The organism is Kordia sp. (assembly GCF_050633145.1).
Lineage (GTDB): Bacteria > Bacteroidota > Bacteroidia > Flavobacteriales > Flavobacteriaceae > Kordia.
In genome coordinates this window covers 171,844-229,514 of record NZ_JBOEFY010000002.1, presented here as the reverse complement: position 1 = coordinate 229,514, position 57,671 = coordinate 171,844, and the positions used below count along the sequence as shown (strand labels likewise).

At 33.9% G+C, this 57,671-nt stretch carries 52 protein-coding genes and 2 tRNA genes (2 of these 54 only partly in view); 36 read left to right on the top strand and 18 right to left on the bottom strand.

The genetic code is table 11. The annotated features are described in order from the left end of the window. The 6 genes from ACRBBL_RS01470 to ACRBBL_RS01445 all read right to left on the bottom strand — a co-directional run. On the bottom strand, nt 1–723 hold the beginning of the coding sequence (locus ACRBBL_RS01470; RefSeq protein ID WP_431367253.1) for an amidohydrolase family protein. The gene continues 1,530 nt to the left of window position 1, outside the view; only the first 723 of its 2,253 coding nucleotides appear in the window; it begins with the start codon at nt 721–723; its stop codon lies beyond the left edge, outside the window. Nucleotides 724–725: 2 nt separating this feature from the next. After that, nucleotides 726–2,690 carry an AAA family ATPase gene (locus tag ACRBBL_RS01465; RefSeq protein ID WP_431367252.1) on the bottom strand — a complete coding sequence of 655 codons (1,965 nt, stop codon included), beginning with the start codon at nt 2,688–2,690 and terminating at the stop codon, nt 726–728. 103 nt (nt 2,691–2,793) lie between these two features. Beyond that, nucleotides 2,794–3,855, bottom strand: coding sequence for a hypothetical protein (locus ACRBBL_RS01460; protein ID WP_431367251.1), 1,062 nt, complete (start codon nt 3,853–3,855; stop codon nt 2,794–2,796). Nucleotides 3,856–3,889: 34 nt separating this feature from the next. Then, the gene (locus tag ACRBBL_RS01455) at nt 3,890–5,410 is read right to left on the bottom strand and encodes a T9SS type A sorting domain-containing protein (protein WP_431367250.1); all 1,521 of its coding nucleotides are present in this window, start codon (nt 5,408–5,410) and stop codon (nt 3,890–3,892) included. Nucleotides 5,411–5,487: 77 nt separating this feature from the next. Next, nucleotides 5,488–6,867 carry a microtubule-binding protein gene (locus ACRBBL_RS01450; RefSeq protein ID WP_431367249.1) on the bottom strand — a complete coding sequence of 460 codons (1,380 nt, stop codon included), beginning with the start codon at nt 6,865–6,867 and terminating at the stop codon, nt 5,488–5,490. Between the two features lie 221 nt (nt 6,868–7,088). Then, nucleotides 7,089–7,751: a hypothetical protein gene (locus ACRBBL_RS01445; protein ID WP_431367248.1), complete on the bottom strand. Its 663-nt coding sequence runs from the start codon at nt 7,749–7,751 to the stop codon at nt 7,089–7,091. Nucleotides 7,752–7,980: 229 nt separating this feature from the next. Between ACRBBL_RS01445 and ACRBBL_RS01440 the strand changes: the two genes are divergently transcribed. From ACRBBL_RS01440 to ACRBBL_RS01430, 3 genes are all read left to right on the top strand, one after another. Continuing rightward, the gene (locus ACRBBL_RS01440; protein WP_431367247.1) at nt 7,981–8,112 is read left to right on the top strand and encodes a hypothetical protein; all 132 of its coding nucleotides are present in this window, start codon (nt 7,981–7,983) and stop codon (nt 8,110–8,112) included. A 401-nt stretch (nt 8,113–8,513) separates the two neighbouring features. Further along, nucleotides 8,514–9,842 (top strand): S8 family peptidase, encoded by a 1,329-nt coding sequence (locus ACRBBL_RS01435; protein ID WP_431367246.1) that lies wholly within the window; start codon nt 8,514–8,516, stop codon nt 9,840–9,842. A gap of 138 nt (nt 9,843–9,980) precedes the next feature. Continuing rightward, nucleotides 9,981–10,778 (top strand): hypothetical protein, encoded by a 798-nt coding sequence (locus ACRBBL_RS01430; protein ID WP_431367245.1) that lies wholly within the window; start codon nt 9,981–9,983, stop codon nt 10,776–10,778. Between the two features lie 69 nt (nt 10,779–10,847). Here the strand turns inward: ACRBBL_RS01430 and ACRBBL_RS01425 are convergent, their stop codons facing one another. Next, entirely contained in the window at nt 10,848–11,990 is a 1,143-nt protein-coding gene (locus ACRBBL_RS01425) for an acyl-CoA dehydrogenase (RefSeq protein WP_431367244.1), read from the bottom strand. Nucleotides 11,991–12,163: 173 nt separating this feature from the next. Between ACRBBL_RS01425 and ACRBBL_RS01420 the strand changes: the two genes are divergently transcribed. The 10 genes from ACRBBL_RS01420 to ACRBBL_RS01375 all read left to right on the top strand — a co-directional run bounded on the left by ACRBBL_RS01420 (nt 12,164) and on the right by ACRBBL_RS01375 (nt 19,907). Continuing rightward, the gene (locus ACRBBL_RS01420; RefSeq protein ID WP_431367243.1) at nt 12,164–13,228 is read left to right on the top strand and encodes an anhydro-N-acetylmuramic acid kinase; all 1,065 of its coding nucleotides are present in this window, start codon (nt 12,164–12,166) and stop codon (nt 13,226–13,228) included. Between the two features lie 100 nt (nt 13,229–13,328). Then, nucleotides 13,329–14,555 carry a Glu/Leu/Phe/Val dehydrogenase dimerization domain-containing protein gene (locus ACRBBL_RS01415; RefSeq protein ID WP_431367242.1) on the top strand — a complete coding sequence of 409 codons (1,227 nt, stop codon included), beginning with the start codon at nt 13,329–13,331 and terminating at the stop codon, nt 14,553–14,555. A gap of 23 nt (nt 14,556–14,578) precedes the next feature. Continuing rightward, the gene (nhaD, locus tag ACRBBL_RS01410; protein WP_431367241.1) at nt 14,579–16,006 is read left to right on the top strand and encodes a sodium:proton antiporter NhaD; all 1,428 of its coding nucleotides are present in this window, start codon (nt 14,579–14,581) and stop codon (nt 16,004–16,006) included. 64 nt (nt 16,007–16,070) lie between these two features. Continuing rightward, nucleotides 16,071–16,757, top strand: a complete 687-nt coding sequence (locus tag ACRBBL_RS01405; protein ID WP_431367240.1) for a MotA/TolQ/ExbB proton channel family protein — start codon at nt 16,071–16,073, stop codon at nt 16,755–16,757. Between the two features lie 9 nt (nt 16,758–16,766). Continuing rightward, complete coding sequence (locus ACRBBL_RS01400) at nt 16,767–17,153, top strand: ExbD/TolR family protein (protein WP_431367239.1); 387 nt, start codon at nt 16,767–16,769, stop codon at nt 17,151–17,153. Beyond that, nucleotides 17,153–17,536 (top strand): ExbD/TolR family protein, encoded by a 384-nt coding sequence (locus ACRBBL_RS01395; RefSeq protein ID WP_431367238.1) that lies wholly within the window; start codon nt 17,153–17,155, stop codon nt 17,534–17,536. The genes ACRBBL_RS01400 and ACRBBL_RS01395 overlap by 1 nt, the downstream gene beginning before the upstream one ends. A gap of 6 nt (nt 17,537–17,542) precedes the next feature. Further along, the gene (locus tag ACRBBL_RS01390) at nt 17,543–18,433 is read left to right on the top strand and encodes an energy transducer TonB (protein WP_431367237.1); all 891 of its coding nucleotides are present in this window, start codon (nt 17,543–17,545) and stop codon (nt 18,431–18,433) included. An 8-nt stretch (nt 18,434–18,441) separates the two neighbouring features. Then, the gene (locus ACRBBL_RS01385; RefSeq protein ID WP_431367271.1) at nt 18,442–19,662 is read left to right on the top strand and encodes a bifunctional folylpolyglutamate synthase/dihydrofolate synthase; all 1,221 of its coding nucleotides are present in this window, start codon (nt 18,442–18,444) and stop codon (nt 19,660–19,662) included. Nucleotides 19,663–19,729: 67 nt separating this feature from the next. Beyond that, nucleotides 19,730–19,804 (top strand) — tRNA-Val (locus ACRBBL_RS01380). A 28-nt stretch (nt 19,805–19,832) separates the two neighbouring features. Further along, nucleotides 19,833–19,907, top strand: a tRNA-Val gene (locus ACRBBL_RS01375). A gap of 36 nt (nt 19,908–19,943) precedes the next feature. On the opposite strand, the gene ACRBBL_RS01370 is transcribed toward ACRBBL_RS01375, so the two are convergent. Together ACRBBL_RS01370 and gldJ are read right to left on the bottom strand one after the other, a co-directional pair. Continuing rightward, nucleotides 19,944–21,215 (bottom strand): UDP-N-acetylmuramoyl-tripeptide--D-alanyl-D-alanine ligase, encoded by a 1,272-nt coding sequence (locus ACRBBL_RS01370; protein ID WP_431367236.1) that lies wholly within the window; start codon nt 21,213–21,215, stop codon nt 19,944–19,946. Between the two features lie 86 nt (nt 21,216–21,301). Further along, nucleotides 21,302–22,978: a gliding motility lipoprotein GldJ gene (gldJ, locus tag ACRBBL_RS01365; RefSeq protein WP_431367235.1), complete on the bottom strand. Its 1,677-nt coding sequence runs from the start codon at nt 22,976–22,978 to the stop codon at nt 21,302–21,304. A gap of 226 nt (nt 22,979–23,204) precedes the next feature. Here gldJ and porU point away from each other — a divergent pair, with 226 nt between their 5' ends. From porU to ACRBBL_RS01325, 8 genes are all read left to right on the top strand, one after another. Further along, nucleotides 23,205–27,077 carry a type IX secretion system sortase PorU gene (porU, locus tag ACRBBL_RS01360; protein WP_431367234.1) on the top strand — a complete coding sequence of 1,291 codons (3,873 nt, stop codon included), beginning with the start codon at nt 23,205–23,207 and terminating at the stop codon, nt 27,075–27,077. Between the two features lie 31 nt (nt 27,078–27,108). Beyond that, nucleotides 27,109–28,350, top strand: coding sequence for a type IX secretion system outer membrane channel protein PorV (porV, locus tag ACRBBL_RS01355; RefSeq protein WP_431367233.1), 1,242 nt, complete (start codon nt 27,109–27,111; stop codon nt 28,348–28,350). Nucleotides 28,351–28,669: 319 nt separating this feature from the next. Beyond that, nucleotides 28,670–29,152, top strand: coding sequence for a cytidine deaminase (gene cdd / locus ACRBBL_RS01350; protein ID WP_431367232.1), 483 nt, complete (start codon nt 28,670–28,672; stop codon nt 29,150–29,152). 257 nt (nt 29,153–29,409) lie between these two features. Further along, entirely contained in the window at nt 29,410–30,408 is a 999-nt protein-coding gene (gene pdhA / locus ACRBBL_RS01345; RefSeq protein ID WP_431367231.1) for a pyruvate dehydrogenase (acetyl-transferring) E1 component subunit alpha, read from the top strand. Nucleotides 30,409–30,414: 6 nt separating this feature from the next. Next, a complete protein-coding gene (locus tag ACRBBL_RS01340; RefSeq protein ID WP_431367230.1) occupies nt 30,415–32,049 on the top strand; it encodes a pyruvate dehydrogenase complex dihydrolipoamide acetyltransferase in 1,635 nt (544 codons plus the stop codon). Between the two features lie 79 nt (nt 32,050–32,128). After that, nucleotides 32,129–33,076, top strand: a complete 948-nt coding sequence (locus tag ACRBBL_RS01335; protein ID WP_431367229.1) for a M28 family metallopeptidase — start codon at nt 32,129–32,131, stop codon at nt 33,074–33,076. A gap of 83 nt (nt 33,077–33,159) precedes the next feature. Continuing rightward, nucleotides 33,160–33,840 carry an SDR family NAD(P)-dependent oxidoreductase gene (locus ACRBBL_RS01330; protein ID WP_431367228.1) on the top strand — a complete coding sequence of 227 codons (681 nt, stop codon included), beginning with the start codon at nt 33,160–33,162 and terminating at the stop codon, nt 33,838–33,840. A 100-nt stretch (nt 33,841–33,940) separates the two neighbouring features. After that, nucleotides 33,941–34,609, top strand: coding sequence for a YceI family protein (locus ACRBBL_RS01325; RefSeq protein WP_431367227.1), 669 nt, complete (start codon nt 33,941–33,943; stop codon nt 34,607–34,609). A gap of 93 nt (nt 34,610–34,702) precedes the next feature. On the opposite strand, the gene ACRBBL_RS01320 is transcribed toward ACRBBL_RS01325, so the two are convergent. Then, nucleotides 34,703–35,479, bottom strand: a complete 777-nt coding sequence (locus ACRBBL_RS01320) for a thioredoxin domain-containing protein (RefSeq protein WP_431367226.1) — start codon at nt 35,477–35,479, stop codon at nt 34,703–34,705. A gap of 226 nt (nt 35,480–35,705) precedes the next feature. On the opposite strand from ACRBBL_RS01320, the gene ACRBBL_RS01315 reads away from it, so the two are divergent. The 4 genes from ACRBBL_RS01315 to ACRBBL_RS01300 all read left to right on the top strand — a co-directional run bounded on the left by ACRBBL_RS01315 (nt 35,706) and on the right by ACRBBL_RS01300 (nt 39,877). Further along, nucleotides 35,706–37,208 (top strand): ferritin-like domain-containing protein, encoded by a 1,503-nt coding sequence (locus ACRBBL_RS01315; protein WP_431367225.1) that lies wholly within the window; start codon nt 35,706–35,708, stop codon nt 37,206–37,208. Between the two features lie 17 nt (nt 37,209–37,225). Continuing rightward, complete coding sequence (locus ACRBBL_RS01310) at nt 37,226–37,972, top strand: hypothetical protein (RefSeq protein WP_431367224.1); 747 nt, start codon at nt 37,226–37,228, stop codon at nt 37,970–37,972. Nucleotides 37,973–38,066: 94 nt separating this feature from the next. Further along, entirely contained in the window at nt 38,067–39,062 is a 996-nt protein-coding gene (gene bufB / locus ACRBBL_RS01305) for an MNIO family bufferin maturase (protein WP_431367223.1), read from the top strand. Beyond that, complete coding sequence (locus tag ACRBBL_RS01300; protein WP_431367222.1) at nt 39,059–39,877, top strand: HvfC/BufC family peptide modification chaperone; 819 nt, start codon at nt 39,059–39,061, stop codon at nt 39,875–39,877. Before bufB ends, ACRBBL_RS01300 begins: the two co-directional genes overlap by 4 nt. A gap of 181 nt (nt 39,878–40,058) precedes the next feature. Here ACRBBL_RS01300 and ACRBBL_RS01295 read toward each other — a convergent pair whose 3' ends face one another. Then, nucleotides 40,059–40,553, bottom strand: a complete 495-nt coding sequence (locus ACRBBL_RS01295; RefSeq protein WP_431367221.1) for a hypothetical protein — start codon at nt 40,551–40,553, stop codon at nt 40,059–40,061. Between the two features lie 80 nt (nt 40,554–40,633). Further along, a complete protein-coding gene (locus tag ACRBBL_RS01290; protein ID WP_431367220.1) occupies nt 40,634–41,569 on the bottom strand; it encodes a hypothetical protein in 936 nt (311 codons plus the stop codon). Nucleotides 41,570–41,703: 134 nt separating this feature from the next. Between ACRBBL_RS01290 and ACRBBL_RS01285 the strand changes: the two genes are divergently transcribed. The 3 genes from ACRBBL_RS01285 to ACRBBL_RS01275 all read left to right on the top strand — a co-directional run bounded on the left by ACRBBL_RS01285 (nt 41,704) and on the right by ACRBBL_RS01275 (nt 44,015). Continuing rightward, the gene (locus ACRBBL_RS01285; RefSeq protein WP_431367219.1) at nt 41,704–42,645 is read left to right on the top strand and encodes a DUF4349 domain-containing protein; all 942 of its coding nucleotides are present in this window, start codon (nt 41,704–41,706) and stop codon (nt 42,643–42,645) included. A 5-nt stretch (nt 42,646–42,650) separates the two neighbouring features. Beyond that, nucleotides 42,651–43,301, top strand: a complete 651-nt coding sequence (locus tag ACRBBL_RS01280) for a TIGR02117 family protein (RefSeq protein ID WP_431367218.1) — start codon at nt 42,651–42,653, stop codon at nt 43,299–43,301. 114 nt (nt 43,302–43,415) lie between these two features. After that, entirely contained in the window at nt 43,416–44,015 is a 600-nt protein-coding gene (locus ACRBBL_RS01275; RefSeq protein WP_431367217.1) for a SprT-like domain-containing protein, read from the top strand. Nucleotides 44,016–44,019: 4 nt separating this feature from the next. Here ACRBBL_RS01275 and ACRBBL_RS01270 read toward each other — a convergent pair whose 3' ends face one another. Then, nucleotides 44,020–45,177, bottom strand: a complete 1,158-nt coding sequence (locus ACRBBL_RS01270; RefSeq protein WP_431367216.1) for a hypothetical protein — start codon at nt 45,175–45,177, stop codon at nt 44,020–44,022. Between the two features lie 255 nt (nt 45,178–45,432). On the opposite strand from ACRBBL_RS01270, the gene ACRBBL_RS01265 reads away from it, so the two are divergent. From ACRBBL_RS01265 to ACRBBL_RS01250, 4 genes are all read left to right on the top strand, one after another. Next, the gene (locus ACRBBL_RS01265; RefSeq protein WP_431367270.1) at nt 45,433–46,509 is read left to right on the top strand and encodes a mannose-1-phosphate guanylyltransferase; all 1,077 of its coding nucleotides are present in this window, start codon (nt 45,433–45,435) and stop codon (nt 46,507–46,509) included. A gap of 5 nt (nt 46,510–46,514) precedes the next feature. Next, the gene (locus ACRBBL_RS01260) at nt 46,515–48,005 is read left to right on the top strand and encodes a DUF389 domain-containing protein (protein ID WP_431367215.1); all 1,491 of its coding nucleotides are present in this window, start codon (nt 46,515–46,517) and stop codon (nt 48,003–48,005) included. 77 nt (nt 48,006–48,082) lie between these two features. Beyond that, on the top strand, nt 48,083–48,694 hold the full coding sequence (locus tag ACRBBL_RS01255; RefSeq protein ID WP_431367214.1) for a DUF3841 domain-containing protein: 612 nt from the start codon (nt 48,083–48,085) through the stop codon (nt 48,692–48,694). 73 nt (nt 48,695–48,767) lie between these two features. After that, a complete protein-coding gene (locus ACRBBL_RS01250) occupies nt 48,768–49,787 on the top strand; it encodes a hypothetical protein (protein WP_431367213.1) in 1,020 nt (339 codons plus the stop codon). A 40-nt stretch (nt 49,788–49,827) separates the two neighbouring features. Here the strand turns inward: ACRBBL_RS01250 and ACRBBL_RS01245 are convergent, their stop codons facing one another. Beyond that, on the bottom strand, nt 49,828–50,598 hold the full coding sequence (locus ACRBBL_RS01245; RefSeq protein ID WP_431367212.1) for an ABC transporter ATP-binding protein: 771 nt from the start codon (nt 50,596–50,598) through the stop codon (nt 49,828–49,830). Then, on the bottom strand, nt 50,598–51,335 hold the full coding sequence (locus ACRBBL_RS01240; protein ID WP_431367211.1) for an MlaE family ABC transporter permease: 738 nt from the start codon (nt 51,333–51,335) through the stop codon (nt 50,598–50,600). The genes ACRBBL_RS01245 and ACRBBL_RS01240 overlap by 1 nt, the downstream gene beginning before the upstream one ends. A gap of 138 nt (nt 51,336–51,473) precedes the next feature. Between ACRBBL_RS01240 and pafA the strand changes: the two genes are divergently transcribed. After that, nucleotides 51,474–53,150: an alkaline phosphatase PafA gene (pafA, locus tag ACRBBL_RS01235; protein WP_431367210.1), complete on the top strand. Its 1,677-nt coding sequence runs from the start codon at nt 51,474–51,476 to the stop codon at nt 53,148–53,150. Here pafA and ACRBBL_RS01230 read toward each other — a convergent pair. The 3 genes from ACRBBL_RS01230 to ACRBBL_RS01220 all read right to left on the bottom strand — a co-directional run bounded on the left by ACRBBL_RS01230 (nt 53,147) and on the right by ACRBBL_RS01220 (nt 55,414). After that, the gene (locus ACRBBL_RS01230) at nt 53,147–53,896 is read right to left on the bottom strand and encodes a LytR/AlgR family response regulator transcription factor (RefSeq protein WP_431367209.1); all 750 of its coding nucleotides are present in this window, start codon (nt 53,894–53,896) and stop codon (nt 53,147–53,149) included. The two genes, pafA and ACRBBL_RS01230, sit on opposite strands and share 4 nt — an antisense overlap. A 123-nt stretch (nt 53,897–54,019) precedes the next feature. After that, a complete protein-coding gene (locus ACRBBL_RS01225) occupies nt 54,020–54,883 on the bottom strand; it encodes a glycosyltransferase (protein WP_431367208.1) in 864 nt (287 codons plus the stop codon). A gap of 3 nt (nt 54,884–54,886) precedes the next feature. Next, nucleotides 54,887–55,414, bottom strand: coding sequence for a methyltransferase (locus ACRBBL_RS01220; RefSeq protein WP_431367207.1), 528 nt, complete (start codon nt 55,412–55,414; stop codon nt 54,887–54,889). A 205-nt stretch (nt 55,415–55,619) separates the two neighbouring features. On the opposite strand from ACRBBL_RS01220, the gene ACRBBL_RS01215 reads away from it, so the two are divergent. The 3 genes from ACRBBL_RS01215 to ACRBBL_RS01205 all read left to right on the top strand — a co-directional run. Then, on the top strand, nt 55,620–55,829 hold the full coding sequence (locus ACRBBL_RS01215; RefSeq protein ID WP_431367206.1) for a hypothetical protein: 210 nt from the start codon (nt 55,620–55,622) through the stop codon (nt 55,827–55,829). Nucleotides 55,830–56,025: 196 nt separating this feature from the next. Next, entirely contained in the window at nt 56,026–57,525 is a 1,500-nt protein-coding gene (locus ACRBBL_RS01210) for a lipopolysaccharide biosynthesis protein (RefSeq protein WP_431367205.1), read from the top strand. A 16-nt stretch (nt 57,526–57,541) separates the two neighbouring features. Next, nucleotides 57,542–57,671, top strand: the start of a protein-coding gene (locus ACRBBL_RS01205; protein WP_431367204.1) for a glutathione peroxidase. The gene runs 356 nt beyond the window's last position; the window shows 130 of its 486 coding nt (coding positions 1–130); it begins with the start codon at nt 57,542–57,544; the stop codon falls past the right edge of the window.

Sequence of the window (57,671 nt, the reverse complement as noted above, 5' to 3'; positions counted from 1 at the left end):
AGTAGCAATCTTCTTTTTGATTTCAACAATTTTTTTATCACGAATTAAAACACTTCGTACTTTTTCTTTTCCAGTATGAACATCAATTACATTGATGTTTTCAATAAGTACAGCTTGATTTCTCTTATTGAGTTTTACACTTTTTATATTGATAGGAATTTCATTAGGTATAAATTCACTTTTAATCAATAATGATTGTAAACTTTTCGTTTTGTCAGATGTTTTAGAACTTAAATTAAATGAAAAGTTTTTGTTCTTGTAATCAGCTCTCCAATTACGTATGTATTTGTTATAAATCTTTTCTTCAAACCCTGCATTTGCAATAGGAACGTTCGTCCATGAGTCATCTTTCTCTTGTACTTTTAGTGTGATATTATCTAAATAAAATAGCCCTGCATCTCTTACCATGCATCCAAAATGTATTGTTGAAGCTGAATCTTTAATGAATCCTTCAAGTGAATATGTTTGCCATTCATCTTTTACGATAGGCGAATCATACATGCGTCCTGTATGTAGCGGTTCTCGTTCAGCATCATACACATTTACATATAATTGTGCATTTGCATTGGGTTTAAGTGATTTTACTTTAACTTCCGCAGAAAAGATAAACTTTTTATTGACGTGCTTTTTTATTGGAATTTGCTGAGAGATAAATGTCCAATTATTGTTTTGACTGTAGCTGACTGAAATACACAAAAACAATAGGAAAATAAGTTTTTTCATAACTACTTTAAACCTTCTTCAAAACGATTGCGCGCTTCTGTTCCAATTTTCATTTGCAATATTTGTTGCTCTACTTTACGAGAGAAATCAGTATCTGCAATGGTAGCAACGTTGTCTAAGTAACGAATCACTTCTTGTTTACGAACTTGTGCAAAATCGAGTCCTTTCATGTTCGATTTCATCAGTTCTTTTAACATGCCTAGTTTGGTGTCATAGTCTTTTTGGAAGTACAACTCAGGGTTTTCAAACCAATCATCTTCCAAGTTAAAATCTGTCAAACGCAATGAAATTGCACTTTGAATGTTTCGAATATCTCGCGAAGAGAAAAACGGAAACTCTTTTTGAACCGAACCGTATAAATTCGAATAGAATGTATGAGAGCCTAAAGAATCTTGTGCAAGTACTTTATCATAAATAATAGCAATTTTTTCTTCAGTTGGTTTTTCTAATTGTCCTAAAATTTCTCCTGCATTAGCTACCAAACCTTGATCGCTTAAGTATTTGTAATCAGGATGATCTTTCATAGAAACGAATCCTGGCAATGTTTTTTCAATTTTGGACCACCAAATATAATCTTGATCTAAGAAATCTTCTTCTGTACGTGCACCATCAATTTTAAAACGACCTTGAATTCTCGAAATCACGGCTTTGTCTAATTGTTCAGGTAAATTTGTAAATAAACCAATAGAGCTGTTTCCATGGTTTACTGCATAGGCACCTTCTGTATAACGTAAAAAGACACCAATAACTTCTTTTACACCTGCCGAAACACCTTGTGCAGTACGTTCTTGTAAATTGTTTTCTGCATCATCAATAGGAGCGAAGATCAATCGTGATGGATCTTGCATCGGTTTCATCCATTGTACCATTTTTTCTGCTGATCCACCTTGAAAAGTCGAAACCACCGTATCTGGCATTGGGTGAAATAAAAACGGAATGTTTAAGTGATCGCAACGTTCTTTTAGCATGGTTGCAATGGCAGCAATCAACATACTTTTTCCAGTTCCAGGAATTCCGTATCCCATAAAAACAGGCATAAAACCACCTAATTCTTGAAAAGGATTTTGTTTTGTAGCAATGTCATAACTCATCATGCGTTCAACCAAACGCTTGGCAAAATGCTTGGCGTCTTTGTTTCCAACAATTTGCTCAAAACGAATCGGATTGAATTCTACACTTGTGGCACTTCCTGTAAAAATTGTTTCCCAACCTGCAATTGAAAATTCAGAATCTTCCAATTGGTACGTTCTATCTGTAATAACTTCTGTATGGTCTAATGCACCTTTTCGTTGTATAATTTCATCTAAATACGCTTCAAAGTACATCACTGTAAAATCGATCACATCTTGTTCAGAATTGATCAAATTCGGATGATTCATGTATTTGTCATAATAAAACAACTGACATGAAATTCCTTTGATCGGAGACAATAATGAAACTTCAGGAATACCTGCAAATTTGTTTTGCATCACCGTATTATCTTCCGAAGCTTTTTCTTTCAGTCTAGACACAACATAATATGCCAAACTGAATAACATAAAGGCTGTAGCAGTTTGCTGTTTAGATTCGTATTCTTTGCGTTGATCTGCAGAAAGTCCTGCTCTTTTTTCATGAAGAATTGACAAACCTGACGCATCGTAGTAACTGTCTCTAATCCATAATCCAATAGCGATACCTTCTTGTAAATTAAACAATGTTTCATTCAGCGAAAGCGGAATCGCAACAGAATCTGGTAACAAGCGTTTTTTAAGACTTAAAATCGTTTTTGAGATCGAAATAGCATTGGCTCCAGCATTTCCTTTGGCTTTAGATAGATATAATAAAATATCTTCTTGCTCTTTACTAGTATCTCTACTTCGCGCTTTATAACCTTGTTCCCATTGCACACCTTTAATGAATGAAGAAGCTTCTTCACGTAAAATGGTCAATTCAGTTTTTTTGATAGGAAATGTCGGTTGTTTCTCCATGTATATTTTTTTGTTCTTTGTTAATTTGTCTTTTTGTGGATTCGTTTACACTGAGCCTGTCGAAGTATCAATTTCAACTTCAATTTCGACTTCAACTTCAGTATCAAAGTTCAGGCAATTCTTCTATTTCAAAAGGTTCGTGATGCAAGTGAATGATTGTATTTGGAATTTTTCCATAAAGCAATTGAATTACTCGGTGCGGTGCTAAAATATATTTGTGCGTTGCGATCTCACTCCAAACTTGAATTTCCTGCTTTTTAAATGACAGCAAATCATTGCTTACTTTCGATGAATTTACCGAGTTAATTGTTTCTACAGTAGTCGTTAGTGAAAACGAATTCAGTTTCACATCTTTTACAGCAATTGCTTTTAACAATGCTTGCGTAATTTCATGATCGTCTTTTGAAAAAATACTATGTAAAATTCCTAAATCAACACGTTTTATTTTGCGCGGATGCACATACTTTAAACGTTTGTCAATCATATATGCCATATTATCCAAATCCTGATAACGATCGGCACAATCTTTTATCGTATCGTAAATTTCTTGCTCTATTTTTTCATCGTATTTATAATCAAAATACATAAAGCAAATAAACGGTCTGTTAAGTGTTACATCATAAAAAGCCCAATCGAGCACATAGGTTGCAAAGGTGCTTTTCGTTTTTTTGATCTTTCCTAAAACGAATTTGTGAAATATTTTTTCTTCCTGAATTCTATTGTAATACAACGAAGACGAAGCTTCAAACAAATCGCGCTTGTCAACATGTTTTTTATTTACGAGTAACTGATGAATAAACTTTTCTCTAAACTCGGTGGCATCCGGTAATTTGGCTTTAAACTCTTCTTTTAAATCCAAATCATTGTGAATATAGCGCAGTTCCAAATAATTAGGAAATCCAGATTCGGTCAAATCGACTTTCATCTGCTCTTCGTCAAATCGATATTTAAGTTGCATCACACGAAGCGAAAACGCCAAACGTTTGCAATAGCTTTCTAAGGATTTGAGTTCTTCTTTAGTGCAAATTCGATAATGATTCCATTCCACCAAATTAATTTCAAATTCGTCCAATACGTGCATCACCATTCGGTAATACAAATCATATTGTGAGTCCGAGTCTAGTACTGCGGAATCTAAAGGTGTTGTGATATCGTTTAAAGACATAAATTTATAAGTTATGATTTAATCTTATCTTTTTTTAGATTTTGATAATTTTATAAGTTTTAAACTTATTTATTTTAATAAAATAAATACCACTATTTAGTCCCGAGATATCTATAATTTCATTATTCCCTTTGGAAATTACTAATTTCCCTAAACTGTCAAAAATTCTTACAGATTCAATTTTAATATTAGATTCAATAGTTATAATTCCATTTGTTGGATTAGGATAAAGATATATGTCTTTATGATTAGCTATATCTGCTAAGTCAAGTACGGTGCTTATTTTTAGTACCCATACATCATAATTACCTTGATTTAAATTAACATCACCGTCAGAAGAAGTAGAATTGCCAACGACAATGTATTCACTATTAGATATTTGTTCTATGGATGAAGTAGAATCTAAATTTGAACCTCCAAAAGATTTCTCCCATTCAATATCTCCTATTTGAGATAGTTTTACTAACCAATAATCGAAAGAACCCATATTTGAAGAAGCATTTCCATCATTAGACGCAGATGACCCAGCTAAAATGTAGCCTCCATCTAATGTTTGTTTAACAGAGTTTGCTTGATCTACATTTGAGCCTCCAATCGATTTTTCCCATTCTATAATACCTGAACTGGTAATTTTTAAAACCCAAATATCAGTATTTCCATTATTTCCACTAACATCTCCATCATTAGAATTAGAACTTCCAACAATAATATAACCTCCGTCACTAGTCAATTCAATATGTTGAGGGAAATCAACAGCTGTTCCTCCATATCTTTTTTCCCATTGCGTACTCCCATCACTAGCTAATTTTAAAACCCAAAAATCATGAAACCCATTTACCGTATCAGATGCACCAGCCACAATATATCCATTGTCGTTAGTTTGTCTAATATCTTTTGGTAAATCAACACCTGAACCTCCTAATACTCTTTCCCATTCAATATCTCCAACGTTAGATAATTTTAAAACCCAAAAATCAATAACCCCGTTGAACCCATCAACATCGCCGCCAGTTTGCCCAGTAACAATATACCCTCCGTCATTAGTTTGCTCAATAAATTCAGCTAGATCAAGAGCTGTGCCGCCATATGTTTTTTCCCATTCAATATTTCCTGTGTTAGATAATTTTAAAACCCAGAAGTCAGCTTGTACATTACTAGCTGAAATGTCACCATCAGATGAATTAGTATATCCACTTACTATGTAACCCGTATCTGAAGTTTGCCTTATAGATGTAGCTTGTTCAGTATTAGATCCTCCGTATGTTTTTTCCCATTCAATGTCTCCAGTGTTAGAGAGTTTAATAATCCAAATATCAGAGCTTCCAAAATTTTCACTAACATCTCCATTTGAAGAACTAGAAGTTCCTGCAATTATATACCCTCCGTCAAATGTTTTAGTTATTGATCGAGCTCTATCTTCCAATGTGCCTCCTAAAGATTTTTGCCATTCAATAGTTTGTGCAAAAGTATTATTTAATAAGAGGCATGAAATGATTGTTAATATTAAAAATTTTGTATTAGATGCATAAGTAGAAAAGGCTTTAGTAAGAATCATTACTGTAATCTATTTATTATTTAGAGAATTATACTATTTTTTTGTACTGAGTTAATTTGTGTGAAAAAATATTAAAATTACCCTAACAAGTCATCAGAACCACCATCAGTAGGTGCGCCGTTACCAGCTCCGCCACTGTCATTAGCTGCATCGTCGTTTCCGCCAGCATCTCCTGTAGATGGGTTTTCGTTGTTCTTATAAAATTCTTCAAATAATTCTTTCATGTCAATTCCGTAACGATCAGCAAAGTTTTTGCGGATTTCCACATCCTTTTCACGAATTTCTTGTAGCGATTCAGCATAACTACTGTAAATACCTTTCATTACTTTTTCGTGTACAGGAATGTTTTCCATCATATCTTGACGTGCTTTCGAACTTGCTGTATACATAGCTGCCAGCGTTTCCCCAATTTTTTCATCGGTCTTCACACCTAAGTGTTCTAAAATTGCCGCAAACTCTTGATCGGTACGTGCTTTTAAAGCCACTACATATCCATCGTAATAACGAACTCTTTCTTCTGTGTCAGACTTTAATTTAGCTCTATGCGTTTGTAAGTTGCTACGTAAAGAAGTCAATACTTTAATAGTCAAGTTGTGCTTGTGTACAAAACTATCTTTACTTGCTGCTAAGGTGATGTACGCAGTTCGCAAACCATCAAGCTCTTCTACTTTTTGCTCTAATTTTGTAATTTTTGCTAATGCTTCAGAATATTCAGGTGATTGCTTATCAACTATTTCTTCTAAAGCTTGTCGCGCCTGACTCAATAATGCTTTTTGATTTTCAAGATCAGCCTCTGTTTCTTCTTTTTTCTCTAAAGCTTTCGTATGATTTTTACTTGCTTCAACAATAGCAACCTGAAGTTTGTCTTCTACTTCTTTGATTTCTACTTCACGATCTTTCAAACGTTTTACTGCAGCTTGACTTTTAAAAGAGAGTTCTTTTAATAAAGTTTCAGTATCCGAACTTTCAATTCGCTTTTGAAACATTTCCTTTGCTTTAGAATCTGCAAACTTTCTGTCTTTTTGTGCTTGTTCTAGCTCTGTTTTTTCTCTAGTAATTCTAGATTTTCTTCCCCAAAGATTATTCCACCATGTATCTGGTTTGTCCAAAGCTTCTTGGTATTCAACCTTTGCTTTTTCAAGTTCTTTTATTGCATCATCAATAACGCGTTGTTCATCATCATTTAATGTAGAAAAGCGTTCAAAAATAATTCCTACTTCATCTTGATAATCTGTTAGGTCTTTAATGGCATCGAGAAGTGAAGTACGATCTTTTTCTGCCATATCTACAACATTGTCTAATGTTGCATTCAATATTTTTTGGCGTACTTCCGGACTATCTTCTTGCGATAATTTCGACTTCATTTGGTCGATTGCTTTTCCCCAATCTACTTTATCGTTAGATTTTTGTTTTTGTTCTGCTCCTGAAGTTTCTAGTAAATCAAAATCGTCTGCCATGTATTAAATTGTTTTTTGTTAATGAATGTATTTTTTTCGTCGGTTGTATTAAAATTAGTATTTGAAAAACGCGCTACACTATAGAAGTGGATAACGTTTTTTAAACTAGCCTTTAAATATAAAGAATTTAACAGTAATATGGGACTACTTTTTCTTTGAGTTGTTACATGTTCGATTCGAAAAAACGTAATTACAAGAGATTTTGTAGTATTTTTTTGATATTAAGACTTTTTGCGAGGTATGTTTGGGGGAAGTTTAAAGAGCTTTGGGCTGAGAAATTTTCGCTCAACCTTAATAGCCGTAAACGTAACTATAAATGTTTTTAAGTCTAACACTTTTTTTAAGAAAGGCGATTTTGTTGTTTTTAGAAAGTCATAGGAGAAGAATTCTTTGAAATTTTTAAATAATTCTGGATTGATATATGGAAATCCAGTATAGTAAAATTTCTGAGTAACCATTTCATCACCAAGAGGTTCATATCCTTTGATTGTAATATAGTTTGCCAGTTTATTAAAAATAGGGTCAGATATTCCAGATTCTCTACTAACAAATTTAAGAACGTTTTCTTGCACGTTGTAATAGTATAGTGTGTCTAAGTTTTTCCACTTTGCATAATAATTATTTGTGCTTGCTATATATGTATGAAAGTCATATCCTCTTGCACCAGAACCAAGATACTTTTTATGAACATCGCCTTTTTTGTTGTAAAAAACCTGTAATGTGTCTCCAAATTTTTGCGCAATATAATCTTTGTGTTCTACATTTTTCTTTTTGAAAGTCAATTCAATTTTATAGGTAATAATACCTTCGAACGATTCTTGACTCCAACAAAAGGAAGTGCTAAGAATGCTGATAGTAATAATATGAAATAAAAGAGTTTTCAATATGTGAAGTTAGAAATTAATGTTTAGAAAATGTAAAAATTCAAAATAAAACTTCTTTAAATATAGATGTTTTATAGGATTACACAATAGAAATAAAACTGAAAGAAAAATCATTCACTGTTTATAAGTGTAAGCTCCTTAATACTAACGATTCAAAAATACGTATTATTAAGTATTGTTTTAAGTGTGTTTTTGAAGGATATTTATAAAAATCCTAAAACACAACTACATGAAACCATCAAAAACAACCATCGAAATCGGAAATCAATTTAAAGAAGTAGAAATTTACTATGATGAAGTAGAAGCATCTCAGTTGACAATCGCCATTAATAAAAATCAAGTGACAGTTTTTCAAGATTAATGCATATGTAGAATTTCCTAAAAAAGTCACTAGCGCTAAAGAAATAACACGTTACTGTATTCTTATAAGAATCACTTTCAATTAGATTACTAATAAATCTTTTAATATTGATTTTGAGTAATTTAGGGTGAATGAACTTATTCGAATTTTGCAATAACATAGCAATCAAAATCACCCAATATTAATTGAAAAAAAAGCAGTAAACTAAAGGTTTTTGGAATTAAATAAAACTGTTGGTCTTTTTTTTACGTAAGTATAAAAGACAGGAATATTCTAATGTAAATTTTACCTAGAAAACGTATTAGAATTTACAGGTAAAATTATTCATTAGATAAGACTTTATCTCAAGGTTACACCTGTTTATAATGAACTAACTATTGTTAATTTAAAACCAAAACATCATGAAAATTAAACTTTTTTTTACAACGATTATTATTCTAGCTTTTTTAAGTGCTTGTTCGAAAGATGAAGTAGATTTTTTACCAGAAGAAAATAGTAATCAAATAGAAGAATTAACTAAAAAAAATCAATATCCTATTCAAGAAGCTATACCTGAAGAATACATTATAGTCTTCAAGGAATCTCTTGAAGAAAAAAATATTAATAATTATGAGGCAACGCAAAGAGAAGGATCTCAAGAATTGTTGAAAATTCAGCAGTATTACAAGCAGAAATCATTAAAAGTGTTGTCAGACAATGGTTTAAGTGAAAAAAATCTTTCACATGTTTATACTGGAGCTATGCAAGGTTTCCATGCTAAAGGTGTTTCATCGGAAGAATTGAAAAAACTGGAAACAGATAAACGTATTGAGTATATAGAACCGAATTATATAGTAAGAATAAATCTCCCAAAGCCCGAAAATCAGAAAGGTCTTTCAGAGGATGAATTGCTAAAGCAAACAGAAGAAAATTCGAAAATGAATCCGATAGGCGGTGGCATTAATACTTTATTAGCTAACGGAGAAACGTTGCCTTGGGGAGTGGCTTATGTTGGTAGAAGAGCTCATGGTGGAACAGGAAGAACTGCTTGGGTTTTAGATACAGGGATAGCGCCACATCCTGATTTAAGAATTAGAGGAGCATTGTCTAGGAGTTTTGTGAATGGAGAAGCTAGTTGGAGAGATTTAAATGGGCATGGAACACATGTGGCTGGAACAATAGCTGCCAAAAATAATGGAAGAGGAGTTATTGGAGTTAGTTATGGTTCAAGAGTTGTGGCAGTAAAAGTTTTAAATCGCTCAGGATCTGGATCTGTAGCTGGAATTATTGCGGGAATAGATTATGTGTACAATAGAGCTGTTGCTAATGATGTGTTTAATTATAGTATAGGCTTTAGAAATAGGAGTATTAATACTTCTTTAGAAGTGGCTATGAGAAGATTGGCGGGCAGAAGAATATACGGAGCTTTAGCTGCAGGAAATAATAATGATAATACTCAGTTTTTTTCGCCACAACGTCTAAGAACTGCACGTACATGGATTATTGGTGCTATCAATAGAGTAAATAAACGTCCTATAGACTTTTCAAATTTTGGAGTGAGTGTAGATCGATGGGCTCCAGGAGAAATGGTTACATCTACTTGGCTTAATGGACGCTATAATACAATAAGCGGAACGTCTATGGCTTCACCACATGTTGCAGGGATTTTACTAGCAAGAGGAACAAATAGCGTAGGTTCAAAAGGGTTTGTTGCAAAAGGCGGACACAGAAAACCAAGAGCTAAACTTTAAAATAATTTTGACTTTTAATATAGTAACACATATTCGTTAATTTAAACTAGCAAATGTGTGTTACTATGAAATATTTTTAGCTTGATTTTATATTGGCACTTTTCTTGATGAAGTTTGGCAACGTTAAAAACCAATTTTATGAAGTCAAAAATTACATTAACATTCTTACTAATTTGTTTTACCTACAATTTTAGTAATGCGCAAGGAAAGCTCAATCGGGCCAAAGAAGATCTTTCGGGAAGTAGCTCAAGTAGCAGTTCATCAAGTTCGTGGAGCAATGATGACGATGACGGAGATGATGGAGGCTGTTTTTTGTGTGGCTTTTTTGTTGAAATAGCTTATCATGTTACTGTCGGAATCTTATTTGGAGAAATGCAGTCACGTTATTTTTACGAATATCCTTATTCTGATGGTTCGCATGGTGAATATGCTTTTCCAGACGAAAATGTGCCATTGAAGCGTGGTCAATTAATTATTTCGAATACAACTTTCGCGAGCGGGAAAGAATTCTATGGCAATGATATCAAGCTAAATTACCGCTTTGTTCCTTTGGTTGGAGTGGAAGTGAATCATCTGCATTTTTTTGAACAAGAACCTAAAAATGAATTGGGTGTAAGTTCTTTTATGATTAATTATTACCGAGTTCGTGATCAACGTGTTACAGCTTTTTGGGGAGTTGGTGCATCACATATTGGAAACGGCGTAGACGAAACAGGATTCGCATACCAAGTTGGTGTAGATGTTTATTTGGATCAGCCAATAAGTATAAGTGCTTTGTGGAAACAGAGCTTGATTAATGATTCTTCTGTAGATGAGTTAAAACTACACGCGCGCTATCATTTAAAACGTTTCTCAATTCACGGAGGGTACAATCATTACAAATTAGGAAGTGTAAGTATCAATGCGCTTGGAGCTGGTATTGATTATCGATTTTAGAAATATACTTTATAAAAAAACGCGTTGAATTTTTCCAACGCGTTTTTTTATGAAATACTATTTTTGAATTTATCCTCTAATAACTCCTCTTGAAATTACAATTTTTTGAATCTCAGAAGTTCCTTCGTAAATCTGTGTAATCTTAGCATCGCGCATTAAACGTTCTACATGATATTCTTTTACGAAACCATTTCCACCATGAATTTGAACAGCTTCCACAGTATGTTCCATTGCTACCTTAGAAGCAAACAATTTCGCCATAGCGCTTTCCATATCATAATTCTCTTTTGCATCTTTTTTACAAGCTGCCTGCATTACTAAATGACGTGCAGCAGTAATATCTGTGTACATGTCAGCTAATTTAAAAGCAATTGCTTGGTGATTGCAAATTTCAGTTCCAAACGCTTTGCGTTCTTTCGAATATTTTAATGCCAATTCATACGCTCCAGAAGCAATTCCTAAGGCTTGAGATGCAATTCCGATACGTCCACCAGAAAGTGTTTTCATTGCAAACTTAAATCCAAAACCATCTTCACCAATTCGGTTCTCTTTTGGCACTTGTACATCATTAAACTGTAACGTGTGTGTGTCGCTTCCGCGGATTCCTAACTTGTCTTCTTTTGGTCCTATATCAAAACCTGGCGTTCCTCTTTCAACGATAAACGCGTTAATTCCTCTATGTCCTTTATCTCTATCAGTTTGTGCAATTACCAAATATACATCTGCACGTCCACCACTTGTAATCCAGTTTTTAGTACCGTTAATTACATAATGATCTCCTTTGTCAATTGCAGTTGTTCTTTGTGAAGTTGCATCACTTCCAGCTTCGGGTTCACTCAAACAAAAAGCACCTACATTTTCACCTGTAGCTAACTTTGTTAAATATTTTTGTTTTTGCTCTTCAGTTCCATACGCTTCTAAACCGTAACATACTAATGAGTTGTTTACAGATACAATTACAGAGGCAGATGCGTCAATTTTAGACAATTCTTCCATGATCAACACATACGAAATTGTGTCCATTCCACTTCCTCCATATTTCGGATCTACCATAATTCCCATAAAACCTAATTCGCCCATTTTACGAACTAACTCATTTGGAAACTCTTGTTTATTGTCACGCTCAATAACTCCAGGAAGTAATTCAGTTCTTGCAAAATCTCTCGCTGCATCACGAATCATGATGTGTTCTTCTGTAAGATTAAAATCCATAACTATATATTGTATTAATAAATTTTTAAAAAAGTCGCACAAAGATAGCTTTAAAATAGCAGATTTTCAATAATAAGCGCTTATTTTTAGGAATTCTTAATTTATATAGGAGATAATTATGAATCTTGCTTAAAAGTGAATTTAAAACAACAAATTTTAAATACATTTACAATATGAGTCAGTATAAAGTGATTGGCGTCATGTCGGGAACTTCACTCGATGGAATTGATTTAGCCTATATACATTTCGAAAAAACTACACACTGGAAATTTGAAATTCTCGTGGCGGAAACGATTCCGTATGATGGGACTTTAGAAGAACAATTGCGAGAAGCGATTCATTATGACGCAGAAGAACTCAAACAATTTGATACTGTTTATACAGGTTTTTTAGCTATAAAGATTCGAACATTTATAGAAAAACATAATATTAAGGATTTAGATGCAGTATGTTCACATGGTCATACCATTTTACATCAGCCAGAAAAAGGAATTACGTATCAAATTGGAAATTTACCAGGATTAGGAATTCTATTGCAAAACCATGTAAAAACAGTGGTTTGTGACTTTAGAGTACAAGATGTAGCACTTGGCGGACAAGGTGCGCCGTTAGTGCCTATTGGAGATGAATTGTTGTTTTCTGAATATGATTATTGTTTAAATTTGGGTGGCTTCGCGAATATTTCCTATCACAAAGAAGGAAAACGAGTGGCATACGATATCTGTCCTGTCAATATAGTCCTAAATAAATATGCAAAACAATTAGGTTTTGACTATGATGACAAAGGAAAACTTGCTAGATCAGGTGAATATCTATTGAGTTTAGGTTCAGAATTAGATAATTTATCATATTACAAACAACTTCCGCCAAAGTCATTAGGATTAGAATGGGTTCAAAAAGAAATATTTCCACGATTAGAAGCATTCAAAAGAAAAGAAATAGACCTCTTGCGAACATTTACTGAGCATGTTGCTATGCAGTTAGCGCGTAATTTTAAAATTAGATCCAAAGTATTAGTTACTGGCGGAGGCGCATACAACGATTATTTATTAGAACGAATTAAATATTATAAAGAGTTAAATTTGGTGAAACCAGTTGATGAACTCATAGAGTACAAAGAAGCATTAATATTTGGTTTTTTGGGTGTTTTACGCTTGCGCGATGAGGTAAATTGTCTGAAAAGTGTTACAGGAGCAATCAAAGATCATAGCTCTGGAAAAGTATATAATTTCGGATAGGATGAACTGGATGTTAAATTGTCTCGAATGTATGCTTTAAAGAAGCGAACAATTTTTATATTTGCTTGAATAGAAACTACATCACACTAAATACATATAATTGAAAGAATTACTTAAAATATACGAAAACAAAGCACCTGAAATTATTTTTAATTGGAAAGACCCTGAAACTGATGCAGAAGGTTGGACAGTTATCAATTCACTTCGTGGTGGTGCTGCTGGAGGTGGAACGCGTATGCGTAAAGGATTAGACATGAATGAAGTGCTTTCGTTAGCAAAAACGATGGAAGTAAAATTCACGGTTTCTGGTCCAGCAATTGGAGGTGCAAAATCCGGAATTAACTTTGACCCACAAGATCCGAGAAAAAATGGTGTATTAAAACGTTGGTACAAAGCGGTAGCACCTTTGTTAAAAAGTTACTACGGAACTGGTGGCGATTTGAACGTTGATGAAATTCACGAAGTAATCCCAATCACGGAAGATAGTGGAGTTTGGCATCCGCAAGAAGGAGTTTTTAATGGACATTTTAAACCAACGGAGTCTGATAAAATCAACAGAATTGGACAATTACGTTTGGGAGTTATCAAAGTAATTGAAAGTCCAGTATTCTCTCCAGATGTTTCTCGCAAATACACAGTAGCAGACATGATTACAGGTTTCGGAGTAGCCGAAGCAGCACGTCATTTTTATGATATCTATGGCGGATCTATTAAAGGAAAAAGAGCTATTGTACAAGGTTTTGGAAATGTTGGAGCAGCTGCAGCGTACTATTTATCACAAATGGGCGCAAAAATAGTAGGAATCATCGATAGAGTTGGCGGAGTCATCAATGAAGAAGGGTTTTCGCATGAAGAAATCAAAGAGTTTTTCTTGAATAAAGACGGAAACACACTTGTAGCAGATAAAATGATTCCTTTTGAAGAAATAAATCAACGCATTTGGGAATTACCAACTGAAATCTTTGCTCCATGTGCAGCATCAAGATTAATTACTCAAGAACAAATTGATAAAATGATTGATACAGGTTTGGAAGTTATTACCTGTGGAGCAAATGTACCGTTTGCAGACAAAGAAATTTTCTTTGGACCAATCATGGAACATACTGATCAAAAAGTAAGCTTAATTCCAGATTTTATCTCAAACTGTGGAATGGCAAGAGTATTTGCATACTTCATGGAACGTAGAGTTCAAATGACAGATGAAGCCATTTTTGAAGACACTTCTAAAATCATAAAAAAAGCATTACAAAATACATTCAAACGGAATGCTTCAAAAGTAGACGTTAGCAAAACTGCTTTTGAAATAGCATTAAAAGAATTAGTTTAACCATCAACGTATAAAAAATAGAAATGGAATCAGCAATAATAGCCGTATTTGTCTTAGGATATTTAGCCATAACCTTAGAACATAACTTAAAAATAGATAAACTTATTCCCGCATTAGCCATGATGGCAATTTGTTGGGCATTTATCGCTTTCGGAATCGAAGATTTTCAAAATTGGTTTGACTCAGGAGCACATGACTTAGTTGATGGATTTAAAGATTTACCTGTTAATGCACCTCACGGTGAAGATAGTAAGATGCATTGGATGGAGGGAACTTTACTGCATCATCTAGGGAAAACCGCAGAAATACTGGTGTTCTTACTTGGTGCGATGACCATTGTTGAAATTATTGACTATTTCAATGGGTTTGCAACCATAAAAAGTTTCATTAAAACACGAAGCAAAAAACGTGTTCTTTGGATTTTTGGATTCTTAGCATTTATCTTATCTGCTATTATTGATAACCTTACTGCAACAATTGTACTGATTTCTATTCTACAAAAAATCATTTCAGATAGAAACATTCGTATTTGGTATGCAGGTTTAATCATCATTGCGGCAAACGCAGGTGGAGCTTGGTCACCAATTGGAGACGTTACCACAACCATGTTATGGATTGGAGATAAAGTATCTACAGGGAAACTGTTTGGATATTTATTTGTACCATCGTTATTGTGTATGGTAGTTCCAACATTTATTGCTTCATTCTTAAAACCATTTCAAGGAAACTTGCCAGATGAAGAAGAAGGAGTAGAAAGTAACAAACAACATCGATTTGGACCTACAATGTTATACTTAGGATTATCTGCAATTATTTTTGTACCTATTTTTAAAGTTGTAACACACTTGCCACCGTATGTTGGAATGATGTTATCACTTTCGGTAGTTGGTATTTTTGCTGAAATATACAGTAATTCAAAATTTACAATGGCAGCTATTGGAGCAAATGAAGGTCATGATTCCGAAGCTGGATCTGTACATCATAGTCCTGTACATCATTCTCTATCAAAAATTGAATTGCCAAGTATCTTATTCTTCTTAGGAATATTAATGGCGGTAGCGGCATTAGAATCTTTAGGATTGCTATTTGGTTTTGCAGATTGGTTAAAAGATGCAACACCACAATTAGGAACGGAAATGCATGCTGGTGGAGTTTCTGACTTGGTAGTTATGGCACTCGGAGTAGGTTCGGCGGTAATTGATAATGTACCATTGGTTGCAGCGAGTTTAGGAATGTTTACAGAGCCGTTAGATCATGAATTATGGCACTTTATCGCCTTTGCAGCAGGAACAGGAGGAAGTATGTTAATCATCGGATCGGCAGCAGGAGTTGTAGCAATGGGAATGGAAAAAATAGATTTCTTCTGGTATTTCAAAAAAATATCATGGTTAGCTTTTATCGGATTCATTGTCGGTTCGGCAGCTTTCATGATCATGCGAACCTTATTCTAAGTATATAGATAGTATACTTAATTAAAAAAATCACCGTTATTATAGTCTAAATCAAAAAACAACTATGTTATTATTTCAAACCGCAACGCCACCTGTTGAAAATACGGAACCTCAAGAAGAAACATTTTCAATTATACAATTGATTGTCGATGGAGGAATTGGAAGTATCGTTATTATAGGTATTTTGTTGCTAATGCTCGCAGTTGCATTATATATTTATTTTGAGCGAACATTTGCAATCAAAGCAGCTTCTAAAATTGATAAAAACTTCATGAATCAAATTCGTGATAATATCTCTGCAGGAAAACTAGACGCAGCAAAAATGTTGTGTGCGCAGACAGATTCTCCTGTAGCACGATTAACCGAAAAAGGAATCTCCCGAATAGGAAAACCTTTAGAAGATATTAATAAAGCCATTGAGAACGCAGGTACATTAGAAGTGTATAAACTCGAAAAGAATGTAAGTATTCTAGCAACAGTAGCGGGTGCAGGACCAATGATTGGATTCTTAGGAACGGTAATCGGTATGATTATCGCTTTCCGCGAAATGGCAACAAGTGGCGGTCAAGCCGAAATGGGGTCACTTGCAGGAGGTATTTATACTGCGATGACAACAACAGTTGCAGGTTTAATTGTGGGAATTATTGCGTATATTGGATACAATCACTTGGTTGTGAAAACGGACAAGGTTGTGCATCAAATGGAAGCAAATGCTGTAGATTTCTTAGATTTATTAAACGAACCTGTATAACGCAATTCTATGAAGTTAAGAGGTAGAAATAAAGTAAGTCCAGAATTTAGCATGTCGTCTATGACAGACATTGTATTCTTGTTATTGGTGTTTTTTATGTTAACATCGAATTCGCCAAATGCTCTTGATTTACTCTTACCAAAAGCAAAAGGGAAATCCACTAATACGCAAAATGTAGCGGTGAGTATCAAGAAGAATTTACAAGTATATATAGATTCTGATAGAGTAAGAGAAGGACAATTAGAAGCAAAACTAAAAGCAAAGTTGAGAGGGCAAAAAGAGCCAACCATTATATTAAGAGCTGAAGAAGGTGTGCCTATCGAAAAAGCTGTGAATATTATGGACATAGCTAATAAAAATAAATATAAAATCATTTTAGCTGTTCGACCGCAATAATGAGTTTGCTTGAAACGAGGAATAAGAAGTTTAATTTACCCTTCGTTTTTATTGCAGGTGTAATCTTTCTAGTTGGTTTAGCGTATTTCGCGAATTACTTAGAAAACCTATCGCAAGAAGCAACTAATGCTGAGGTTCGACAAGAGAAAGGTGAAAAAAATATAAAAATTCGAGTTGAAGAAAATTTAGATATTTTCCTTGATGGAACGAAAATTGATATCAATCAACTTGAAGAAACATTAAAAGTACAGTTTGAAGGTTGTGCAAATCCAGTCATGGAGCTAGAAGTTCAAAAGAACGTTTCTCTAGAAAAGGTGGCAAGTATTATGGAGATTGCAACAAAAAATAAGTATAAGCTCATTCTTAAAGCAGTATTAAAATAAAGTATTATGTCGATATTCAATACAGAACACAAACGAAAATCAGTTACCATTACAACGGTATTGATGATTATATTATTGCTGTTAATGTTTGTATTTGGAATGAAATACATGAATCCACCTGAAGAAAGTGGAATCGCTGTAAACTTCGGAACGACTGATGTGGGAAAAGGAAATGTAGAAACTAAAAAGAATCCAAAACCCGTAGCGGCTCCTAAGAAAGTAGAAGAAGTGCAGCCAGAAGAAACAGAACCTGTAGAAGAGGTGCAGCCAGATACATCAGCTTCTGAAGAAGTGGTAACGCAAGATTCGGAAGAAGCAATCGCAATAAAAAAAGCGGCAGAAGAAAAAAAGCGTAAGGCAGACGAAGAAGCTAAAGCCAAAGCTGAGGCAGATCGTATAGCTAAAGCCAAGGCTGACGCAGAAGCAAAAAAGAAAGCTGAAGAAGCTAAGAAAAAAGCTGACTTTGACGCCATGACAGAAGGTCTAAATAGTGAAGGTGGAACTGGAAATGATGAAGGAGAAGGAGAAGGTCCAGGTGATGGAGATGGAAATAAAGGTGATCCAAGAGGAGATCCATATGCAGCTAGTTACTACGGTGCGCCAGGTTCTGGAGATGGAGGAGCAGGTGGTTATGGTTTGAATGGAAGAAGTAAACTTGCAAGTAGTAAAGTTGTTCAAGAGTGTAACAAAGCTGGTACTATTGTAATTGCTATAAAAGTGAATAGAAGTGGGCAAGTTGTGTCTACTGAATATTCTCCGAAAGGTTCTACAAGTACTGAAACTTGCTTGATTGAAGCAGCTATCAAAACTGCAAAAACATATAAATGGAATGCAGATTCTAAGGCACCATCAAATCAAGTTGGTTTTATTGTAGTGAAGTTTAGACTTGGTCAATAATAGTGCTAATTACAAACAAAAAAGCAATGCAATGGTTAGAAGCACAATACGAAGCTTCTTATCAAAAAGTTGGTGCTTCAAAAAATACAGGAACTTGGGATGTAACGAAAATTACCAAGTTTGCTGAACACTTAAAAAATCCTCAAGGAAAATTTAAAAGTATTCATGTGGCTGGAACGAACGGAAAAGGTTCTACTAGTCACATGATTGCTTCTATACTTCAAGAAGCTGGCTATAAAGTTGGCTTGTATACATCACCACATTTAAAAGATTTTAGAGAACGCATTCGTATTAATGGCGAAATGATTACTTCGGAAGCAACAATTGAGTTTGTAAAAAAACATCAAACTTTTGTGGAAGCGGAACAACTCTCTTTTTTCGAATTAACTGTAGGAATGGCGTTTGATTACTTCGCTCAACAAAAAGTTGATATAGCAATCATAGAAGTCGGTTTAGGTGGTCGTTTAGATTCTACAAATATTATCACGCCAGAAATAAGTGTGATTACAAATATCGGATTGGATCATGTGAAGTTCTTAGGCGATACATTGTCAAAAATCGCTGCTGAAAAGGCGGGAATCATAAAAGAAAAAGTTCCTGTGGTTATTAGTGAATATCACAAAGAAACTTTTCCTGTATTTGTTAAAAAGGCTGCTGATGCGAATGCAGAATTATATTTGGCCGAAAGAACAATCTCAAAAAAATACAAAACAGATCTTTTAGGTGATTACCAGCAGAAAAATTACAAATCGGCAGTACAAGCTGTTCAGCTATTGAAAAGCTTTCAAATAGAAGATAAACACATTGAAAACGGATTGTTGAAAGTGGTTTCAAATACAAATTTACAAGGAAGATGGCAAATCATACATCAAGCACCGAAAACAATCTGTGATACGGCACACAACAAAGAGGGTTTGCAACTAGTGATGCAGCAATTACAAAAAGAACAATTTGAGCAATTGCACATTGTTTTTGGAGTTGTAAATGATAAAAATTTGGATCAAATCTTTTCGTTATTCCCTAAACAGGCAAATTATTATTTCTGTAGTCCAAAAATAAATCGAGCGCTACATACAAGCGAACTACAAAGAAAAGCAGCAGCGTATGATCTCGTGGGAAATGTATACGATTCAGTTTCAGAAGCCTATGCGGAAGCTAAAGACAAAGCTGCAAACACCGATGTCATTTACATTGGAGGAAGTACATTTGTGGTAGCTGAAATACTTTAAAATTTTTATGTTTAAATTTTGCTAGATATAAAATGTATTCTATATTTGCATCCGCAATACGCAATAAGGGTGATTAGCTCAGTTGGTTCAGAGCACCTGCCTTACAAGCAGGGGGTCACTGGTTCGAATCCAGTATTACCCACAAAATAAACTTATTGAAATTATAGTACGGGTGATTAGCTCAGCTGGTTCAGAGCATCTGCCTTACAAGCAGAGGGTCACTGGTTCGAATCCAGTATTACCCACAAAAAAAGCTTCTTTTAAAAGAAGCTTTTTTTTATTTATAACAAATCTAGAATCCGTTCCAAAGCCATTCCGCGAGAACCTTTAATTAGTAAAGTGCTGTTTTCTATTTTTGAAAAATGCTCTTTTAAAGATTCATATGTGTTATGGATGCTTATATTGGAATGTTTGCTTTTAGTAATTCCGAAGTTTTCTCCTATCAAGTATATGTGATTGATATTTAAAGAACCTGCATATTCATTAATAAATTGATGCTCTGCTGCAGCACTTTTCCCAAGTTCAAACATGTCACCTAAAAAAGCAATCTTTGAGTTGTCAGTTAAGTTTGAAAAGTTGTCAAGAGCAGCTTTCATACTTGTCGGATTTGCGTTGTATGCGTCTAAAATAATTTTATTGCCATTTTTATGTATAATCTGCGATCGGTTGTTAGAAGGGATATATGTCTCAATAGCTTCCTTGATTTTGATTAGATCAACATTAAAATAAGTGCCAATAGCAACGGCTGCTGCAATGTTTGAAAAATTATACGCACCAATTAGTTGACTTTGAATTTCGGTAGTGTTTACAATAGCCTTTACCATTGGATCTGCACTTTGAAAATGAATGGTTAAAGCGTGTTCTGCTGAGCTTCCGAAAGTGAAACGTTGTGCATTTTTAGTTCTTTCTACTTGTTTTGAATCTTCGCCATTAACAAAAATAAGTTTATCATTAGCTTTTAAATAATCGTAAAGTTCACTTTTTCCTTTAATGACACCTTCTACGCTGCCAAAACCTTCTAGGTGTGCTTTCCCAAAATTTGTGATATATCCAAAATCTGGTTCGGCGATGTTGCTTAAAAAAGCGATTTCTTGCTGATGATTTGCGCCCATTTCTACGATCCCGATTTCAGTCTCAGAATTCATTGAAAGTAGTGTAAGTGGTACGCCAATGTGATTATTTAGGTTTCCTTTAGTTGCTGTGGTTTTAAATTTCTTAGAAATCACGGCATTGATCAATTCTTTTGTAGTTGTTTTTCCGTTACTACCTGTAAGTCCAACAATGGGAATGTTTAGTTGTTTGCGATGGTAATTAGCAAGCTTTTGAAGTGTTTCTAATACATTTTTAACGAGTATTGTATGTTCTGATGATTGATATTCTTCTTCATCAATAACAGCATACGTAGCACCTTTTTCTAAAGCGTCTTTTGCATACTTATTTCCATTAAAATTTTCTCCTTTAAGAGCAAAGAAAATACAGTTAGAAGGAATGTTTCTAGAATCTGTTGATACAGTGGGATACTTTTTAAATATGGAATATAATTCTTCAATCATTGTGTTTAATTAAATAAAGTTAAAACGAAAAAAAGCCCTGATAGGTCAGGGCTTTTATATTCGTGCACATAAAAGTGTGTATATTTTTATTTTCTTGGACTCTTTCTTCCTTGTGCTTTTGAACCAACTCTAGACATTGCACATCTAAATCCGATGTACGAAGTTGCCATATATTCAGGGAAGGCTCTTCTTTGTGCAGGATCAATCCAGTAAGCTCTATCTTTCCATGAGCCACCTTTGTAAACTCTTACGTTGTCATCAATTAAAGTTGTTCTAGAGTTAGACTTGTCATATTGTCTTAATAATCCAGTTGAATCTTTTCCTACTGTGTGCTTAGGTGCGTTATACATACGTTTTGCATCAGATTCTCCATCTTCGTCTTCGTTGTATAAATCAAAATATCTAGAAGAAGATACATCACCATCACGATAGTTTCTGTTGTCAGACTTATCAAAGTTAGGTCTTAAATATGTTTCATTCTCATCAATTTCAACTTGCGCTAATTGACCAGGAAGGTTTCTTGGAATAATTCTTCCAGTTGCCATTGTGTCCATAGTCATTGTGCTAGTAGTTACAATTTCAGCTTTTCCTTCTTGATTAATTTTGTTTTTCGTGTATACATTTCCACGGTAGTAGTTAAAGTCACTTGCTTCATCATCTACGATTGGACGATATACATCAGAAACCCATTCTGCAACATTTCCTGCCATATCGTATAATCCAAAGTCATTTGGAGGATAAGATTTTACACGTGCAGTAATATCAGCACCATCATCAGACCAACCTGCAATTCCGCCATAATCACCCTTAGAGTTCTTAAAGTTAGCTAACTGATCTCCACGTCTTTTTCTGTTTCCACTTCTTGTGAATTCACCTTTCCATGGGTATTTTTTTCTACCACGTACATTATTGTACTCTCTTAAACCATCTAAGCCTTTAGCAGCATATTCCCACTCAGCTTCTGTTGGTAAACGATACTCAGGTAAGATAACACCAGAAGTTCTTTTAGCATACACATTCGTGTCTGTATCAGTAGAATCTTTTGATTTCTTATTTGCTTTATCAGCAATTCTTCCTTTATACTCGTCGATTTTTCCTCCGTAGGTTTTCTTAGGATCTGTTAAGTATGCTTCAGTACTGAAAGTAGCTTCAGGGCTTAAACTGTCAACAGATTTTGCACCTTTAGCAATATAACCTTCACGCTCTAAAACAGCTTCGTTAACTCTGTCAGTTCTCCACTGGCAGAATTGTACTGCTTGGACCCAGTTTACACCAACTACAGGATATTCTGCATATCCAGGGTGTCTTAAATAGTTGGTAGTCATCGTTTCGTTAAAACCTAAACGATTTCTCCATACTAATGTATCTGGTAAAGCTCCAGTATAAATGTTTCTGTAATTTTCATTTTCTGGTGGGAAAACAGTTTTTGTCCAATATAAGTACTCTGTGTACATTAAATTGGTAACTTCTGTTTCATCCATATAAAAAGACTGCACGTGTTGTTGGTTTGGAGTGTTATTCCAATCGTGCATAGGATCATCCTGAGTTTTTCCCATTGTAAAAGTACCACCTTCTACAAATACCAATCCAGGGGCTGTTTCCTGATCTTTATATTTAGTGTTGGCTGTGAATCCTCCATCTTTTCCATCAATGCGCCATCCTGTGGCTTTTGATGTGTTATTTGATGAAGATCTTTTACAGCTAAAAAATCCTAGTGAAACTACTGCGACAAGTAGCGTAATTTTGAATGTTCGCTTTTTCATAGTCAAGACTTGAGTATTGAAAGAAATTTAGGTTTGCAATATAGTAATTAAAGGTAAATTATCAAGATTTATTTCAAAAATTAATATGACAGTTTGCCTCAATTATAAATATCAATAGTTTTCATATAACGGGTACAGTTGTGATTTATTATTCTTAATTTTGTTTTTTTAAAAAATTAGCTAAAACATTGAATAATATTTCAGTGTATTTATCGTTAAATATGCAATGAAAAAAACTCTAACTTTTCTAATAGGCCTCCTTTTTATAAGTGTTCATGCTCAAAATAAACATTTTGACCTGACATGGAGTGACACACCAAAAGAATTTTTAAAAGAAAATTCATCTGTAAAACTGCCAACATTCAACGAAGATTATTTTGTTGTTAATGATAATGGTACCATTAGTTTTATTGCCCAATGGGATGATGATCGCTATGTGAATAAAAATTCAATGCAGCTTCAAAATGTTACCTATGGGGCGATTTCTAATCAAAACCTTGGCGCAATTGATAAACAAAAACTGCCAAATTCAATCCAAGCAAGAATTGTAAATTCTGGAGCTAGAGGGAAAAATGCACACATATTAATAGTATCTCCTTTAATTAATGAGAACGGAATTGTTAAAAAAGTACTCAGCTTTGACATTAGTTACAATTTCTTAGCTAACAGATCTCGATCCATAGGAAAAAACAATACGACCATTACAAGTTCAGTTTTGTCTAGCGGGAATTTTTATAAATTTTCGGTAGAAGAAACAGGGATTTATAGGTTGAGTGCTGACTTTTTAAATCAATTAGGTTTAAATACTGGAAACATCAATCCAAGAAAAATAAAAATTTATGGAAATGGTGGAAGAATGATTCCACATCTAAATTCTGCAAATGAACATTACGATGTTGCTGAAAATGCAATTACTGTTTTTGGTGAGGAAGATGGAGAGTTTAATGCAAATGATTATGTTTTGTTTTATGCTGAAGGACCAAGTAAATTCAATTCAGACAGTCAAACGCACATCAATGCATATACAGATAAAACTTATTATTTCATTACAGTAGATGGTGAAGATGGAAAACGAATTCCTGAAGCTGTGCAACCAACAGCAACTCCAGATGTAACAATTACTGAGTATGACGATTATCAATTTCATGAAGTAGATGTTGTAAATATTGTAAAACTGGGAAGAAGATGGTTTGGTGAGATATTTAATATTGAATCTGAGCAAACGTTTAATTTTACATTGCCAAATTTAGTAACTACCGAACCTGTACGTATTGGTATAAAACCAGCAGCAATATCTAATGGTGTTACAAATATGAATACCATTATTAATGGGCAACCTGCCGAAAATGTTGATGGACAACCTGCTTTCAATTTTATGTTTCCTCAAATTAATGATACTCGATTAGCGACAGAGCACAATGTTTCTGGGGTTAATTCAAATCGAAATGGACTTATCGAAGATGAAGTAAACCTTAGTTCAGGTGATTTAAGTATTACATTAAATTATGAAAATAACGGAATTGCAGGTTCTATAGCATACTTAGATTATATTTCGGTTGAATCTAAGCGAACACTTATGGGAGTTGACGATCAATTCACTTTTAAATATAATGACGCAAGAAATATTATAGGAATTGGAGAATTTGTCGTTTCAAACGCTTCAAAAATATACGAAGTTTGGGATATCACAGATATCTGGAATGTTACAAAAGTGACCAATACAACTTCTTCTGGTACATTCTCTTTTAAAGCAGCAATGGGTGAAGTAAGGCAATATATTGCAGGAGATTCATCACGATTTTTAATTCCAACAATTGAACCAAACAGTTTGGTTCCTAATCAAGACTTAAAAGGCTCTATTTTTGCAAACGGAGACATAGAATATATTATAATATCTCCTGAAAATCTTGCGGCACAAGCGGAACGTATTGCAGATTTCCACAGAGGAAACTCAGGAATGGTCGCCGAAGTAGTGACATTAAAAAGTATTTACAACGAATTCAATACAGGAAACCCTGATATTGGTGCTATTCGTAACTTCTTAAAGTATGTATACGACAATGCAAGTGTGCCAGAAAACCGTATAAAGTATGTATGTTTCTTTGGTGATGCTTCGTATGATTATAAAGATCGAATTCAAGGAAATACAAACATTGTTCCTGTGTTTCAAGCGTATGACAGCTTTAATTTAACGAGTGGTTTTATGACAGATGATTTCTACGGAATGATGGACGATGACGAAGGAACAATGGCAGTAACAGATCGTTTAGATATCGCTTTAGGAAGAATGTTACTTCTAGATGCAAATCAAGCTAAAAAGATTGTCGATAAAACCTTAGTATATTATAGTAAAGAAGCATTTGGTAGATGGAGAAATACCGTAACAATTGTTTCCGATGATGCAGAAAATAACTCAGATAGAGAATTAGAAGTCGATTTAGATGCGCTTGGAGATGTAATTTCTACCGAAAAGCCATTCATCAACATATCAAAAATACATTCAGATGCTTATGTGCAAGAATCATCTGCGGCTGGAGAGCGTTATCCGGAAGTAAATGAAGCCATCAAAGATAATATTGCTTTAGGTTCTTTAGTAGTAAATTATTTTGGACACGGAGGTGAAGATGGTTTAGCGGGAGAACGAATATTTGAAAAAGGAGACTCGCAAGAATTGGCAAATGATTGTCGCCTACCATTATTTATAACAATTACTTGTGAATATACGCGTTTCGACAATCCGCTACGTGAAACCGCAGGAGAATTTATGTTTTGGAATGAAAAAGGAGGAGCAGTTTCGTTATTAACAACGACAAGACAAATATTCCAAAACGTTGGTGTAAGTATCAACGAACTATTGGCTAGATATCTATTCTCATATGGTTCTAATGTATATGAACCTGTGTCGGAAGCATTACGTCAAACAAAAAACTTAGTTACAACAACTAACAAAAGAACGGTTTTCTTTATTGGAGATCCAGCAATGAAACTTGCCATTCCGCAACCAAGAGTAAATCTTACAGCGATCAATGATGTACCAATTACACAGCCAACAGATACGCTAAAAGCGTTAAGTAGAGTAAAAATGGCAGGAAACATTACTGATGATTCTGGAAACTTGATGGATACCTACAACGGAACTGTATTTTCAACTATATATGACAAAAAAATTCAACGTCAAACTTTAGCGAATGACATTCCTTTTGTCTTGGACTTTGAAACGCTAGGAGAAATAATATTTCGTGGAAAAGCAGCAGTTGTTGATGGAGAATTTGAATTCGAATTTGTAGTGCCGCGTGATATTACTATTCCTGTAGGGAACGGACGTATCAGCTTCTATGCAGAAAAAGAAGGTGTGTTGGAAGATAATACAGGGTATAATGAAAACTTCAAAGTAGGAGAACTTAATGAAGATGCACCAATAGATAATGATGCGCCAGTTATAAATTTATTCTTAAATGATGAAAGTTTTGTTTCTGGAGGAATTACAAACGAATCTCCATTCTTACTAGCTAAACTCTCCGATGCAAACGGAATCAATACAGCAAGTGGAATTGGTCATGATATTGTTGCTGTGCTAGATGGTGATGAAGTAAATCCAATTATTCTAAATGATTATTACGAAACCGAATTAAATGATTATACACGTGGAATTGTAAAATTCCCATTGCGTGACATAGAAGATGGTACACATACATTATCGCTAAAGGCATGGGATGTATACAATAACTCTTCTACTACAGAAATACAATTCACAGTTTTCAATGAAAATAATTCGTTGACTATTAATAATGTATTAAATTATCCAAACCCTTTTGTTAGTTACACAGAATTTTGGTTCAATCATAACAGTTCAAGCGAACTTGATATAATGATCCAAGTTTTTACAATTTCTGGAAAAGTAGTACGTACATTAGTAGGAAAAACAAACGCAGGAGCTAGTAGTAAGGATTTCAGTTCTTTATCAAGAGATATTGTCTGGGATGGTAAAGATGATTTTGGAGATAAATTGGCAAAAGGAGTCTACGTATACAAGATTACTGTAAAATCTCCGTTAACTAATCAGAAAGTTGAAAAATTTGAAAAACTTGTAATACTATAAATAAAAACTATATTTGTTAAAATTTAACTGAATGAAGAACATATTTTTATCCATATTGTGTTTAATCCCATTGGGAATGTTAGCACAAACTACGGTAGTAAATCCAAATGATACAAGAGTAATTACAACAGGAGTACCTTTTTTACTTATTACACCAGATGCTAGAGCAGGTGGAATGGGAGAACTAGGAGTTGCAACATCTCCCGATACGTATTCACAACAATGGAACCCAGCGAAATATGCTTTTGCAAAAGAACAAATTGGAGTAGGAATCAGTTATACACCATATTTAAGTGATTTAGTAAATGATATATTTCTTGGAAACTTAACATTTTACAACAGACTTAGTGAAAGAAGCGCATGGTCTGCAAGTATTAAATACTTTAGTTTAGGTGAAATTGAAATCATTACGCAGCAACAAGCTGATATTGGAAACTTTACACCATTAATTGAAAGACCAAACGAATTGGCAATTGACGCTTCGTATGCGTTACGTTTAAGTGATCAGTTTGCAATGTCGGTAACAGGTCGTTTCTTGCGATCAGACTTAAAACTACAATCGCAACCAGATGTAGAAGCAAATGCAGCGAGTACATTCGCAGTAGATATTGCTGGTTACTATCAATCGGAAGAAGTTGCCTATGACAGTTTTAATGGACGTTGGAGAGCTGGATTTAACATTTCAAACCTAGGGCCAAAATTAAAATATGACGAATTAGGACAAGAAAACTTCTTGCCTACACAATTAAAACTTGGAGGTGGATTTGATTTTATCTTTGACGAATACAACAAATTAGCTGTAAGTGTTGAAGTAAACAAACTATTAGTACCAACGCCACCAAAACTCGGATTCGTAGATTTAGACGATGATGGAAACCAAGATACAGACGATTTATCTACACCAGATGTAAACGAAAATGAACCAACAATCATTGTTGGTGGTCAAAGTGATGATGTAAGTTTTGTTTCAGGTATCTTTCAATCTTTTGGTGATGCACCAGATGGTTTTAGTGAAGAATTAAAAGAATTTACCTATGCTTTAGGAGCTGAATACTGGTATCAAGATTCATTTGCATTACGTGCAGGATACTTCAACGAAAGTGAAATAAAAGGAGCTAGGAAGTTCATTACACTTGGAGCTGGATTCAAATACAGTGCAGTAAAAATTGATGTATCATACTTATTCTCTGCTTCAAAAGTTAGAAATCCATTAGAAAATACATTGCGTTTTTCGCTAACATTCAACTTAGGAGAAACATACGACGAGTTATAAAACTCACTACATACAAATTACAAAAACCTTTCAAGTCGCTTGAAAGGTTTTTTGTTTTTAGAAGGTTTTTAAATATATCTGTTAGCGAAAATTTTTAATTCATGTTGATAAAAAGACTTAACAGTCAGATGTTTATAAGGGTGAATTTTAAATCAAAACAGTAAAACAAATCCATACTTCGATAGGTTTAGTATAAACGAATACCTAAAATACCTTAGACCCAATATCTAATACCTAGGGCACTGTTCAAAAATCCACAAAAAATCACTATCTTTCTAGGCTTTTTTGACAGTACCAAAATCAAAATAGCACATGATTCATGCAGGAAATAAAAATAACAACAACACTTACGTGTTATGACAACATAGAGGAGCTTCCTCAACACATTCAAAAATTAATGGAACATGCGGTTGAAGCCCGTAAAAAAGCATATGCACCATACTCAAAATTTAGAGTAGGCGCTGCGTTACAACTAGAAAATGGAGTAGTTGTTTCTGGAAGCAACCAAGAAAATGCAGCATATCCATCTGGCTTATGTGCAGAACGTGTGGCTATTTATCACGCTGGGGCGGAATATCCAAATGTGAAAATACAGCAAATTGCTATTTCGGCTACTTCTGATAATCACATTAACAAAACACCGATTCCACCATGTGGAGCATGTAGGCAAGCGATTGCAGAATACGAAATGCGACAAGATGAAGCTATTGAAATCTACTTTATGGGCGGAGAAGGAAAAATAATGAAATCCAATTCATTAAAAGACCTATTGCCGTTGATTTTTGATAAATCGTATTTATAAAAAACGTGAAGAAATTAGTTAAAATGTTAAAGATTTAAGTCTAAAGCGAATCTTGTAGATAACTTTATACTTTTCGATAACGTTTTCGAAAGAATAAATCGTGTTAAAAATGCGATAATTTGTCGCTACATTTTTTCACTTATCATTAAAATAGTATTTTTGTTACTTGTATATCAAACAAACAACAAGAATTTAGTAAACCCTAAAAAACGGATTTGCGATTCACGAAAATCACAAAGCCAACCAATTTGAAATAAATGGAAAAAATCACTAAAGAAGTATACCTCAAATGGTACGAGGATATGTTATTTTGGAGAAAATTTGAGGACAAGCTTGCCGCTGTATACATTCAGCAAAAAGTACGTGGATTTCTTCACTTATACAATGGTCAAGAAGCTGTATTAGCAGGATCTTTGCATGCAATGGATTTATCAAAAGATAAAATGATTACAGCATATAGGAATCACGTTCAACCAATAGGAATGGGCGTTGATCCAAAAAAAGTGATGGCAGAATTGTATGGAAAAGCTACAGGAACATCACAAGGTCTTGGAGGTTCTATGCATATTTTTGCGCCAGACAAAGGGTTTTATGGTGGACACGGAATTGTTGGTGGACAAATTCCATTAGGTGCAGGATTGGCATTTGCTGATAAATACTTTAAAAGAGGAGCTGTAACCTTATGTTATATGGGAGATGGAGCCGTTCGTCAAGGATCGTTACACGAAACATTCAACATGGCAATGAACTGGAAACTTCCAGTAGTATTCATTTGTGAAAACAACGGATATGCTATGGGAACTTCTGTAGAAAGAACAGCAAATCATACAGATATCTGGAAACTTGGTTTAGGATATGAAATGCCTTGTGGACCAGTAGACGGAATGAATCCTGTAAAAGTAGCAGAAGCTGTACACGAAGCTGTAGAAAGAGCAAGACGCGGTGACGGACCAACATTTTTAGAAATGAAAACCTACCGTTACAGAGGACATTCAATGTCTGATGCACAACACTACAGAACAAAAGACGAAGTAGCAGAATACAAAAAAATAGATCCTATTACGCAAGTAAAGGAAGTATTACTAGAAAAGGAATTCGCTACTGAAGATGATATCTCAGCAATGGATAAACGTGTGAAAGATTTAGTAAAAGAATGTGAAAAATTCGCTGAAGAATCTCCATATCCAGAGAAAAGCTTAATGTACGATGCAGTGTACGAACAAAAAGATTATCCATTTTTACCTCATAAACTATAATAAAACATGGCTGAAATTATAAACATGCCAAGACTAAGTGACACTATGGAAGAAGGTGTTGTAGCGTCATGGTTAAAGAAAGTAGGTGATAAAGTTGAAGAAGGTGACATTCTCGCAGAGATTGAAACTGACAAAGCAACAATGGAATTTGAGTCTTTCCATGAAGGAACATTACTTTATATAGGTGTTCAAGAAGGAGAAACTGCACCAGTAGACACTTTGTTAGCCATTATTGGTGAAAAAGGGGAAGATGTGGATGCTTTATTAAAAGGAGCAGGATCAGGAACAACAGCTACAGCTGAAGTTGTTGAAGAAAAACCAGCAGAAACAAAAGAAGTAGCGACTGAAAAAGTAGCAATGCCAGCAGGAGCAATTGTAGTAACAATGCCACGATTAAGTGATACGATGGAAGAAGGAACAGTTGCTTCTTGGTTAAAACAAGTTGGTGACAATGTAGAAGAAGGAGATATTCTTGCTGAAATCGAAACTGATAAAGCTACGATGGAGTTTGAATCTTTCAATGAAGGAACACTTTTATATATAGGAGTCAAAGAAGGAGAAACTGCACCAGTAGATAGTATATTAGCTGTAATTGGAGAAAAAGGAACTGATGTCGATACTGTATTAAAAGCAGCAACTTCGGGAAACGATTCATCAGCAGAAGCTCCAAAAGAAACTACAACAGCGCCAGCAGAAGTAAAAGCGGAAGCTCCAAAAGCTTCTGGAAACGTTTCTTCAAATGGTAGAATCATCGCTTCGCCATTGGCTAAGAAAATAGCAGCAGACAAAGGAATTGATTTATCGCAAGTACAAGGAAGTGGAGATCACGGACGTATTGTAAAACGTGACGTAGAAAACTTTACTCCTGCAGCGGTAGCAGCTCCAGTGGCAACACCAGCAAGTTCTGCTCCAGCAGCAAAAGAAACTGTTACAGTGACACCATTTGTGCCAGCAGGAGAAGAAAGTAGCGAAGAAGTGAAAAACTCGCAAATGCGTAAAACAATTGCACGTCGCTTAGGTGAATCTAAATTTGCCGCGCCACATTATTACCTTACGGTAGAATTGGACATGGACAACGCAATTGCTTCTAGAAAAACAATTAATGCAATTCCAGATATTAAAGTATCATTTAACGATATGATTGTAAAAGCCTGTGCAATGGCATTACGTAAGCATCCGCAAGTAAATACAACTTGGAGTGATGCATCCACAATCTATCACAAACACATTCACGTTGGAGTTGCAGTAGCAGTTGACGAAGGATTGTTAGTGCCAGTATTGAAATTTGCTGACCAAATGAGTCTAACAACCATTGGTGGTAAAGTTCGTGAATTGGCAGGGAAAGCAAGAAACAAAAAGATTTCTCCAGCAGAAATGGACGGAAGTACATTCACCATTTCTAACTTAGGAATGTTTGGAATCTTAGAATTCACTTCGATCATCAATCAGCCAAACTCAGCAATTTTATCGGTCGGAACTATTGTACAAAAACCAGTAGTGAAAAACGGAGAAATTGTAGTAGGAAATACAATGAAAGTAACACTAGCGTGCGATCACAGAACAGTAGATGGCGCAACAGGAGCACAATTTTTACAAACAGTAAAACAGTATGTAGAAAATCCTGTGACGATGTTAGCATAACAATATATCACATAAAAAATCCCACGCAAGTGGGATTTTTTGTTTAAATCAATCACCAATCAAAAAAAAAACAGCAATCATGAAACACTTAAAAAACATATTAGGAATCTGTCTTGTGTCATTATCAATCATCTCTTGTGGAACAAAAGAAATTGTTATTAAAGCGCAAGAAGTAGATGACATTGTAACCTATTTAGCTTCTGATGAATTGGAAGGAAGAGACACAGGAAGTGAAGGAATTGAAAAAGCAGCAAGTTATATTGAAAACTACTTTAAAGATTTAGGTGTAAAACCATACTTTGATACATATCGTGATAGCTTTACAGTAAAAGGAAAAAATGCATTCAATGTAGTTGGATATCTAGAAGGAACTGATCCAGACTTAAAAAATGAATTTGTAATCATTGGTGCACATTACGATCACATTGGATTTGCAGAACCTGTAGGAGATGACAAAATTGCCAATGGAGCTAATGATAATGCAGCTGGTGTAGGAACAGTATTGACAATGGCGAAATACTTTGCAAAAACAAAAAGCAACAAAAGAAGCATCTTATTCACATTATTCTCTGCGGAAGAAAAAGGACTATTAGGTTCAAAGTATTTAGCAGAAACTCTAAAAAAGGAAAACTTAAATTTATATTTAATGTTGAATTTTGAAATGGTTGGTGTACCATTGATCGATAAAGACTATGTAGCGTACGCTAGTGGATATGAAAGATCAAATTTAGCAGAAAAGATGAACGAATATGCAGGGAAAAAAATCGTAGGTTTCTTCCCTAAAGCAAAAGAATACCAATTATTCTATAGATCTGATAACTATCCATTCTTTAAAGAATTTAATGTGCCAAGTCAAACATTCTGTACATTTGATTTTACCAATTTTGATCATTATCACAAAGTAGGAGATTCATCAGATAAAATGAATTTCGATCATATGGCAGCTTTTGTAAACACGTTTATTCCTGCAGTAAAAAAAGCGGTAAATGCTGATAGTAAAGAAATCAAATTAAAACCGTCAAAGTAATTCTTTAAGTTGAAATTTAAAAAGTAATAGTTGCATCATGCTGAACTTGATTCAGCATGACAGAAAGCTAAGTGAAATTCATTATGAAAAACGTCATCATTACAGGAACAAGTAGAGGAATTGGTTTTGAACTGGTACACTTATTCGCAAACGCAGGATACAATGTATTAGCATTATCAAGAAATGAAAAACCAATTTCGAATCTTACCTATGACAATATTACCTCATTTGCATTCGATTTATGCAAACCAGAAGATTATGGTAGAGTCACAGATTTTGTCAAAGAAAACTGGGAACAAGTAGATGTAGTAATTCACAATGCAGGTTCGTTACTTAATAAACCATTTGCCGAAACAACCATGGAGGATTTCGAATGGATTTACAAAGTCAATGTATTCGGTGTAGCAGAATTGAGTCGTGTATTATTGCCACACATGGTTTCTGGAAGTCATGTTGTAACTATCAGTTCTATGGGTGGAATTCAAGGAAGTATGAAATTCCCTGGATTGGCAGCGTATAGTTCTTCAAAAGGTGCTGTAATTACCTTGGTAGAATTATTAGCGGAAGAACACAAAGAAACAGGAATTGCGTTCAATGTGTTGGCTCTAGGCGCAGTTCAAACAGAAATGCTGGCAGAAGCTTTCCCAGGATATAAAGCGCCTTTAACAGCCTTGGAAATGGCAGAATACATTTACGATTTTTCACTCAACGGAAACAAATTCTATAACGGAAAAATATTGCAAGTTTCGAGTTCGACGCCGTAATTCTATTTGTAAATACCTTTTTTGACACTTTTTTTACATTTGATTTACATATTTAATAGGCAGCTCGTTCTATATTCGTGGAAATGTAAAAAATGAACTCATGAAAAAAATCAAGAATATTGTTTTACCATTAATCGTAGTAGCAATCATACTAGTGGCTAGTGGATATACTAAAAGCGAATCAAATACTGAACAAAAAGAAAATCTTCAAACAGTAGAAAGCAAAGAAAATCAGACCATAAATCTATTTGTAACACACGGACATTGTAGTACGCCGTTTGCAGGTATTGTAAATGATTTAAAATTAGATATTGTTTCACGTAGTGATCAGGGAAATCCTTTGGAAGATATGCAGATTTCTTTTGAAGTAGATCCAAATACATTTAACGTTTGCAGAGCAGAAGAATTAACGGCAACAATAAGAAAGCCTGGATTATTTGTTGGAGAGCATAATGAAAAAATCACCTTCAAATCTACGAATGTATATACGATGGGATTGGATTGGTATCAAGTAAATGGTAAAATGTCCATCAAAGGAATCGAAAAAGATGTGAAGTTTTTTGTGACTGGTATTAGAGATTCAAAAGATGCCATGGCGAGTTCGCTTGTGTTAAGTGGTCAAGTAAACCTATTTGATTGGGGAATTGACTATGATAAAATCGTAAGTGGAAAATCAGATAGTGTTCCAACAAAATTACTGTATATAAACATGAAATTTGATGTTCCAACTTATCAAACAGTATTTACAGTTTTAGAAGCGGGACAATAAATTTTTATATAACACTAAACAATATAAATGATTTCTAAAACAAAAAAGGAAGCCAATTGGCTTCCTTTTTTTTATATCTAAAAATGATAAGACCTACATCTTATCAATAATGTTTTCAATCAATTCGGTTGTAGAACCATAACTTAAACCTTCTCGTTTTGCAATATCAACCGCTTTTTTAGCAGTCTTTAAAGCTTTTGTATAGTTTCCTGTTTTGTATAACAAAGCTGCATGTGTATCTACATTATAATACGTAGCTTCCAATTCAATAGAACGCTCCACAATTTTAATTGCTTTTAATAACGAACCAATATCGTCATGTTCTTTATAAGTATGCCAAGCCAATGAATTCAATCGTGTAGAAGAATTCCAAATCTTATCTAAAGTAGCTTGACTAAATTCGTCAGAATCACCATGTTTAGCGCTTGCATCATAAAAACTATCATCATCAGTTTCTGTAGACTCAATAACAGTTTCTTCTATTTCTGTTTCAGAATCTCCACTCATGTGTTTCTTAACCAAATTTTCCATTTTTGTTTTACTCATAGCGCCTTCAATCTGTTCTAAATTTGAGCTGTTATAAATAAACAAATACGTTGGCATCGCAGAAATTCCTAAAGCATCGTCAACCTGACTCTTGTCAACATCTATTTTGTAAAAGTCAACGCGATCCTTATACTTTGCATTCAACTCTTTTAAAATTGGGTCCATACGTTTACAAGGTCCACACCAAGTTGCGTAAAAATCTAAAACGATCAATCGATCATTATTAACGAGTAACTTAGATTCAGCGTTCTCGTCTGTCAACTCAGTTTGCGCAAAGGAGGGAATTGCAACACAAAGCATCAGAAAAAGCAATACTTTTTTCATAATAGTAAATTTAATTTGTTTAAAAATATATAAAAAAAATCGTGCCAAAAAATAATCAAGGACTATTTAGATGTAATTCTCTTGTTCTTAGTTGAATGATAAATGCTGTATTCTCAAATATTTGTAGTAATTTATCCAAGAAATAAAACAAGTATTTCTACGGTTTTATGAATAAAAGAGAACACCTACATTTAAAAAACACTATATAATAAAACTAACTAACATTATGAATGGACTACTCTTTCAGTTGCCAGTAACGGTAACTAAGTCAAATCTCAAACAAGCAATGCAGCAAGCTATTGAAATTGAGATTGCCACAATTCCAGTGTATTTGTACACCTACTATTCAATCAATAGAAATCCCTCGCAGTCTGATGTGGAAGCACATATTCTTTCAGACATGAAAGCGAGTCAAAAAGGTAAGAAAAACAAAAGGACAGATGCCGAACTGCAACAAGCAGCAGCACAATTGGCATTAGAAATTATGGTTTTTGCCAACAAAGCAGGTGGATTAATTATGAGTGTAGCAGTAGAAGAAATGTTACATATGTCATTATCTTCCAACATTAAAAACGCTTTAAAACCACCGTATGGAGGAATTCCGTCATTAGTTGGGAAAACACCAAAAGTTTGGCCAGCATATTTACCAGGACATGTTCCTGCGTTTGAAATTAATAGAGGGAAACTTTCGTTAGAACAATTGCATGCATTTCTGCTGATTGAAAGTCCACTTCCATTCAATGTTGATAAAGCAGAAAAAGGACAAGCGATTGAGTATACTACAATTGGTGAATACTACGATCAAATCATAAACTGTATTAAAACAGAATTGAAAGATTCAGATTTTAATGGAGATGCGCCACAACTACTTCCTGAAAAAGGATACTATGCACAAAATAATATTGATACGATCTATTATGATGAAAACCACAAGCCACAATTTCCAAATGCGGATGATAGTGGCGGATTGGTACATGTAAAAGGTAAAGACTCTGCAATCCATGCAATGAATGAAATCATTGAGCAAGGAGAAGGATCAAAAACGCCTTTATACACACCAAAAGGAAAAATAGAAATCGTTGGCGATCACTTAACACCAGATGGAAAAGTAGTATGTCCAGTAACTCCAGTTGGAGATGAAGGAACAAACTCTGGTGATTATGATGATAAAAATAAAAAAGAACTATCGCACTTTGATAAATTCTTAGAAGTATACTGTACTATTCAAAGAAAAAATAGCGAATTAAATACGTTCTTGAACACTAAGAATTTCGATTTTACAAAATACTTCGTAAAAGATCTTCCTAAAAACCCAAGTACTTCAAACTATCCAAAAGCCATTCAAGATGTTTCAAATCTTACGAATGCAATTTATACATATATATTTATAATGGCAGAAGCATGTTACAAAACTGCTGGTCACAAACAATATGAAATCTTTATGTTTGGAATTCACAAATCTATGATTTGGTTGCTAGACAACTTATGTGGAACGATGTCTGGATTAAGTTATACTGATAGTAGCGGTGAAAAACAAAGCGTTGCTGCAACTTTAGAAGACTATGACTTTGCAAACTCTTCGAGTCCAAAATCGCAAATAATAGACTTAGCTGGAATTGCAATGGCATCAAGTCCAATTGTATCTCAAACGTTATTGAGCAGAATCAAAGACTTACCAGATGTGCCACTTGAAGCATATTTAGTAGAAAACAACAAAGGGATTTTATAATTAAAAGCAGTAAAGAGATGAAAAATTTTAAATATAGCGCAGTAAATAGCTGCGGAGCAAATAGTTGTGGAAGCAGCGGAGGAAGTAGTAGCGGATCAAATAGTTGTAGCAGTGGCAGTAGTAGTGGATCTAATGGTTGTGGTGGTAGCGGAACAACTACACCGTCAAAACAAAAAGACATTGCTGTGCCTTTAGAACTACATGCATGTATGGGATTAAATGCCTGTAAAGGACATGATCGTTATGGAACAAATGATTGTGCAGGAACAGGATATTGCGCAACGCAAGTTCATAGTTGTCATACCTTAAACAATTGTCGTGGTCAAGGAGGATGCGGATTATACGGAGATACAGAAGAGCAATGTAAACCAGGTGCAAACGATTGTGCATGGCAAGGAAGTTGCGGAACACCGATTCCGGCAGAACGTTTCATTACACAAGGACCAAACAAAGGAAGAAGTGTTTGGCAATTGGCACGTAAACTGTTTGAAGATCGTATGGATAAATCTCGTAGAACGGTAAGTGATGCACCTTTTAAATATGGACCGCCAGTAAAATGGTTAGAAGCGAATGGAAGAGGAGAATCTTGCGGAAGTAGTGGAGATAAATACTGTTCTTTTGGACTGAATGATCCAGCTACGAGTGCTAACGAATTCTGTGAAGAAAGTAGTAAAGAAATGAAAAATACGATGGAAAACTGCGTTTGCACGGAAGAAAAGGACAAGAAGAAAAAGAAAACTAAAAAGAAGGCTTCTAAGAAGTAATATAAAGGTATTGGGTGTTTGGTATTAGGTATTAGGAAAGTTTCTAAGTACATTTTTAAGTTTGAAAAGTTTATTAATTTAATCTTAAGTTTTTATGCTCACAAACACCCAACACCCAACACCCAACACCCAACACCCAACACCCAAAAAACCAATGCAACAAAAAGTACAACAACTTCCTGATTTAGGCTTAGGTTTAGGTTTGCGAGGAGAACATTTTAATCATATTTTGGAGCACAAGCCAGCTGTAGATTGGTTAGAAATCATCTCAGAAAACTTTATGGATTCTGGCGGAAGACCAAGATATGTATTAGATCAAATAGCAGAACAGTATCCAATTGTAATGCACGGAGTTTCAATGTCGATTGGAAGTACAGATCCGTTAAATTTTGAATATCTAAAACGATTAAAAAAACTCGCAGATGAAATCAATCCGAAATGGATTAGTGATCATTTGTGTTGGACAGGTGTTTTGAGTCTCAATTCACACGATTTATTGCCAGTTGTACTCAATGAAGAAAGTTTAAAACTCATCACTACAAAAATAAAACAAGTGCAAGACTATCTAGAACGACCATTAATTCTAGAAAACCCAAGTACGTATTTAACCTTTCAGCAATCAACCATTCCAGAATGGCAATTTTTAAAACACATGGTAGAAGAAACTGATTGCGGTTTATTGCTCGATGTAAATAATGTCTATGTGTCTTCGTTCAATAATGAATTTGACCCGATAGAATATATTGAAGGTTTACCGCACGAAAGTATTGTACAAATGCATTTGGCGGGACATCAACACAACGGAGATCATATTATTGATACACATGATAGTCCTGTGGTTGATCCTGTTTGGGAATTATTCAGTTTAGCTTGGGAACGCACTGGCGGAACGTCAACGCTATTAGAATGGGATGGAAATATTCCTGAATTTGATGTCTGTCATGCAGAATTACTAAAGGCTAAAAACTATATGAATGGTTTCAAAAAACAATTTATAACACCTGAAACGACACAACAAGAAACGGAAACTGTGTCAAACCCAATTGATTTTATGGTGACAAACGTGGCAAAAGATTTTGTAGACTCATGAAAATTATAAAAGACGCATCGCGAGAAGCAGCCGAAAAAAGTTTTGCGCAAATTCAACAATGGATGCAAAATCAATTAATGCATCCACAGTTTGCTGGCGATTATGAAGCATATGTAAAATCGACTTCAAAACTTTCTGCCAAACAGCATGTAAATATTTATCAACGCAGTTATATAGCGCGTTTGCGCGATTGTATGGTAGCACAATTTCCTGCCTTAAGTCATGCACTAGGAAGACAATTGTTTTTACAATTTGCAGATTTATACTTACTTGAATATCCTTCTAAAAGTTACACACTAGGTGATTTAGGACAACATTTTGGAGCATTTTTAGAAGAAACACGTCCCGATAAAGATGCTGAAATCAAAGAAACTTGGCCCGATTTTATGATTGAATTGGCAGACTTTGAGTTTTTAATCAATAATAGTTTTGATGAAAAGGTTCATGAAAATCACCAAAAAGCAACCCTAGAAACTAAGGAAGAAAGTTTGCAATTAGTACCTGTATTTCATTTGTTAAAACATGAACATCCAATCAGTTTGTATTACAAAGAAGCTGTAAATGACCGCGATCCGCAGTTGCCATTTCCACAAGAAAGTTACTGTGCATTATTACGTCGCAATTACCGATTGGGTCTTTTTGAAATATATCCGATACAATATCATTTCTTAGCTAAATTCAAAGAAACACAATCCATTACACAAGCAAAACAATTTTTAGTCAATCAATTTAAGGTTGATGCTGACGAATTAGAAAACCACTGGCAACAATGGAAAACAAAATGGTTGGAAGAAGGGTTTTTTGTGAAGCAATAAGATGTGAAAACAAAACGTCAGATCGAGTGGCGAATCTGTGATTCGTTGTATCGAGATCTGCTTCAAAACGATCACTTTTCAAAGTACTTCTCGATACAATTTTCTATCGAAAATCACTCGAAGTGACGTTTAAAAAATCTAACAAGTCTAAAAGCAGCGCAAGTCTAAAAATCTAACAAGTCTAACGATCTAACTTCTCAAACCTAAACGTAGTATTCAAGTTTTCGGTATCATCAATCATAATACTAGTACGCTTAATAATAACTAACACGCTATCTTTCTGTTTATATGTTGAATTAATCAAAGAAGTATAAACTAATTTCTGAGTAAAAACACTATCATTTCGCGATTCCATATTCTCAGAAAACTTCAAATCTTCTATTTTAATGGTTTCGATAGAATCTGAAAGTGATTTCGTAAACTTGTTGGAGTCTGCCAATTGTTCTTTAATAGCTTCTGCAAACTCAGGATGTTTTGTCGCTAAAATTTGCGCTTCGTAATTGGCTTGCAACTTTGTTGAAATCTCAGTATTCAAATTTCCAGGAGTGCTGAAACTAAAACCTTCGCTTTTAAAGTCAGCATCAATCTTGGATTTATCAATTGTAAAATCGTAACCTTTTCCTTTTGCATCATCCAACAAACCATCCTTATCTACGGATAATTCTTCACTTTTCATTTTAGAATTCTCTGATTTCGGAGCAGATTGATTGCACGAAATACACAAAAGGAAACCGAATATGTACAATAGCTTTCTCATCATTGAATCATAAATTTAAGTTTCACAATCTTTTCATTCGCATAGACTTTATCTAGAATTTGCATCTTTTTCAATGTACTTGTCGGAATCGTTAATAAATTAATGAATTCCTTTTTTGTATACATTTCAATTCCAATAGCATTCTTAAACACACGATAAATTTGTGCATTCTCCGAAATCAATTCATTCAATTGTGCACGGCGTTTTTTCCAATCGTCTTTATTTCCATTTGCATAATACAACAACATTAACGCGTAATCATCCGTTTGCAATTGTACTGTTTTATGTGTGCTCGAATTAATATGTCGTACAATCGTATCTGTTTTATGATATGGCGATTTTACAACAAATTTCAATTCATTTTCGGGAGTTGTATAGGAGAAACAACCCAAACTATCGGTTTTAAAATACAATGAAGATTCGTTCTTTCGAATGACTTCAATATCTAAGGGAATCTTTGTAATCGCTTCCCGCTGATCGGCATCAGTAAAGCAAAACGTAAAGGTATTTCCTGTTGGGTACAAACTATATACTCCAAAAGCAAGCAATGGAAGCAATAACAATAACCAGAGAAATTTAGGAAAGGTTCTTCTAACTTTTTCAGTTTCAACTTCAACTTCAGATTCAGATTCAGATTCAACTTCAATTTCAGAGTGTTGTTTCACAAAATCATTCCAATTGTCAAAACCGACATACGCACTTAACAAATTCAACATATCAATACGCGGTAACTTTTCAGTATCATTCTTTATATAAGTATAAAACCATTTTTCGCTAATACTGCCTTTGGTTTTACTGCGTAAATCTTCTTGAAAATCTGTAATCGTATTTCCTTTCCATTCACGAATATCGCTTGAAACCGAATGTGTAGCTAAAAAAGTAGCTGCAATTTGCTGTTTTAAGAGTGAAAAGTGATATGTTTTTTCTGTGCTCAATTAATATGTAAAAATCAGATTTTCAGTGTTTTGTATTTTGTAAATTAATTTACAAAGCTGTTACAAGTCATTTACAAAGCTTCTTGTAGAAACTCCGATAGGTTTGTATTCGTAATCCTTAAAAATATAAAATTATGAATGCAATCACACGAAAACATATGGTTAAATCTTCACTATTCATTTTTCTGTTACTATTTTTCATGTCTTGTCATGAAAGCAGTAGTCCAGATTACCTGAAAGAAGAAGTCACTCTAGAAAATGTAGACCTCAGAAATGATTATGATGGTGTAGATGATAAATCGCTAAGCATAGACAAGTTAGATTTCGATTCTAAAGGAAAAGATCAAGGTTTTAAATATACGCAGATTGAAACCGATCAAACGGATCAAACCTTATCCTCAAATGTTCCTGAAAACTTAAAGATCATCAAAACCGCAAGTACGCGCTATAAAGTGAAAGATATTGGAAAAGCGTTGGTAGACATAAAACAAATGTTGTACAAGAACGATGGTTATATTTCAGAATTGCGATATGATAAAAATTATCATGAAAAGAAAAATAGATTTACGATAAAAATTCCAAAGGAAAAATTTGACATTGTATTAGATGGCATTCAGAAATTTGCCGAAGAAACCGATTATGTAAATATTTCAACTACAGATGTCACTGAAAAATACATGGACGCGCAAACCCGATTAGACACTAAAATAGAAGTGAAAGAACGTTTGGAAGCTGTGTTGCGCAAAAATGCAAAAACAGTGAAAGATATTCTGGCAACAGAAAGTCAATTGCGTATCATTCAAGAAGAAATAGAAGTAGTACAAGGGAGATTAAAGTACATGAGCAATAGAGTTGCGTACAGTACAATTCAAGTAGAAATTTATGAAACTATTGAATACAAAGAACAGCCAGTTGCTTATAAAAAAGGATTTGGTGCGAAACTTAAAGCAAGTTTATTAACTGGTTGGAATTTTATTCAAGAGCTATTGTTGGGAATCTTATCAGTATGGCCAATTGTAATACTAATTGTTGTTGGATTGATCTTTTTTAGAAGATGGAGAAAATCTAGAAAATAATATATATGAAGCTAATCAAAAAAATAGCTAAATGGATAGGTTGTATCTTGTTGATTCCTGTAGTATACTTATTAATTTCCTTTATCTGTACAGCAATTACAGTAAATAGTACAACTACTGAAGAAACACCATATACAATCTATCTCTCTACAAATGGAGTGCATTTAGACATCATTATGCCCATAGGAAATATACAAGATGAACTTAGTGAAAACTTGAAAGATGAATTGGATAGTGCTAAATATCTCTCGTTTGGTTGGGGCGATGAAAATTTCTATTTACATACACGGACTTGGGACGATTTAACGTTTTCTAATGCATTTAGCGCTATGTTTCTAAAAAGTTCTACATTAATGCATGTGACAAAATATAATACAAAACGAAGTTCGTGGGTAGCTATACAAATTTCAATATCACAACTGACTACGTTAAATAGTTATATAGAAGCATCTTTCCAAAAAGATACTACGGGAAATACGATAAAGTTAGAAGGTGAAAGTTATGGTGTAAATGATATATTTTACAGAGCTACAGGAAGTTATTCGTGTTTAAAGACCTGTAATACTTGGGTAAATCAAGGGTTTAAGGAAAGTAAAATCAAAGCTTGTTTATGGACACCTTTTGATGATGGATTGCTGAATAAACACAAAATATAATTGTACTCAAAAAATAATTTTATACAAACTGATGATTTCCGTTCCCTAAATCGTCAGTTTGTGTATATAAGAATGCTATAACGTTTCAAAACAAATGTGTACTTTTGTTGAACCGTGAAAGAAATACTAGCCAAATACATTCCTGAACGCGCCGTTGATCCTACTTTTGACTTAATAAAAGCGCACCAGGTACATTTAAAAATTGTGAATCAACGTGTCACACGACATGGAGATTACCGTAGAATGCCCGATGGTAGGCATATTATTACGGTAAATGCAGGCGAAAATAAATACCGTTTTTTTGTGACTTTGATTCATGAAATTGCACATTTAGTCGCTTATGAAAAACATGGACGTGCTATAAAACCACACGGAATCGAGTGGAAACGTACATTTCAACAATTGATGCTGCCGTTTATAAATCCACAAATATTTCCGACGAAGATTTTACCAATTGTAGCCAATCATTTCAAAAATCCAAAAGCCAGTAGTGATACAGACGCAAAATTTGCACTAGCATTAAAGCAATACGATCCAGAAAACGACAAAAACTATGTATTCGAAATTCCACATGGAAGCACATTCCGATTGCATAATGGTAAAATATTTCAGCGCGGAAACAAACGTGTAAAACGCTATGAATGTGTTGAGGTTGCTACAGGTCGTATGTACTTATTCAATCCAAATGCAGAGGTTGAGTTGTTGCGGAGTTAATCTATTATTCTTTAACAATATTCGTTAAAGATGCTTTCCAATTGGTAATTAAAAACGTATCGAGTATTCTATTGTCTTTGCCAATTACATAACAAATACGTAAACAATATTGTTTTCTATACGTATTGTAAAAAGCCTTATTAAAATCATTGTCTACATCAATATGTAAGCCGTTAGTTGCTTTTTTAATTTTTGAATCTACATGAAGAATATTGATGTTTGTATATGCATCACGCATGTCATAATACGCTTGTGTTGATGCTTTGTCGCCTCCGCAACCGCAAGAATTGGCAATAATAGTCAGTCTGTTATTTAGATTGACGCTTTTAATGGTATCTTTTTCAGTCGTAATAGCAGTAAATTCAGGTGCTAGCATACCAACTTGTGTTCCAATTTTTGTCTGAAAGTTGTCTTCTTTAATTAGTGTAATTTGCGATCCTGTGTCTGAAATACTATGAAATTTATAATATGTATTACCAAGCTTAATAAATTCTCCCAGAGACACAATATCACGGTTCGCAATTGTATTTTTATCTGTAATGACCGCTAACTGCGGATTGATATCGTAAGAAAAACTAGAGTTAAAAGGATCTGCTGCAGTTATTTTATAAGTTTTTTTATTGATGTTGAATGTTCCTATGAGGTGATCGCTTCTGCCAACAAGTAAGCTATTGTTGGAAGTACCAATCTTTAACCAAGAAAAATCTTGAATTGTTTGTATTCCTTCTGAAACACTAAAGTTGCACTTTACCAAGCTTTTATCTGAATTCCAGTCCATAGCTTCAATTGGTCTGATGCTGTCGTCTGTCAAATCGTTATTGTTGTTTTCGTCCACAATAAAAACGGCGTTTCCATCTTGAGTTCCTTTAATAATATCAACATAATAATGCTTTTTTTCTCTAAAGTTTGGCATGAATAAAAAGCGTTCTGCATTTTCAATTCTTTTTGGATATATGATTGAATACGGAAATTCACTAGTAACACTTTTAAACGTCGGAGTTGTTGCACCAATTTGAAACAAACCATCTCCTTTTTCCTTTGTCATTTTTACAAGTAAGGTGTCAGGAGTAGTAGGGAAATGATTTAAATCAGATTTTTTTTGTTTTTGGCAAGCTGTAAAAAAGAATAGTGATAAAAGAATACAATGGCTAATTGATTTCATGAAGTAGATTTTGTGCAAATTAAGATCGATGACTATAAAACGAATTCTTCTCATTTCTATTATACATACATTTTCAATTCATCGCTATTTTAAGAAAAAATGATATCTGTACTTTTAAAAAAGAGTTCAAACGTCCGATTATAATAACCGATCAACGTTATAAAGCCGTTAATAATCTACTCTTTTGTTATTTTTTTCAGCAATCTGTATTATATTGCTTGTATAATGGTAAACCTACCAATGAAAATGACAAAAATGAACAAGAATTATTATGCAATTCTCATGGCTGGCGGCGTAGGATCGCGTTTTTGGCCCGTAAGTACTTCTAGCTTTCCAAAGCAGTTTCACGATATGCTAGGAACGGGAGAAACCTTGATCCAAAAAACATTTCACAGACTATCGAAGTTAATTCCAAAAGAAAATATCTACATTCTTACGAATGAAAAATACAATGATCTTGTTCTAGAACAATTACCAGATGCAACGCAAAAGCAAGTGGTTTTAGAACCAGCTATGCGTAATACTGCGCCGTGTATTTTATATGCATCACTCAAAATTCAGAAAGAAAACCCAAATGCCGTAATGGTAGTCGCACCAAGCGATCATTGGATTGAAGATGAAACTGCTTTTATAAACAATTTACAAGCTTCTTTTACTAAATGTGCAGAAGAAAATGTGCTCATGACCTTGGGAATTCAGCCAACATTTGCCAATACAGGATACGGATATATAAACTTTGAAAAAAGTGAATCTGCTATTAAAAAAGTACACAAGTTCACGGAAAAACCAGATTACGAAACAGCGAAAAAGTTTTTAGCTAGTGGCGAATATTTGTGGAATGCTGGAATCTTTATTTGGAGTGTGGAAACAATTGTAACATCTTTTCAAAAATTTCAACCAATACTATACAAACTATTTGAGCAAGGTATTTCGGTATACAATACAGACTTTGAAGATGATTTTATTCGCGATAATTACGGTAGTGCCGAAAACATCTCAATTGACTACGCTATTATGGAGCACGCAACACAAGTATATGTATTGCCAGCTACGTTTGACTGGAATGATTTAGGAACTTGGGGAAGTTTGTATGATAAATTAGATAAAGAGGAAAACCGTAATGCAGTTGTAAATGCAAAACCTATATTACAAGATGCAAGCGGAAACATGATTCGAACGACTGGCAAAAAAGTCGTGGTAATTGATGGATTAAATGATTATATTGTCGTTGATAAAGAAGATGTTTTGTTGATTTATCCAAAAGCAAAAGAGCAAGACATTAAGAAAGTTTTACAAAAAGTCAAAGATACCTTTGGCGAAAATTACGGATAACACAGATGAGTACAGGAGGAGAAAATAAATTCAATTTTACTGAAGAAGAACCAAAAGAAGCTACAAATGGTAAACAGGTTGTAGATGATCCTAAAGGATTGTGGGAAGGATTTAAAAGGTTTATGCACAATCTTTTAGATATTCGTGATGATGTTGATAAAGATCAAACAATTGATGATGTAAAAAAAGATATTCCATTTAGAGGTGCTACCACGTGGATTTTAATTTGTTCCATCTTTATAGCTTCTGTCGGATTAAATGCAAATTCAACCGCAGTTGTAATTGGAGCCATGTTAATTTCTCCATTAATGGGACCAATCTTAGGAATGGGAATGTCCATTGCAATTAACGATATTGATACACTTCGTAAATCCTTGATCAACTTTGGTGTCATGGTTGTGATTAGTATATTGACAGCCTTTTTGTTCTTTAAATTCTTTCCATTACAAGAAGATTCTTCTGAATTATTAGCTAGAACCAAGCCTGATATTCGCGATGTGTTGATCGCTTTCTTTGGTGGTTTGGCATTGATTATTGCTAGAACGAAAAAAGGAACGATTGCTTCGGTAATTTTTGGAGTGGCAATTGCAACAGCCTTAATGCCGCCATTATGTACCGTTGGTTTTGGACTTGCCAAAGGAGGAACACAAGGACTGGAATTTGCCAGTGGAGCAATGTATTTATTCATTATTAATACAATTTTCATTGCATTAGCAACTTTTTTAGTATTAAAGCTTCTGCGTTTTCCAATGTTGAAATACGCCAATTCTGCGAAGCGAAAACGTATTTCACGCTTAGCATCTGTAGTGGCTTTAGTAGTGATGATTCCTGCTGTATGGACCTTTTGGAATGTATTGCAAGAAACTAATATAAAGAAGGATTATAAGCAATTTGTGAAAAAAATAGAAAGTAACCCAGAAGTTTGGTTGCAAAAACGAGACGAGGATTTAGATCTTGATAATAAAACCATATTTCTACATTTCAACGGGGAAGTTTCATCTGTTTTAGAGGCTCAATATAAAAGTGATATCAAAAACTATGAGAGTATTAAAGATTTTGAATTAAAAGTTTTTGGTAATAAAAATAGAAGTGTAGATAAAATATCAGATGCCTTAGATAGAGCATACAAAGATTTAGATCAAAAAGAATTAGTGATTAAAGGTTTAGAGCAACAAATATCCGATTTAAAACTACAGGTTTCAAGTTTACAAGAACGACTAGAATCTGAAGCTTCTAAAGAAGATGAAAATTATGTTGCTTTTAGTTCATTATCCAAAGATGCAAAAATTAAATATAGAGATTTACGTCAGTTCGGATTTGCCAAAATGTTAAGTTCTCAAGACTTTCAACAAGTAGATACCATTCCTGTAGCTGCTGTAAAATGGAACCCTGAATTAACTGATAGTATTCAAACCATTCGTGAAGCAGAACTGAAAGTATGGTTGCGTCAAAAACTTGCGCTAGATACCTTGATTGTAGAACGCATTCGAGAGTAAATCATATAAAATAATCATATTGAAAAAGCGAACTTATTATGGTTCGCTTTTTTCTTCTAAATTAATTCTCTTTACGTGTGAAAGTTAAATTATGGACTATTCAAGACGAGCGTGGGTGGAATGAACTCCAAACAAAAGGTATATATACAGGAAAAAAAGAGTTCATACTTCCAGAATTTATTAAAGGATACGATTGGTTGCGTATGCAAATGGAGCAACGTATTGGAAAACCTGAAAGTCTTGAGCAATATCCTGTGTGGGCTTGGTATCAATCGATAGATTCTAAAAGAAAAAGACCAGATTTGCGTGCTTCTGGACACTTACCTTCAGGAGAAATCGGATACCGAATTGAATTTGAAAAAGAAGAGAAAGAAATACTGTTGTCAGACTTCGTGTTATGGCATTGGCCATTGTGCTATCATGATTATATAGCTGGTTCTGAAAAAGAAGCTATCAGTTTTGATGAAGAAAAAGAATGTAAAAATATTCACGGTTTCCTCAGTGGTCACCTTGAAAAGCTACCTCCATCATTTCAAACAAAGATCAAGAAAAGTTGGGAGAAAATTTTTGATATGAATTTTGATCTGGAATACTATACTGATCCTTATCACAAGAAGAAAATTCAAGCAACATTTTGGGAACTCAAAAAGGAAGAAATTATAAAAGTGGATAAGTTTATTGCTAGATAATTAAAAGTGAGTAGTTGTAACATTTTGCTATTAAGCACCACAAATAATATAAGAAACCGTAAACGTTACCATTATGTTCAAAACTTCACTCGCATCACTCGTTCTTGTTATTTTACTATGTGTTTCATGCAAATCTAAAACGAATTTAAATCAAAATATAGAAGGCGCCTGGATACAAGCCTATTATCAATATAACTCCGAATATAAAGATCCTTCAGGTACTAAATTCTTTTTAAATTTTAAAGATAATAAGGTTCGTATCAAAAAAATTATAATTAATAACAAGGATAAAGCGATCGATACAATTGTCAATTTTACCCTAAAAGATGGTAAAATTACGTATGGAAACGATGCTTCAAATATAATGGAGGTAAAGGTGACAAAAGACAGTCTTGTAATGACATCAAATTATAGTCAACCCATTCATACAGTATTCAAAAGATTATCTACAAATTCAAAAAAAGTACACTGGAATCCTAAAGGAAAAGAATATGTTACTTCTCAAGCGAGAGAAAAAATATACTATGATTTTGTAAATGATACTGAGATGCATTTTCGTTCAAAAGAAATAGGACTATTAACGAAAACTAATTGGGAGATTCAACATATTAATGATTATACTTTTTTAGTATATGAGTCTGAATTTTATAGTGATGAAGAAACGGGTGTTTTATATGTATTATTAGATTCATTAGCAGGAAATAAAGTATACGTAACTGATTATATCTTTGGAAATAAACAATATGTTTTTGAAGAACAAGAAATAGCGCATAAAAAACCAAGGTTATTATTTGGGACTTGGAAACTTGTTTCGAAAGAAGAAATCGTACAACATACAACTCAAATAGAATCACCAGGGTCAATGAATGGTTTGGATAAACTTTATATTGAAGAAGATTCAATTATAATAAATCGTCCTCCTTTTAAACCAAAGGTTGGATGGAAGTATTATGAGGATGATAAAACAATCATATTAAAGAAACTAAATAGAGTCCTGCAAGTTTCAAAAGTATCTAAAGATAGCTTGGTACTCGAAATGGATCTTTCTCAATACGGATTTGATAACAAGCGATTTACATTTATTCGTGAATAATATATAGAAAAATAAAGAGGAGTTTTTAGAACTGTTGCAATTATTCCTTCAACTCTTTCAAATATACTTCTCTTACTTTTTTGAATAAATCAGAAGAATATACAAAGTCGGTTACCGATTCATTATCCGTTTTAAAGATTTCTTTATTGGTGCCTTCCCAAGCTTTGATACCGTTTTTTAAGAAGACAATCTTTTCACCAATTTCCATTACAGAGTTCATATCGTGTGTGTTGATGACAGTTGTAATGTTATATTCGTCGGTGATTTCTTGAATCAAATTATCAATAACAATGGCTGTTTTTGGATCTAATCCAGAGTTGGGTTCATCACAAAATAAATACTTAGGATTCATTACAATAGCACGCGCAATAGCAACACGTTTTTGCATTCCTCCAGAAGTTTCCGCTGGAAATTTATGATGTGCATCTACCAATTTTACACGCTTCAATACAATATCCACACGATCTTGCATTTCACTTACTGATTGATTCGTAAACATGCGCAAAGGGAACATTACGTTTTCAGAAACTGTCATAGAATCAAACAAAGCACTTCCTTGAAAAACCATGCCCATTTCGGTACGCAGTTCTCGCTGTTCTTTGGTAGATAAACTTTTATAATCTTTCCCATCAAACAAAATAGAACCTTCTTCGGGTATGTGAAGACCTAACAAAGACTTTAAAAAAACAGTCTTTCCAGAACCACTTTGACCAATGATTAAGTTGGTTTTTCCTTTGTCGAATGTGGTTGAAATTCCTTTTAAAATTTCAACACCATCAAAAGATTTCTTTATGTTTTTTACTTCGATCATTAAGTCAGTAATAATTGTGTAATGAGGTAATTTATCAAAATAATAACAACACTCGTCCAAACGAACGACGTTGTACTAGCTTTTCCAACTTCCAATGCGCCACCTTTCATATAGTATCCGTAAAAAGAAGGAATTGTGGCAAGCACAAAAGAAAACAGAAACGTTTTAATAAAAGCATAGGTTACATGGAATGGAATAAATTCGATCTGTAATCCTTGAATAAAATCGGCACTTGTTGAAAAACCTCCGTAAATAGAAGCTAACCAACCTCCAAGAACTCCTAAAAACATGGCAATTGTAATTACAAAAGGATACAAAGCCAATGCTACAATCTTAGGAAATACTAAGTAATTCAAAGAATTAACTCCCATAACTTCCAATGCGTCAATTTGCTCAGTAACTCGCATAGTTCCAATACTCGATGTAATGAATGAACCTACTTTTCCTGCCATAATAATGGAAATGAATGTCGGTGCAAATTCTAAAATTACAGACTGTCTTGTGGCAAAACCAACAAGATACTTTGGAATTAGAGGATTATTGATGTTTAAAGCCGTTTGAATGGCAACAACGCCACCAACGAAAAAGGAAATGAAACATACAATTCCCATAGAACCAATGATTAAATCATCGATTTCTTTAAAGATAAGATTTCTTAGCATGGACCATTTGGTCATTTTACTAAATACGCTTTTCAACATCAAAAAATAGCGTCCTATATTTTCTAGGTAAATCATGGGCTAAAAATACATCATTCGTGTTAGCTAATAAAATAATTAACGATTTAATGATTAGTTAAAACGGAATTTGCAGTAAAACAATTACTTTTGAAAGAATATAAGTTTCCCGTACCTAAATAAATGAGAAAATAGATCATGAAAAAAAGTCTCTTATTAAGTATACTGTCTTTATTTTTTATTCAGTGTATTTCTGTAAAGCAAAAAGTAAAAGCATCAAAGAATACAAACATACAAACTACAGAAACGGCAAAGCCTAAGTTGGTCGTTGGTATTGTAGTCGATCAAATGCGTTATGATTATTTAACGCGTTTTCAAAGTAAATATAGTGATGGCGGTTTTATGCGTATGCTAAAAAATGGATACAATTGTAAAAATAATCATTACAATTATATTCCTACATATACTGGTCCTGGACATGCTTCTGTATATACAGGAACAACGCCTGAAAACCACGGAATTATTGCCAACGATTGGTATGATAAGTTTGAAAAGAAAGAAGTGTATTGCGCTTCAGATGCAAGTCAATCTTCAGTTGGAGTAGAAGGGCAATGGGCAGGAAAAATGTCTCCGCATAGAATGCAAACAACTACTGTAACAGATCAATTGCGTTTAGACACACAACAACGTGGAAAGGTAATTGGAATTGCAATAAAAGATAGAGGTGCTATTTTGCCAGCAGGACATTCGGCAAATGGAGCGTATTGGTTTTATGGAAAAGATAAAGGAAATTGGATAACAAGTACTTATTATACTAACGAATTGCCTACTTGGGTAAAAGAATTCAATGCAGCCGATGAAGCTGAAAAGTATATGACTACTTGGAATACTTTGTATGACATTAATACGTATGTAGAAAGTGATACCGATTTAAGTAAGTATGAAGGAACTTTTAAAGGGAAAGCAAATGCAACTTTTCCGTACGATTTAAAAAGTTTGCAAGAAGAAAATGGTGGATTTGATATTTTGAAAGCAACTGCTTATGGAAACAACTTGACTACAGATTTTGCAATTGCAGCTATTAAAGGAGAAAATTTAGGGCAAGATAATGACACCGATTTCTTAGCAGTAAGCTATTCAAGTACAGATTATGTTGGACATAGATTTGGAGTGAATTCTAAAGAAATTCAAGATACATATTTACGATTAGATCAAGATATTGAGCGTTTGTTTGCTACACTAGATGCAGAAGTTGGAAAAGGAAACTATACAATTTTCTTAACTGCAGATCATGCAGCTGTACATGTACCATCGTTTTTGCAAGACCAGAAAATTCCAGCAGGATATTTTGATAGTAAACCATTAAAAGACCATTTAAAAAGCTTTTTAAATACAATGTATGGAAGCGAAAATTTAATCGAGAATATTTCTAGCGGACAAGTATTTTTAAACTATGAAGAAATTAAACGTCTAAAACTTTCTACTACAGCGATAGAAAATGCATTGCAACAGGAATTGTTGAGCTACGATAAAATTTCAAAAGTATACACACGAACTGCTTTTTTAAACAGTGAGTTTACACACGGAATAGCAGCATCTTTACAACGCGGATTCAATCAAAAACGCTCAGGAGATGTATGTTTTGTATTAGACATTGCTACAATACCATATTCTCGTACAGGTTCTACACACGGTTCAGGTTTTAATTATGATACACATGTTCCGTTACTATTCTATGGAAATGGTATTCAAAAAGGAGAAACGTTACAGCGCACAGAGATCACTGATATAGCACCAACTATTTCAGCGTTATTGGAAATTTCATTTCCAAATGCATCCACAGGAAACCCAATAGAAAGCGCACTAAAAAATTAATACTTTTTACTATTATAGAACTTTAAAAAATCGATCACTTTTTTACGACTTCTAGATGAAATTGCAATTTCTGCATTGTTGGACATTACGATAACACCATCTGCTGTAAACTTATTGACGTGTTTTAAGTTTATCAAATAGGATCGATGTACTCGGAAAAAATCGCTGTGTTCAACCATATCTTCAATGCGTTTCAAATTCTTTGAAATCAAGAGTTGCTTGTTATGTTTCAAGTGAATTGTGGTATAATTTCCAGATGCTTCACAATACAGAATATTTGAAAATTTCACAGAAGTATATTCGCCTCTTTCAAAAATAGTAATCGCGTCATATTTACTTTCAACTTGGTGTTTAAACGCTTCGTATTTTCGTTTGTCAAAAGCAGAGCGCTTCAACTCATACATATTCAATACTTTTTGGAGTTGCGTTTCCTGAATAGGTTTGTTGAGGTAATAAAAAGCAAAATAATCCATGGCTTTTTCTTTGTAGTCTACAAAGCCAGTAGTGAAAATGACTTCAAATGTCATTTCATTCTGCAATTTGTCTAACACTTCGAAGCCACTGCCATCTTTTAATTGGATATCTAAAAATACAATTTCTGGCTCCTTCTTTTTAATCAATGTTACTGCACTTTCAACATCAGAAGCCCAACCGAGAACTTTTACATTTTTGTGATTTCTTTTTAAAATAGATACCAAATATTCCATAGAAGATTGCTCATCTTCGATGATAATTGAATTAATCATTTATATGTTTTTTACTGAATAGGGGATTCTTGAAAGGCAATATTGACTAAAAATACATTTAATTTCTGAAATAACGTAATTTTTTGTAAAAATACGAAGAAATACCTGCTATTTTTCTGACTGTTAGAAGCCTAAAATACTTTTTATTTTTCGAGACATTTGCGTACGTCTGTACTTGCGAATAAAACGTCCTTGCTCTGAAGTTACCATTTGTGTAGTTTGTTTCTTTTTCGCACTAAAAAAACCACTCATATAGTCCAAAAACACTTTAATGCTTTTCTTTTTAAGTGCTATTTTTAGAGCTGCAATCAACGAAATCCAAAAACCATAACCAAGTTTGTAGAAAACAGTTCCATGATCGCGATGCACTTTTTGTTTATAGGCGTTTCCTGTGGGTTTTAAATGCTTTACTTGTAATGATTGATCTACATGCACTTTCCATCCGTAAAAACGAGCTAAAAGCACATCGGCTGTGTCCCAACCTAATGATTTTTGTAAACCGCCAATTTGTTCAAAACATGCTTTTCGATACGCTTTAAAAGGACCGCGTACATGATTTTTATCTGCAATTGGTTCATACATCCATTCGCCATTCTTTTCGATATACGCCAAACCACCAGCGACACCAATTTTAGCGTCTTCTTTAAAGTGATTACAGATGGTTTCAAAATAATTTTTGGGTAGAATAATATCAGCATCTAGTTTTACAATAACATCAAAATTAGCGTCTAAAGTCTCAAAACCTTTGTAAAATGCTTCTATAACTTTGCTTCCAGGTAGATGTTCGTTGTTTGCATTGGTATTTACTTTTGTAATAAATGCATACTCTTGCACAAATTGATCAATAATAGTTTCTGTACTATCAGAAGAATTATCATTCACAACAACTACTTTCTTTGGCAACAATGTTTGTTGTACAACAGAAGTAAGCGTCATTTCAATAAAATCCGCTTCGTTATGTGCAGGAATGATAATATAATACTTCATAAACTATGCTTTGCGTTCGGCATACACAGCATAATAGCGTGGAATTAAATGACGTAAAATAGGTCGTGGAGCAATTGGTGGTCGTGAAGGGTTTGTCCACTTCTTAGTTTTTTTAATTTCCCAACCAGATTTTTCCAAAAGCCAATCAAATTGCCAATCTTCAAATTCATGATAATGCCTGTCCCAAGGATCAGTTTTACTGCGGTATGCGGTCGAAAACCATAAACGTAGCGGAACAGTTACGACTAATTTCTTTGCTTTAATCTCTTTCAAAACATTAAAAGGTGCTACCAAATGTTCAAAAATTTCAAAAGCAGTCACAACGTCAGCGTCACTTTCTTGAACCGCTGAAAAATCTTCGTCTAAATCTTCTCCTTTTGTGTTTTCAACTATATAACCTTCCTTACTCATGATTTCAGAAAAAGGATTTTCTACACCTAAATCTAAAATCTTTGAACCTTCTGGAACCACTTCTTTTAGAAAATCGAGTGTGTATTTATAACGTTTATGTGGATAGAATTTATTGTACATCTGTTGAAAGTCTTGGTATATACAAATATATGTAAAAGAGTTTAGGAGTTTATAAGTTTAGCGGTTTATGTTTTGAAAAGAAATGCCTGTAGGGTATTGAACATCTCAAATATCAAATCCACTAAAAAAATGAATGCATGAAATTAGTTGGGTAATGTTTTTTTGTTTTGAACCCAATAGTGTATAAACATAAAACATTATTAAAATGAAAAAACAAAATCTTAAAAACCTAAAATTTGCAAAAGTGACAATTTCAAAAGTGGCACATCAAACTGTTGGTGGAGTTTTTAGAACAGCAGGTTGTTATACTGTTCAAATTTGTCCTGTTGAACCTGACACGGATCATACATTAGCGCCAATTCCTGTAGATCCATCATTGGCATCTGTCTGTTTTTGTATGTCACAAATATGTTAAAGATAATTACGAAAGCGAACTTAGGTTCGCTTTTTTGATGCTACTTCTTTTCAAGATAAATCTATTTTTATTCGCAAAATAGGTCCAAGCGGATAAATTATGTGTCGAAACACTGATAGATAATTAGGATCATTTTTTAAAAGTAAGACACGTTCCATACATTTATGTACATTTGTGATTATAACATTTTCTAAGATTGGAAAAACACCAAAAAGAAGTATCATCACAAACGCTTAAATTTAGTATCATCAACTATGTTGGTGCGGCTATTGGAATTGTGTCTACGCTTTTTATTTACCCAAATGACAAAGAGTTTCTCGGAATTATGCGTTATATCTTTGATGGAGCGCAAATTCTTATGGCGTTTTTTGTGTTTGGAACTTCGCAATCGTTAGTGAACTATTTTCCGCGATTTAAAGAATCTGCTGAAAAGCGTAATATCTTTTTTTCAACTACATTGCTCATTGTTGTTGTAAATAGTATTCTATTTTCGATTGTATTTTTATTATTGGCAAGTTCCTTGTCGAGCATGTTACCCGATTTTCATGCTTTTGATTATATTCAATACTCAGTTATTGTAGGTTTTGCTTTCGCGATTATGGATGTGTGTAAACGACAAGCATCAAACTATAAAAAAATTGCGATTCCAACCGTGTTAGAACGTTTTTCGATTAAAATTTTCTTTCCAATCATATTCTTACTCTACTTAGCAAACAGTATCACAATTGAAATAGGGAAAATTATCTATGTAGGTTGTTTTGTTGTGATTATGATAATTGCTTTGTGGTATGTGAAAAAAGTGGCGAAAATTCAATTCAATTTCGCGTCCAAAAAAGTATTTAATCGTTCTTTTAAGAATGAATATGCAAAGTACAGTTTGTTTGCTTTTTTTAGCATTCTAGGTTCATTACTAGCGTTTAAGATAGATGGAATTATGGTGCCAAATTTAATTGAAGGCGCTAACGCTATGACCGCAAACGGAACCTATAGTATTGGTGTTGTGTTAGCAGCTACATTGGCAATTCCAGCCATTGGTTTGTACACTATTTATAGTCCGATCATCACAGAATATATTGCCAAAGATGATATTACTTCGTTAGGAAAAAAGTATCAAGAGGTTTCTAAGTTGCTATTCGCTATTGGCGGATTTTTACTCTGTTGTATCTTTTTAGGTGTAGATGATTTGTTTTCCATTTTACCAACACGTGAAAACTTGGTTGATACAATTCCTGTCATTTTAATTCTGAGTTTTAATGTGGTTATTGATATGACAACTTCGTTCAATTCGCACATATTACTGTATTCAAAGTACTATCGTTTCAATATGGTTGCCATTGCTATTTTGGTTGTACTAAACATTTCATTGAATATTTACTTTATCAAATATCTTAACATGGGAATTGAAGGTGCAGCCTATGCTACATTGATTTCCATGACGTTGTATAATACTGTGAAGCTGATTTTTATCTATTCAAAATATAAAATTCAACCATTTACGCAAAAGCATATTTGGCTGTTACTTTCATTTGTAGGAAGTGTGAGTTTGTTGCACAACATTCCTACAAGCAATACAATCATTTTAGATATTATGATAAAAGTAGGAACGTTTATGATTGTCAACGGAATTGTAATTTATAAACTTCGCATGATTCCTGCTATAAACGATTGGATTAGTGCTAAAATAGGAGCGAAGTAAATAGAAAAATATAGTTATGATGAAAACAGAAAAACAATCTATTTACGATATTGAGATCAATGATCTTTACGGGAATCCAATGTCTTTAGTAGCTTATAAAGGAAAGAAAATACTTTTTGTAAATGTTGCTTCCAAATGCGGATTTA

Excerpts from the sequence above, each read along its gene's own strand:
- ACRBBL_RS01465 (WP_431367252.1), bottom strand. The coding sequence starts at position 2,690 with ATGGAGAAACAACCGACATTTCCTATCAAAAAAACTGAATTGACCATT.
- ACRBBL_RS01460 (WP_431367251.1), bottom strand. The coding sequence starts at position 3,855 with ATGTCTTTAAACGATATCACAACACCTTTAGATTCCGCAGTACTAGAC.
- ACRBBL_RS01455 (WP_431367250.1), bottom strand. The coding sequence starts at position 5,410 with ATGATTCTTACTAAAGCCTTTTCTACTTATGCATCTAATACAAAATTT.
- ACRBBL_RS01450 (WP_431367249.1), bottom strand. The coding sequence starts at position 6,867 with ATGGCAGACGATTTTGATTTACTAGAAACTTCAGGAGCAGAACAAAAA.
- ACRBBL_RS01440 (WP_431367247.1), top strand. The coding sequence starts at position 7,981 with ATGAAACCATCAAAAACAACCATCGAAATCGGAAATCAATTTAAAGAA.
- ACRBBL_RS01435 (WP_431367246.1), top strand. The coding sequence starts at position 8,514 with ATGAAAATTAAACTTTTTTTTACAACGATTATTATTCTAGCTTTTTTA.
- ACRBBL_RS01430 (WP_431367245.1), top strand. The coding sequence starts at position 9,981 with ATGAAGTCAAAAATTACATTAACATTCTTACTAATTTGTTTTACCTAC.
- ACRBBL_RS01425 (WP_431367244.1), bottom strand. The coding sequence starts at position 11,990 with ATGGATTTTAATCTTACAGAAGAACACATCATGATTCGTGATGCAGCG.
- ACRBBL_RS01420 (WP_431367243.1), top strand. The coding sequence starts at position 12,164 with ATGAGTCAGTATAAAGTGATTGGCGTCATGTCGGGAACTTCACTCGAT.
- nhaD (WP_431367241.1), top strand. The coding sequence starts at position 14,579 with ATGGAATCAGCAATAATAGCCGTATTTGTCTTAGGATATTTAGCCATA.
- ACRBBL_RS01405 (WP_431367240.1), top strand. The coding sequence starts at position 16,071 with ATGTTATTATTTCAAACCGCAACGCCACCTGTTGAAAATACGGAACCT.
- ACRBBL_RS01400 (WP_431367239.1), top strand. The coding sequence starts at position 16,767 with ATGAAGTTAAGAGGTAGAAATAAAGTAAGTCCAGAATTTAGCATGTCG.
- ACRBBL_RS01395 (WP_431367238.1), top strand. The coding sequence starts at position 17,153 with ATGAGTTTGCTTGAAACGAGGAATAAGAAGTTTAATTTACCCTTCGTT.
- ACRBBL_RS01390 (WP_431367237.1), top strand. The coding sequence starts at position 17,543 with ATGTCGATATTCAATACAGAACACAAACGAAAATCAGTTACCATTACA.
- ACRBBL_RS01370 (WP_431367236.1), bottom strand. The coding sequence starts at position 21,215 with ATGATTGAAGAATTATATTCCATATTTAAAAAGTATCCCACTGTATCA.
- gldJ (WP_431367235.1), bottom strand. The coding sequence starts at position 22,978 with ATGAAAAAGCGAACATTCAAAATTACGCTACTTGTCGCAGTAGTTTCA.
- porU (WP_431367234.1), top strand. The coding sequence starts at position 23,205 with ATGAAAAAAACTCTAACTTTTCTAATAGGCCTCCTTTTTATAAGTGTT.
- porV (WP_431367233.1), top strand. The coding sequence starts at position 27,109 with ATGAAGAACATATTTTTATCCATATTGTGTTTAATCCCATTGGGAATG.
- cdd (WP_431367232.1), top strand. The coding sequence starts at position 28,670 with ATGCAGGAAATAAAAATAACAACAACACTTACGTGTTATGACAACATA.
- pdhA (WP_431367231.1), top strand. The coding sequence starts at position 29,410 with ATGGAAAAAATCACTAAAGAAGTATACCTCAAATGGTACGAGGATATG.
- ACRBBL_RS01340 (WP_431367230.1), top strand. The coding sequence starts at position 30,415 with ATGGCTGAAATTATAAACATGCCAAGACTAAGTGACACTATGGAAGAA.
- ACRBBL_RS01335 (WP_431367229.1), top strand. The coding sequence starts at position 32,129 with ATGAAACACTTAAAAAACATATTAGGAATCTGTCTTGTGTCATTATCA.
- ACRBBL_RS01330 (WP_431367228.1), top strand. The coding sequence starts at position 33,160 with ATGAAAAACGTCATCATTACAGGAACAAGTAGAGGAATTGGTTTTGAA.
- ACRBBL_RS01325 (WP_431367227.1), top strand. The coding sequence starts at position 33,941 with ATGAAAAAAATCAAGAATATTGTTTTACCATTAATCGTAGTAGCAATC.
- ACRBBL_RS01320 (WP_431367226.1), bottom strand. The coding sequence starts at position 35,479 with ATGAAAAAAGTATTGCTTTTTCTGATGCTTTGTGTTGCAATTCCCTCC.
- ACRBBL_RS01315 (WP_431367225.1), top strand. The coding sequence starts at position 35,706 with ATGAATGGACTACTCTTTCAGTTGCCAGTAACGGTAACTAAGTCAAAT.
- ACRBBL_RS01310 (WP_431367224.1), top strand. The coding sequence starts at position 37,226 with ATGAAAAATTTTAAATATAGCGCAGTAAATAGCTGCGGAGCAAATAGT.
- bufB (WP_431367223.1), top strand. The coding sequence starts at position 38,067 with ATGCTCACAAACACCCAACACCCAACACCCAACACCCAACACCCAACA.
- ACRBBL_RS01300 (WP_431367222.1), top strand. The coding sequence starts at position 39,059 with ATGAAAATTATAAAAGACGCATCGCGAGAAGCAGCCGAAAAAAGTTTT.
- ACRBBL_RS01295 (WP_431367221.1), bottom strand. The coding sequence starts at position 40,553 with ATGAAAAGTGAAGAATTATCCGTAGATAAGGATGGTTTGTTGGATGAT.
- ACRBBL_RS01285 (WP_431367219.1), top strand. The coding sequence starts at position 41,704 with ATGAATGCAATCACACGAAAACATATGGTTAAATCTTCACTATTCATT.
- ACRBBL_RS01280 (WP_431367218.1), top strand. The coding sequence starts at position 42,651 with ATGAAGCTAATCAAAAAAATAGCTAAATGGATAGGTTGTATCTTGTTG.
- ACRBBL_RS01270 (WP_431367216.1), bottom strand. The coding sequence starts at position 45,177 with ATGAAATCAATTAGCCATTGTATTCTTTTATCACTATTCTTTTTTACA.
- ACRBBL_RS01265 (WP_431367270.1), top strand. The coding sequence starts at position 45,433 with ATGAACAAGAATTATTATGCAATTCTCATGGCTGGCGGCGTAGGATCG.
- ACRBBL_RS01260 (WP_431367215.1), top strand. The coding sequence starts at position 46,515 with ATGAGTACAGGAGGAGAAAATAAATTCAATTTTACTGAAGAAGAACCA.
- ACRBBL_RS01250 (WP_431367213.1), top strand. The coding sequence starts at position 48,768 with ATGTTCAAAACTTCACTCGCATCACTCGTTCTTGTTATTTTACTATGT.
- ACRBBL_RS01245 (WP_431367212.1), bottom strand. The coding sequence starts at position 50,598 with ATGATCGAAGTAAAAAACATAAAGAAATCTTTTGATGGTGTTGAAATT.
- ACRBBL_RS01240 (WP_431367211.1), bottom strand. The coding sequence starts at position 51,335 with ATGATTTACCTAGAAAATATAGGACGCTATTTTTTGATGTTGAAAAGC.
- pafA (WP_431367210.1), top strand. The coding sequence starts at position 51,474 with ATGAAAAAAAGTCTCTTATTAAGTATACTGTCTTTATTTTTTATTCAG.
- ACRBBL_RS01230 (WP_431367209.1), bottom strand. The coding sequence starts at position 53,896 with ATGATTAATTCAATTATCATCGAAGATGAGCAATCTTCTATGGAATAT.
- ACRBBL_RS01225 (WP_431367208.1), bottom strand. The coding sequence starts at position 54,883 with ATGAAGTATTATATTATCATTCCTGCACATAACGAAGCGGATTTTATT.
- ACRBBL_RS01220 (WP_431367207.1), bottom strand. The coding sequence starts at position 55,414 with ATGTACAATAAATTCTATCCACATAAACGTTATAAATACACACTCGAT.
- ACRBBL_RS01215 (WP_431367206.1), top strand. The coding sequence starts at position 55,620 with ATGAAAAAACAAAATCTTAAAAACCTAAAATTTGCAAAAGTGACAATT.